Below are 55,955 nucleotides of genomic sequence, written 5' to 3'. Positions count from 1 at the left end.
CGATCGCGACGTCGACGTCGCGGACGACCACGGGGAGGTTGCCGGCGGCGCGGCCGACCAGCCGCCGGTCCTCCCGCTGGCCGCCGATCAGGTCGGCGGCGAGCACGTGCGACGGCGCGGCGAGCCAGTGCTCCCCCGTCGCAGCGAGCGTGGTCCAGCCGTCGTCGGCGCGCGCCTCGACCTGCACGCGCAGCGCCGTGTCCGTCCCGTACTGGTCCGCGGCCCGCGGTGCGCCGACCTGGCCGCGGTACCAGCCGTCGGCGAGCAGCACCTCGAGGTCGTTCGGGCCGGGGCGCAGGTGACCTGTGACGTCGTACGACTGGCGCTGGACCCGGCGCGCGTACTGCGTGTACCCGGGGGCGAGCTCGATGTCGCCCACGCGTTCGCCGTTGAGGAACACCTCGTAGAGCCCGAGGGCGGTGACGTGCAGACGTGATTCGTGCACCGACGCCATGTCGACCACGGTGCGCAACCAGTAGGCCGGCCGCTCACCCTTCGGCGCGCGCTCGGGCTCGTGCACCCCGATCCAGGCCGCCGACCAGTCCCCGTCGGCCAGCAGGCCGCTCTCCAGCAGGACCGGGTCGCTCCAGCCGCTCTCGCCCAGGTCCGTGCGGACGGCCACGCGCGCCCGGCACGTGCGCCGGGAGCGGTCGAAGACCGGCACCTCGACGAACGACTGGCGGTCGGAGGTCGTCCACCCCGAGTCGTAGCCGTCGTCGGTGCTCACCCGGTAGGCGAGCTGGTGGGTCGCCCCGTCGGGAAGCCACCACGACACCGCAGGCTGTTCGCCGTGCCCGAGCGCGTCGCCACCGACGAGGTCGATGCGGACGGCCCGCGGTGCCTCGAGCACGTCAGACGAACATCGAGGCTCGCGCCCCGGTGATCCACCCGACGAGCTGGTCGTTGTCGGTCTCGGCCGTGGGGAGGTCCGCGACCTTCTGCCCGCGGTTGAGCACCGCGATCCGGTCGCACACCGCGGTGGCCAGCGGGAGGTTGTGCGTCACCAGCACGATCGCGATCCCCTGGTTCGCCATCCGCCGGATGAGCGCCTCGACCACCTGCGTCTGCTCGTAGCCGAGGGCGGCCGTCGGCTCGTCGAGCAGCAGGATGCCGTTCTGGTCACCAGTGACCCGGGTGGCGCTCCGGGCGAGCGCGACGACCTGCCGCTGGCCGCCCGAGAGCATCTCGACCGGCCGGGTCATGGCCGCCGTGCGCACCCCGAGCCGCTCGAGCTCGCCCTCCGACCGCCGGCGCTGCGCCCTGTGGTCGACGAAGCCGATCTTTCCCAGGAGTCCCTTGCGCAGGATCTCGCGGCCGATGTTCAGGTTGGTCGCGATGTCCAGCGGCTCCACCAGGGCGAGGTCCTGGTAGACCATCTGGATCCCGGCCTTCGTCGCGTCGCTCGGTGCGTGGAACTCGACCTCGGCGCCGTGCACCCGCACGACGCCTGCCGACGGACGGTGCGCGCCGGACATGATCTTGAGGAGCGTCGACTTTCCGGCGCCGTTGTCGCCGAGCAGCCCGACGACCTCGCCCTGCTCGACCCGGAAGTCGATCGAGTTGAGCGCGCGCACGTAGCCGTAGTGCATGTCGACGCCCGTGAGCTCGAGTGCGGGAGCCATGGTCATCACCTCGTTCCCGTGTGGACCGACGCCTGCGCGGTCGCCATGAGCCGCCGCGAGACGGACAGCGAGATCCACCGCTCCAGCGCGAGCGAGCCGAGCAGCAGGAGGCCGGTGGTGCCCGTCGCCCAGTACGGCTGGACGCCCTTGATGGTCAGGCCGTTGGAGATCGTCGCCAGCACCAGCGCGCCGACCAGGACGCGCGGCAGGCTGCCGCGGCCGCCGACGAGCGAGACACCGGCCAGCGCCACGGCGGTCAGGGCGGTGAAGATGATGCCCGGGCTCGCGGAGGGGTTGGCCTCGGTGACCGTGGCCGCGGTGACGAGCCCCCCGAGCGCGGCGCAGCCGCTGCTGATCATGAAGGCGAGCACGCGGTACCGGTTGCTGTGGATGCCGGACCGCCGCACGGCCTCGGCGCTGCCGCCGACGGCCATGAGCCGGATGCCGTCCCGGGTTCGCGTCAGGAAGACCGTGCCGACGAGGAACAGCACCGCGACGATCCAGACCGGCGCAGGAACGCCCAGGTAGCGCTGGGTGCCCATGAAGTCGAGCGCGTTGAGGCCCGGGATCGTGTAGCCGCCGGCGATGATCGCGGCCGCGGCCGACGTCAACGACAGCATCGCGATCGTGACGATGATCGGGTTGAACCCGCGCAGCGAGATGAGCCCGTTGAGCAGGCCGATCAGGGGTCCGACGGCCAGGCCGGCCACGAGGGCGAGCCAGACCGGCGTCCCGTTGATCATCAGCCAGCCCGTGAGGCAGCTGGCCAGCGCGGCGACGCCGGGGATCGACAGGTCCAGCGCGCCGCAGATGATCCCGACCGCGACGCCCGCCGCGAAGATCGCGCTGATCGCCGCCGCGTTCGCGATGAGGATCGCGTTGTTGAGGCTCGCGAAGTAAGGGCTGCACCAGAGGCTGAACGCGATGAGGAGCAGCCCCCAGAGCACGAAGATGCCCCGGTCGCGCAGGAAGATCAGGCCGCGGACGCCGGCGCTGTCGCGCGCCGGCGCCGGACCGGCCAACGGTGGGGTGGGTTCGACGGGCCCGGTGGCCCCCGAGGTCTCGGGGGCCACCTGACCGTGTGCCTCTGCAGGCAGGCTCATCGTCACGCTTCTCTCCTCGACGGTCCGGTCAGCTGTCGGCCGTGATGACCTTCTGCGGGACCGTGAGCAGGGGGCCCACGGCCGTCGGGTCGGCCTGCATCTCGACCAGCGTGTCGAACGACTGGGTCATGTCGTCACCGAACTGCAGTGCGACGGACGCGAAGATGGTGCCGTCCTTGACCAGGGCGAGGACCTCTTCGTTGCCGCCGAACTCGGCGATGCACGGCAGGTCCTTGCCGGCTGCCTTGAACGCGCCGATCGCACCCAGCGCACCCTCGTCGTTGGCCGCGGCGACGGCGTTGACGTCCGGGTTGCCCTGGAGGATGTTGCCGACGTCGGTCTGCGAGGCCGCGCGGTCGGAGATCGTCCAGTTCTGCACGATCTTCGCGTTGGGCGCGGTCTTCTTCAGGGCCGCGACGAACGAGTCGTCGGACTCCTGCTTGCCCGCGGTGCCCGCGGCCGACTCGCCGTAGATGACGTTCGCGGTGCCGTCCATCTTCTCGTTGATGCACGTGCCGAGCTGCTCGCCCAGCGCGGTACCGCCTGCGGCGTAGTCGATGGTGTCGAACGAGATGCCGGCCTGCGGGCCGTCGAACCCGTAGTCGGCCGGGACGCCGTTGATGAGCACCGGGATGCCCTTCTCCTGGGCCTTGCGCAGGACGTCGCTCATCGACGGGGGCGCGATCGCGATGATCCATGCCGCGCCGGCACGTCCGGAGTCGAGCACCTCGGTGACCTGCTGGACCTGCTTGGTCGGGTCGAGGCTCGGGTCCTGGACGATGACCTCCCAGCCCTGCGACCCGCCGTAGCCCTGGACGCCCTCGGACAGCCCCTTCATCGCGGGGACCTGCAGCCCGATCGGCGAGAAGACGAGCGTCTGCGGCAGTGTCGACGCGGCCGACGAGCTGTCGCCGGCCGGCTCGGATGCCTCCGGCGTGTCCGACGTGCCGCTGCACGCCGCGAGGAGGAGCGCCGTCACACCCACGGCGAGTCCGGACAGGGTGCGCTTGTGGTGCCCACGGAACGTGCTCACGGGATCTCCTTTGATCTCTCGGGGCCGCCGCTTCACTTTCACATCGTGAAAGCGACTTTCCAATGGCTCTACGGTATGCCTGCGGCACGCCGTTGTCTACGTTTCAACGCGGTGTTACGAACCTGTGATCGGACGTCAGCCGTGCGGGCGAACGATCGGCCCGAACGAGGCGTAGCCGCGCGCACGCTCGTCGATCGCGTCGCGCACCGCCGCGTGCCTCTCGGCGGTCTCGACGATCTCCACGTAGTGCGCGCGCTTCTCGTCCATGGAGATGACCGACGTGGTGAGGTCGGTCCACTCCACGCCTGCGTCGCCGGTGAGGTGCCCCCTCGCACCGCACGTGGCGCACTCGACGTCGCGTCCCGACAGGACGACCACGTCGAGCTGGCACATCGGGCACGCGCCCGGTGTCCCCAGGTACTGCGCGTCCTGCCACGCCTGGCCGAGCTGGCTCGCCACGTGCTCGCCGAGCGTCGCCGCACGCGCCACCGCCTCGTCGTCGAGCACGACGGACCGCGGCGTCCCGGCGCCCTCGACGACCATCTGGTCGACGACCTTGATGTGCATCGAGAACGCGAGCGTGTGCATGACCGGCAGGGCAAGGGACTTCCACTGCGACGTCAGCGAACCACCGCACGCGATCAGTCCCCCGACACGCGGCCTGAGGACGCGTTCGTCGACGCGGAACGGCACCGCGGGCTCGGCACCGGCGCGACGCGCCTCGAGCAGACCCTCGATGATGGCCGCGTCGGCGTTCGGACCGAGCAGCAGGTCGGCGAGGACCTTCAGGCGGCCCGGCACCGTGCGGCTGATGATCGGCGCGCTGACGATCCAGGCGTCGCACTCGACCAGCCGCTCCCAGAACCAGTCGGCGTCCTGCGGCAGCTGCAGCTCCTCGAGCCGCACGAGCTCGACGGACGCGCCCGCCGCCGACGCCGCACGCAGCGCCTCGATCAGCAGGATCTCGGCGCTCCCACCCGGGACGCCGCACCCCAGACCCAGCACCCGCCCGGTCCTGACGTCGGTCCTGACGTCGGTCCTGACGTCCCTCATGACCACGAGCTCTCGAGGCCGTGGACCAGCGCGACCATCGCGTCGTGCAGGGGTGTCGGGACTCCCACGCGGGCACCCTCGAGCGCGATGCCGCCGTTGAGCACGTCGACCTCGGTGGCCCGACGCGCGAGCACGTCCTGGAGCATCGACGGCTTGTGCCAGAAGGCCTCCTCGATCGCCTCCTGGACCGACTCTCCCGGCTCGCGCAGCAGCACGATCCCGGCCGCCGCGCAGACGTCGAGCGCCTCGGCGATCAGCGCGTCGACCTGCGCGCGCAGCCCCGCGTCGGTGCACACCTGTCCGACCGTGAGCCCGGTGAGGGCCGCGAGCGGGCTGGTCGCGGCGTTGAACACGACCTTGGTCCACTGCGGGCCCCGTGCGTCCGCCATCGCGTGGGTGCGCAGCCCGCCCTGCGTCAGCAGCGCCGCGAGCTGTGCGATCTCGTCGGCCCGCGCCGGGCTGGGCTCGAACGGGCCGAACCAGGAGTCGCCCGGGGCGTCGTAGCGGACGGTCCCCGGCGACGTGACGGCGCCGGCCGTGATGATGCTGCCGCGCACGACCCTCGGCAGCACCTCCGCGAGGACCTCCTCGTTCCCGATGCCGTTCTGCACGCTGACCACGGCCGCGTCCGCGAGCGCGGGTCGGGCGGCCTCGACGGCAGCGCGGGTGTGCAGCGACTTCGTCGCGACGACGCCGAACTCGCAGGTCGGGAGCAGGGCGGCGTCCGTGACGGCCCGCACCGGGGCGACGAAGTCGGCGTTCCCGGTAACGCGCAGCCCGTCGCGCTCGATTGCGGCGACGTGCTCGACCCACGGGTCGACGGCCCACACCTCGACGTCCGGCACGCGCGCCAGGTGGGCGGCGTACAGGCTGCCGATGGCACCGCAGCCGAGGACCGCGACGCGCACCGTCATGAGGCCGCCACCTCGCCCGCGATCACGGCGCAGACCTGCGGGTCCGCGCCGCCGACGCCGAGCCCCCCGACCACGCGGCCGGACACGACGAGAGGCACTCCCCCGGGCGCGGCCAGGAACGGCGACGGCGACAGGGCACCGAGACCGGCGGCTCCCGCACCGAAGGCCCCCGAGAGCTCCGCGCTGGCCATGCCGAAGCGGGCGGCGGCCGACGCGGTGGCCAGCGCGACGTCGACGCCGCCGGCCACGCCGTCGTCCATCCGGTCCTGCTGCACGGGGTCCCCACCGCGGTCCACGACGGCGACGGAGACCCGGACGCCCAGGGCACGCGCACGGTCCATGACCGCGTCGCACAACGCGACGGCCCAGGTGAGCTCGTCCTGCGTGCTCGCGCGCGGCGCGGGCTTCATCCCGAGGCTCGCCTCAGGATCGACGACGAGGTCGCCGAACCGCGCCTCCCACCGTGCGCGGTCGTCGCCATGCTGGCCGACGTAGCCGCCGCCGAGCGCGTACGCGATGAGCAGGTCCTCGGGGTTGGCGGGCTCGCCCTCGGCGCTGACCACCTCGGGCGCGACACCCGACGGGAGGAACGGGCTCACGGTCGCACCCGACGCCGCGACGCCCCCGACGACGACGCCGTCACGGAGCACCGGCATGCCGCCGGCGCCGGGGAACACCGCCTCGGGCGACGCGGCGACGAACCCGGTCGAGATCGGCACGGGCAGGACGGTCATCCGGTGCAGGTGCTCGGCGCTCGGGATCTGCTGCGTCGCCGAGATCCACGCCTTCGACCGTGCCCGCGCCATGCCGCCCGGCCCACCGTGGTCGAGCCGTGACGCCGTGACCAGCCCACCGCTCGCACCCACGACGGCGATGCCGCCGCGCAGACCGAGCTGCTCGGCCTTGTCGACCGCACGCTGCACGAGCGCGCGGGCCTCGGCCAGCGGCAGGTCGCGCGGGTGCCGCGGGGGCTCGGTCGTGCTCACGCGCCGACCATGTTGTAGCCGCCGTCCGCGACCATGTAGGTCCCCGTGATGTGGGCGGCGTCGTCGGTCGCGAGGAACAGCGCGGTCCCGGCAAGCTCCGCGGGGCCGGGGATGTGGCCCATGGGAGTCATCGACCGCAGCTGGTCGCCGCGGCCCGACTGCCAGTCCTTGCGGCCCAGCGTGGCCTCGGTCTCCATGAAGCCGGGCGCGAAGATGTTCACGCGGACGGTGGGGGCGAACGCGTGCGCGTAGGACTTGGTGGCGCCGAGCAGCCCGTACTTGGCGGCCGCGTACTGCGGCGCCCGCGCGCTTCCGCGCACGATCACCGTCGACCCGATGTTGACGATGCTGCCGTGCCCCTGGTCGAGCATCCGCTGCCCGAACTCGTGGATGCACGCCATGGTGCCCTTGATGTCGACCATGAGGACGTGGTCGATCGACTCCTCGGTGATGTCCCGCCACGACATCTGCTCGCGCGCGACGTCGCCCACGTTGTTGATCAGCACGTCGACCTGGCCGAGGGCCTCGAACGCAGCGTCGGCCATGGCCGCGACCTGTGCCCACTCGACGATGTCGGCCTGCAGCAGCACGGCCTCGGCGCCCTCGGCGCGCACGCGCTCCGCGGTCGCCTCCGCTCCGGCCGCCGAGCTGCGGTAGTGGATGCCGACTGCGCGCGCGCCCTCCTGCGCGGCGCGGACCGCGATCTCGGCACCGAAGCCGGTGCCGGCACCCGTGACGACGACGGTGCGGCCCTCGAAGCGCCGCGGGATGGGGAGTGGAGCGAGAGGCACGGCGATGTGTCCTTTGCGTTCGGGTGTATCGGTCGCTGGTTGGCGGTCAGACGAGGGTGCGTCCGCCGTCGATGTAGAGGCACTGCCCGGTGATGAATCCCGCCCGCTCGGAGAGCAGGTAGGTCACAGCGTCCGCGACCTCGTCGGGGCGGCCCAGGCGACCCGCCGGGACGAGCGACTCGAGCTCCTCGCGGTGCCCGTCGCTGTCGAGGTACCTGCGGGTGAGGTCGGTCTCGACGTACCCGGGGCCGACCGCGTTCACGGCGATGCCGTGCGGCGCCCACTCACGAGCCATGACACGCATCATCTGGTTGATGCCGCCCTTGGTCGCCGCGTACGGCGCGTGGTTGGCGTGGGCGAGCAGGGCCGAGACCGACGAGACGAACACGATGCGCCCGCCCCCGTCCACGACCATGCGGCGCCCGATCTCCTGGCCGAGCCACCACGCGGTGGAGAGGTTGAGCGTCAGGATCGACTGCCAGTCGTCGTCGTCGAGCTCCAGCACGGGCCGGCGGTCGTTGCGCCCGACCGCGTGCAGGAACATGCGCGGAGTCCCGACGAGCGACGCGGCTTCCGCGACGAGCGCCCTGCAGGCCTCGGGCGTCGAGACGTCCGCGCGCACCGTGACGACCTCGACGCCCTCGTCCTTCGCGGCGTGCGCGACAGACTCGAGCGCGGCCTCGTCCTTGTCCGCGACGACGACGTGCGCACCCTGGACGGCGAGGCTGAGCGCACTGGCGCCGCCGAGCCCTCCCGCTCCGACGACGAGTGCGGGCCTGCCCGCTAGACCGAGCCAATCCCCCATGGACCCCGATGTCCCTTCGATCTCGCCCTGCTCCAGCCTCAAACTTTCACATCGTGAAAGTCGCTTTCCAGTAGACTATGGTAGAGACCGCGAGCCTGTCCAGGCGTCGCAGACCGTTCCCCCTAGGCTGACGCCGAGATCCGGGACGACGCACGAGAAGACGCACCAGAAGACGCACCAGAAGACGAGCAGCCGACGAGCACGGAGGACTTCGATGCCCCCCAAGACCAAGGTCGCCACCGACGCCGACCTGTCCGAAGGCGGACCGGCCGAGAAGCGCGAGTACCGCGTCGAGGCGCTCGCCAAGGGCCTGCGGATCCTGAGCCTGTTCGACGAGCAGCGCCCCTCCTGGCGCGTGACCGACCTCGCCGCAGCGGCCGGACTGCCGATGCCGACGGTCTACCGCGTCGTGCAGACGCTCGCGTCCGAGGGCTACCTCGACCACCTCCCCAACGGCGACTACCGCCCGGGCGTGCGCACGCTCACGCTCGGGTCCGCCGCGCTGCGCAGCCTGGACCTCGTCGGCGTCGCGACGCCGAAGCTGCAGGGGCTGAGCGAGAGCACGGGCGAGACCGTGAACCTCGCCGTGCTCACGGGTGATCGCGTGCTGTACCTCGTGCGGCTGCGCAACAGCGACCTGGTCACGGCGAACATCCAGGTCGGCTCGACGCTGCCGGCCGTCACGACGTCGATCGGCAAGCTCCTGCTCGCCCACCTGGACGAGGACGACCTGCTCTCCCGCATCACCCCGGAGTCGTTCGCGGCACAGCACGGACCGAACGCCAAGGTCTCGCTCGACGAGCTGCGCACCGAGCTCGAGCAGATCCGGCAGCAGGGCTGGGCGATGCAGGATGAGGAGCTCGCGTACGGGCTTCGTTCGGTCGCCGGGCCGGTCACGGGCGGCGGCGGGCGCGTCGTGGCGGGCGTGAACCTCGCCGTCCAGGCGCGCGACTGGTCGACGCAACGGATCGTGCGCGAGCTGCGGCCGACGCTCCTGGACACCTGTGGGGAGATCTCGGCGCTGCTGTCCGGCGGCCACGCGTGACCCGGGCGCCCAAGCTCGATCCCGCCTCTCTCGACGAGGCCCAGAGGGCCGTCTACGACGCCGTCACCGGCGGCCCCCGAGCGCAGGGACCGGCGCTCTTCCGCCTCGTCGACGAGGACGGTGCGCTCGAAGGTCCGTTCAACGCCTTCCTCCTGCAGCCCGGCGTCGGGATGGCGCTGCAGGCCCTCGGCGCGGCCGTGCGCTACCGGACGACGTTCTCCGACCGTGCGCGGGAGGTCGCCATCCTCGTGGTGGCCGTCCACCGCGACTCCGCGTTCGAGTGGTACGCCCACGAGGCCGTGGGACGCCACGTGGGGCTCACCGACGCCGAGCTGGACGCCCTGCGCTCGCACGACTACGACCTGCTCGGGTCCGAGGTCGAACGCGTCGTGGCCCGCACCACGCACCGGCTCCTGGACGCCGGAGACCTCGACGACGACGAGTTCGCCGCGGCCGTCGAGGCGCTCGGGCTCTCCCAGGTGTTCGAGCTGCTCACGCTCGTCGGCTACTACGACACGCTCGCGCTGCAGCTCCGGGTGCTGCGCGTGAGCGCCCCGTCGCCCTGACGACCGGACACGCCTCGTGCTCGCTTGACACCCGGACCATCGCGTCATCAGAATTGTGAAACTAACTTTCGTAGAGTGAAAGAGGGTCGAGCGATGAAGCTCGTGACGTTCAACGAGGGCCAGGTCGGCTACGTCGACGGATCCGAGGTCGTGGAGCTGGGTGTCGGCTCGACGCGCGAGTACTTCGAGCGCGGGGGCACCGCAGGCGCTGTCGAGGAGACCGGGCGCAGGTTCGCCCTGGACGCGGTGACGCTGCGGGCCCCGATCGTGCCCAAGAAGTTCTTCCACACGGCCGGCAACTTCGCCGCCCACCACGAGGAGCTCACCGCGGTCAACTGGTCGCACCCCGTGCACAAGGGGATCGTCTTCTTCCAGAACGTCGACGCGATCATTGGCCCGGACGAGGCGATCGTGTACCCCGAGGGCCTGACGCGCGAGATGGACTACGAGCTCGAGCTGGGCGTCGTCATCGGCAAGAGCGGGAAGTTCTTCGGGCCCGAAGAGGCCGAGGACTATATCGCCGGCTACCTCGTGTTCAACGACATCACCGCGCGCGACATCCAGCGCCGCGAGATGAAGTCGGGGGTCTTCTCGTTCTCCAAGGGGATCGACACGTTCTGCCCGATCGGCCCGTGGATCGTCACCAAGGACGAGATCCCCGACCCGCAGAGCCTGCGCATGGAACTGCGGGTCAACGGCGACGTCCGCCAGCAGGGCAACACGTCCGACATGATCATCTCGCTGCCCCACCTGGTCGCCTACCACTCGGCGCAGGGCTACAGCGCGGGCGACATCATCACGACGGGGACCATCTCCGGCGTCGCCGCGATCCAGCCGAACCCGTTCGACTTCTACCTGCAGCCGGGTGACCGGATCGAGGCGGAGATCGAGGGCGTCGGCGTGCTGCGCAACCACGTCGTCCCGTGGAGCGCGGCGCACGACACCGAGCCGTACACGATCGACCTCTACTCCTCGCCCCTCGGCTGACGCGATGAGGTTCGGCACTCTCGACGGTCGGTTCGTCCTCGTCCGCGACGACCGGGCGCTGGACGTGGCGACCGGGTCCGCCGGCACGCTCCCGTCGGACCCGGTCGCCGCGCTCGAGCGCTGGTCCGAGGTCGTCGACTGGGCAGCGAGCGCCGACTGGTCGGGCTCGGTCGGCATCACTCCCGACGGCCTCGGGGCGCCCGTCCCGGCGCCCCGGCAGGTGTTCGCGATCGCCCTGAACTACCGGCCGCACGCCGCCGAGGCCGGGTTCGTGGCCCCGGACGAGCCGCTCGTGTTCACCAAGTTCCCGAGCAGCATCGCCGGCCCCGTCACCACGGTCGAGCTGCCCGAGGGGCACGTCGACTGGGAGATCGAGGTCGTCGCCGTCGTCGGCCGCGGTGGTTACCGCATCCCGCGGGCCGAGGCGTGGGACGCGATCGCCGGGCTTACGGTCGGGCAGGACCTCTCGGAGCGCGTGCTGCAGCTGACGGGCACTCCCCCGCAGTTCTCGCTGGCCAAGTCGCACCCCGGGTTCGGTCCGACCGGACCCGTCGTCGTCACGCCCGACGAGCTGCCGGACCGGGACGACGTCGGCTTCGCGTCCCGGATCGGCGACGAGGTGATCCAGCACGGGCGCACGAGCGAGCTGATCTTCCCCGTCGACGACCTCGTCGCCCGGCTCTCGGCCGTGTGCCGGCTGCTGCCGGGCGACCTCATCTTCACCGGCACTCCCGCCGGCGTCGGCAACCGACGGACGCCGCCACGCTTCCTGCAGCCGGGCGAGACGCTCGTCAGCAGCGTCGACGGCATCGGCGAGATCCGCCAGACCTTCGTCGCCGGGCGGTGACCCCGACCATGCAGGAGTCCACGAGCGTCGCGATCATCGGCGCGGGCCCGGCAGGCCTGACGCTCGGGCACATCCTCGCGCAGGCGGGCGTCACGTTCCGGATCATCGAGCGCACGTCGCGTGAGCACCTGCTCGGCCGGGTCCGCGCGGGCGTGCTCGAGCAGGGGACGGTCGACCTGCTCGCGTCGCTGGGCCTCGATGAGGACCTGCGTCGACGCGGGCTGACCCACCACGGCATCTACCTGCAGTACGAGGGCGAGCGGCACCACCTCGACTTCGTCGATCTCGTCGGGCGCACGGTGACCGTGTACGGGCAGCAGGCTCTCGTCGCGCACCTGCTCGCGGAGCACGGCCGGATCGGGTCCGACGTCCGGTTCGAGGCGACCGGCGTGCACGTGGACGGCCTGACGACGTCGAGCCCGACCGTGCGCTACGTCGACGGTCGCGGCGAGGTAGAGCTCTCGTGCGACGTCGTGGTCGGCGCGGACGGCTACCACGGCATCTGCCGGCAGTCGCTGCCCGCCGCGGCGCAGGTTGCGTGGGAGCGCGCGTACCCGTACGCGTGGCTCGGCATCCTCGCGGAGGTCGAGCCGTCGACGGACGACCTCATCTACGCGCTCCACCGCGACGGGTTCGCGATGCACTCGATGCGGTCGCGCGCGGTGTCTCGCCTCTACCTGCAGGTCGCGCCCGACGAGGTCATCGACGACTGGAGCGACGAGCGGATCTGGGAGGCGCTGCAGACGCGCCTCGGGATCGACGGGTGGACGTTGGCGCAGGGGGCGGTCACCGAGAAGTCGATCACCCCGATGCGCAGCTTCGTGGCCTCGACCCTGTCGCACGGCCGGCTGTTCCTCGCCGGCGACGCGGGCCACATCGTGCCGCCGACCGGCGCCAAGGGCCTGAACTCCGCGGTCGCGGACGTCGCGCTGCTGGGGCAGGCTCTGCTGGACCAGCGTGCCGGCGACGACAGCGGTCTGGCGAGGTACAGCGAACGGGCACTGGCGCGGCAGTGGAAGGTGCAACATTTCTCTCAGTGGATGACGCAGATGCTGCACGTGCACGATGGGGAGCCCGACGCATCGTCGCGCGGGTTCCGCTACCGCAGCCAGGTCGGTCAGCTCGAGTACGTCACGCACTCGCGCGCGGCGCAGCAGAGCCTCGCCGAGCAGTACGCCGGACTGCCGTTCAGGGAGGGCGCATGACCGAGGAGGGCCAGGCGACGATCTCCGCGGAGATCGCCGACCGGCACGCTCGCGAGGATGCGCGCGCCGTCATCCACCCGCGGCTCGACTTCGCGCCGTACCGGTCCACGGTCCTGCGGCACCCTACGCACGAGCTCGTCCGGGCGGACCCCGAGGAGATCGAGCTCGTCTCGCCCGCCTTCGGCCACACCGACGTCGCCGAGCACGAGTCGGACCTGACCATCCAGCACCCGGGCGAGCCGCTCGGCGAGCGGATCATCGTGACCGGGCGCGTGCTGGACGGCGAGGGCCGGCCCGTCGCGAACCAGCTCCTCGAGGTCTGGCAGGCCAACTCCTCGGGACGGTACGTGCACAAGCGCGACCAGCACCCCGCGCCCCTGGACCCGAACTTCACCGGCGTGGGCCGTGTCGTCACCGGCGACGACGGCTCGTACCGGCTCGTCACCATCAAGCCCGGGCCCTACCCGTGGCGCAACCACCGCAACGCGTGGCGGCCCGCCCACATCCACTTCTCGTTCTTCGGCACGGCGTTCACCCAGCGGCTGATCACGCAGATGTACTTTCCGGGCGACCCGCTGTTCGGGCTCGACCCGATCTACCAGTCGATCACCGACCCGGCCGCACGGGACCGGCTCGTCGCGACGTACGACCACGACGTGAGCGTGCCGGAGTGGGCGCTCGGGTTCCGCTGGGACGTCGTGCTCACGGGCCCGCGCGCGACCTGGACCGAGCCGGAGGACGCGGACCATGCCTGAGCAGACGCCAGCCCAGACCGTCGGCCCCTTCTTCGGCTACGCGCTGCCGTACGCGGGTGGCCCGGACGTCCGGGCGCCCTGGCAGCCCGACGCGATCCGTCTGCACGGCGTCGTGCTCGACGGCCACGGGACGCCGGTTCCCGACGCCCTCGTCGAGCTGTGGGGCGCCGACGTGGACGGCCGACCGTCCACGGAGCGAGGGTCCCTCGACCGTGATCCTCACGGGTTCACCGGGTTCGGCCGCACCGGGACGTCGCGCGACGGCCGGTGGTCGTTCAGCACGGTCAAGCCGGGCAGCAGCCGACCGGGGTCCGCGCCGTACGTCGTCCTCGCCGTGTTCGCCCGCGGCCTGCTGAACCACCTGCTCACCCGCGCCTACTTCGGCGACGAGACCGACGCGAACGCCGCCGACCCGCTCCTGCAGCGCGTCGTCGCCGATCGCCGCGCCACGCTCGTCGCCGTGCCCGACGGCGCCCGGTCCTACCGGTTCGACATCCGGCTGCAGGGTACGGGCGAGACCGTCTTCCTCGACTACGGGACGCCGCGGTGACCACCAGCGACTGGGGTCTGCTCCAGCCCGCGACCGCGGGCACGCGCGACGTCGCCGGCGACGACCAGGTGCTCGCCGCGATGGTGCAGGTCGAGGCAGCGCTGCTGCGCGCATGGGGACGCGTCGACGGAACCGACGACGACTCCGCTGCTCGTGCGCTCGAAGCGCTCGACCCCGCAGCACTCGACCGTGCCGCGCTCGCCGGCGGGGTCGCGCAGGACGGCGTCGCGGTCGTGGCCCTGGTGCGCGAGCTGCGCGGGCTGTTGGAACGCGCCGCCGTGCCCACCGAGCGCCTGCATGCGGGCGCGACCAGCCAGGACATCCTCGACACCGCCCTCGTGCGCGTCGCGAAGACGGCGTTCGAGCTGGCCCGGGAGCGTCTCGTGACGGCCGGCGCCGCGCTGGCCACCCTCGCCGACGCCGAGCGGAGCTCCGTCCGTGTCGGACACACGCTCGGGCGGAACGCAGCGCCGACCACGCTCGGCGCGCAGGTCGCCGGCTGGCTCGACGGCATCACCTCGGCGATCGCGGCCGTGGACCGCACCTCGTACCCGGTACAGCTCGGCGGCGCCGTCGGCACGGGCGAGCAGGCCGACCGCGCCGCGGGGCACCCGGGGGCGATCACGACCCTGCGGTCCGCGTTCGCCGCCGAGCTGGGGCTCGACGACCCCGGGCGCTCCTGGCACTCCGAGCGGACCCCGGTCCTGGAGCTCGCGACCACGGCCGCGACCGTGACCGCCGTCCTCGGCCGGATCGGCCGTGACCTCGTGCGCGGCTCCCGCGAGGGCGTCGCCGAGCTCGCCCTGTCCGGCGGTGGCGGATCGTCGGCCATGCCGCACAAGCGCAACCCGGTCGGTCCGGTCGTCCTGACGATGGCGGCACTGCAGACCCCCGGGCTGCTGTCGACGATCGCCCGCTCGGCGGTCTCGGTGGACGAGCGACCCGCGGGCGAGTGGCACGCCGAGTGGTCGCCGCTGCGGGACCTGCTGCGCCTCGCGGCCGGGTCCGCCGACGCGGCTGCGCGCACGGTCGCGGGTCTCTCGGTACGCCGGGAGGCGGCGGCACGGAACCTGGCCGCCGCCGAGGTCGGTGTCGCGGACGACATGACGCTCGCCGCGTGCGGCAGAGTCGTGGACGCGGCCGTCGGCCGGTTCCGCAGCACCGTCGACGAGGGGCAGCGTCCATGAGCGTCCCTCGCCTGCGTGGCTCGTTCGTCCCTGGCACGGCACCGGGTGCCCGCTCCGACCTGCTCGTCCTGCTCCCGTCGCTCGGGACCACTGCGGCGCTCTGGGACGGCGTCGTCGCGCACCTGCGAGCCGACCCCGCGAGCGCCGGGCTGCGCATCCTGCGCGTCGACCTGCCCGGGCACGGCGCGAGCCCGGCGGCCGACGACGCTTTCACGGTCGCGGACCTCGCGAGTGCCGTGCTCGACGTCGTCGACGAGGCGGGCGGCGGGTCCTTCCACGTCGCCGGTGTCTCGCTGGGGGGCGCGGTCGCGCTCGAGCTCGCCGCGACGCACCCCGAGCGGGTGCTCAGCCTGACGATGTCCTGCAGCGGCGCGCGGATCGGCACCGCCCAGGGTTGGGCCGACCGCGCCGACCAGGTCCGCTCGGGCGGGACCGCGTCGCTCGTGGCCGGCAGCGCCACCCGCTGGTTCGCGCCGGGCTTCCTCGCGGGCGGCGACCGCGCCGGTGCGCGCGCCCTCGACGCGCTGCTCGACGTGGACGACGAGTCCTACGCGCGCTGCGCGGAGGCGCTCGCCACGTTCGACCGGACGAACAGCGTCGCCGACGTCGTCGCGCCGACCCTCCTGGTCAGCGGAGCGCACGACCAGGTGACCACGTCCGCCTCCATGCAGCAGCTCGCGGAGGCGTTCCCCTCGGCGCGGCACGCCACGATCGCGTCGGCGGGCCACCTCGCCGTGCTCGAAGAACCGGCAACCGTGGCGGGCCTGCTGCGCGACCACCTCGCCGGGCCCACCGACGCCCGGACGCGCGGGATGCAGGTTCGTCGGGAGGTCCTGGGCGACGCGCACGTGGACGCCGCCATCGCCGCGACGACCCCGCAGACCGCAGCGTTCCAGGACTTCCTCACGCGCTACGCCTGGGGCGAGGTGTGGGCGCGGCCCGGGCTGTCGCGACGCGAGCGCTCGATCGCCACCCTCGCGAGCCTGGTCACGGGCGGTCACCACGCCGAGCTGCGGATGCACGTGCGCGCGGCGCTGCGCAACGGGCTGACGCCCGACGAGATCGCCGAGGTCATGCTGCACACCGCGCTGTACGCGGGGCTCCCAGCCGCCAACGCAGCACTGGCGGTCGCCCGAGACGTCTTCACCGAGAGCCAAGGAGAAGGACATGGACAAGACGGTCGCGACGGCTGACGAGGCCGTCGCCGACATCGGGTCGGGCTCGTCGCTCGCCGTGGGGGGCTTCGGCCTGTCCGGGGTGCCGATCGCCCTGATCCGGGCCCTGCTCGCCACCGGTGTCGACGAGCTCGAGGTGGTGTCCAACAACTGCGGCGTCGACGGCTGGGGGCTGGGCGAGCTGCTCTCCGCCGGTCGGATCCGGCGGGTCGTTGCGAGCTACATCGGCGAGAACAAGGAGTTCGCCCGCCAGTACCTGGGCGGCGAGGTCGAGGTCGAGCTGACGCCGCAAGGCACGCTGGCCGAACGGCTGCGCGCCGGAGGCGTCGGCATCCCCGCCTTCTACACGGCCGCGGGCGCGGGCACGGCGGTGTCCGACGGTGGGATGCCGCTGCGCTACTCCCCCGACGGCTCGGTGGCCCTGGCCAGCGCTCCGAAGGAGCTGCGCCCGTTCGTCGCCTTCGGCCGGAGCCGCGAGTACGTGCTCGAGGAGGCGATCACGACGGACTACGGGCTGGTGCGCGCCGCGGTCGGCGACCGGCACGGCAACCTGCGGTTCGAGAAGTCGACGCGCAACTTCAACCCGCTCGCCGGCATGGCCGGCCGGGTGACGATCGCCGAGGTCGACGAGCTGGTCGAGCCCGGCGAGCTCGGACCCGACGACATCCACCTGCCCGGGATCTACGTCGACCGGGTCGTCCTGCTCACCCCCGAGCAGTCCGCCGACCTGCCGATCGAGAAGACGACCGTCCGCGTGCGCCCGGTCGAGGAGTCCTGATGCCGCTCACCCGCGACCAGATGGCCGCCCGCGCCGCCCTCGAGCTCGAGGACGGCTCCTACGTGAATCTGGGCATCGGCCTACCGACGCTGATTCCGAACCACCTGCCACCGGGCGTCGAGGTCGTCCTGCACTCCGAGAACGGCATCCTCGGCGTCGGCCCCTACCCGTGGGAGGGCGAGGCGGACCCCAAGCTCATCAACGCCGGCAAGGAGACCGTCACCGTGCTGCCGGGGGCCGCGTACTTCGACTCGGCCGCGAGCTTCGGCATGATCCGAGGCGGCCGCGTCACGCACGCGATCCTCGGCGCGATGCAGGTCTCGGCGGGCGGTGACATCGCGAACTGGGCCGTGCCCGGGAAGATGGTCAAGGGCATGGGCGGGGCGATGGACCTGGTCAACGGCGCGGCCCACGTGCTGGTGGTCATGGAGCACGTCGCCAAGGACGGGACCGCCAAGATCGTCGAGCAGTGCACGCTGCCCCTGACCGGACGCGCCTGCGTCGACCGGATCATCACCGACCTGGCCGTGCTCGACGTGACGCGCGACGGGCTGCGGCTCGTCGAGCTGGCCCCCGGGGTCACCGTGGACCAGGTGCGCGAGGCGACCGGCGCCCCCTTCGAGGTCGCGCTGGCGGACCAGGCATGACCGAGCTGCGTGAGGTCGTGATCTGCTCGCCACTGAGGACGCCGGTCGGCCGGATGGGCGGAGCTCTCGCGCCGCTGGACGCCCGGACGCTCGCGACGACCGTGCTGCGCGGCCTCGTCGAACGGACCGGTCTGGATACCGCCGCCGTCGACTCGGTGATCGGGGCCCAGGGCTATCCGACGACCGAGTCACCCGCGTTCGGCCGGGTCGCGGCCCTGGACGCCGGCTTCCCCGTGACGACCACCGGGTACCAGCTGGACCGACGCTGCGGCTCGGGCCTGCAGGCGGTGCTCAACGCCGCGATGGAGGTGCAGACCGGCGTGGCCGACGTGATCATCGCGCTCGGTGCGGAGTCCATGTCGAACGCGCCCCTCTACACCGAGCAGGGGCGACGCGGGTTCCCGCCGGGCGGTCTGATGCTGCACGACGCGCTCGCCCGCGGTCGCGTGATGGTCGGCGGAGTCGACTACCCCACCCCCGACGGGAATGTCGGCACGGCCGAGGCGTTGCGCGCCGAGTACGGCATCAGCCGAGAGGCGCAGGACGCCCTCGCGCTGCGCTCCCACCAGCGAGCCGTCGCCGCCCAGACCTCGGGAGCGTTCGACGCCGAGCTCGTCCCCGTCACCGTCCCGGGCCGTCGCGGGAACGTCGTCGTCGACCGCGACGAGCACCCGCGCGCCGACTCCTCGCTCGACGCCCTCGCGGCGCTCCGCCCGGTCCTCGCGGGCTCCGACCCGGACGCGACCGTCACCGCCGGGAACTCGAGCGGCCAGAACGACGCCGCCGCCGCGTGCGTCGTCACGACACCCGAGCGCGCCCGAGAGCTGGGCCTGACGCCGATGCTCCGGCTGCGCTCGTGGGCCGTCGCCGGCAACGACCCCCGCCGGTTCGGCGTCGCCCCTGTCCTCGCGACGAACCTCGCCCTGAACCGGGCCGGCCTGACGCTCGTCGACCTCGACGTGCTCGAGCTCAACGAGGCGTTCGCGGTCCAGGTGCTCGCCTGCCTGGCCGACTGGGACATCGACCCGCAGGACCCGCGCGTGAACCCCCGGGGCAGCGGCATCTCGCTCGGGCACCCGATCGGCGCGACGGGCGTGCGCATGCTCGCGACCCTCGCGCACGAGATGCCCGCTCTCGACGCCGACCTGGCCGTCGCGACCATGTGCATCGGCGGCGGGCAGGCTCTCGCCGCGGTGCTCGAACGGGCCTGACGGACAGGCCCTTCGGCCCTGCCCACCACGTCGCCGCCGCACGACGATGGATGTCATGAACGCACCTTGGTGGCGGTTTGAAGCAGCACTGAAGTCGACGGCGGACGCCGGCACGGCGACCGAGGTCCTGGACGAGGACCTGCTCCCGCCCTTCGTCGACTAGCACCCCGCGGGGGTCGCTAGGCTCGCGGCCATCGGCGACGACCGTCGTCGGCAGTCCCGGGGTGAGGTGCCGCGATGGAGCAGGCCACCCGGGCGATCTCGCCCTCCCGTCTGCGGGTCGGTGTCGTCCTCGTCGCCCTCTGGTGGCTGCCCGTCTGGTTGCTCGCTCCGGTGATCGCCGAGCTCTGGGACCTGGACAGCACGGACGTCTGGGTCGCCGTGATCGTCGTCCAGACCATCGTGGGTCTGGTCGGCGTCCTGGTCGCCGGACGACAGGTCGCCCGCATCATGCAGGGTGTCTCGCGCAAGCAGCTCCTCCCCACGGTCTGGCGCGTCCTGCGCCACGGCACGCTCGGCACGGCCGAGCAGCCCTGAAGCCGACGGCGGGCCGCCCGAGTCCGTACGCGCTCGAAGCGCGAGCAGCGCCGCTCCGTGCCAAGGTGACCCGATGGAACGCTCCGACGTCAGCCAGACCGCACAGCGCGTTAACGACCACCCGGCGACGACAGTCCTCGCGCGGCTCGGGTACGTCGCGAGCGGCGTGCTGCACCTGCTGCTGGGGTTCATCGCCGTCCAGGTCGCCTGGTTCGGGTCGTCGAAGAGCGCGGACCAGTCGGGCGCGCTCGCGACGCTCGCGTCCCACCCCCTCGGACAGGCGATGTTGTGGGTCGTCGCGCTCGGGTTCGCCGGGCTCGCGGTGTGGAACGTGACCGAGGCATTCCGCTCGGGCGCGAAGGCCGGGGACCGCGTGAAGTCGGCGTCGAAGGCCGTGCTGTACGTCGTGCTCGCCTGGACGTCACTGAAGTTCGCGCAGGGATCGTCGAGCTCGAGCAGCGACCAGAGCCAGGACTTCACCGCGGACCTCATGGCGAAGCCGGGCGGCCGGGTCCTCGTGGCCGTCGTCGGGCTGGTCGTCATCGGGGTGGCCGTCTACCACGTGCACAAGGGGTGGAAGCGGAAGTTCCTCCAGGACCTGCAGGAGAGCCCGGGACGTTTCGTCGTCGCCGCGGGGCGCTTCGGCTACGTCGCGAAGGGCGTCGCGCTCGCGGTCGTCGGTGCGCTGTTCGTCACGGCTGCCTGGCACGCCCGCCCGGACGAGGCGGGCGGCCTGGACGCGGCGTTCCGCACGCTGGCCGACCAGCCCTTCGGCGCCGTCCTGCTCACGGTGGTCGCCGCAGGCTTCGCGGCCTACGGCGTGTACTCGTTCGGCCGGGCTCGCTACACGCGCACCTGAGGGCTCCGTGCTACTCCGCGCTCACGCGTACGAGGAGCGCACCCGGCCGGACCCGGCACTCGAGCGTGCGGTGGTCGCCGAGCGAATCGCCGTCGAGCTGGGTCGCGGTCGGATGACCCGTGGAGATCCGCACGGCCGTCATCTGGAGCCGCTCGAGGTGTGAGTGCCCCCGACCGGACGTCATGACGGTCAGCACGGTGCGGACCCAGCCCACGAGCCCGCGAGGGGCGACGATGGCGACGTCGAGCAGACCGTCGTCGAGGCTCGCCTCCGGCATGAGCTCGAGACCACCCTGCAGGCGGCCGCTGTTCCCGACGACGACCGTGCGAACCGCTCGCCGGACCGTCGTGCCCTCGCGGGGCTGCACGCGCGCGGTGAAGCCGCCGCCGACGGCCGCCCGAACGCCTGACACCAGGTAGGCCGGCCAGCCGACGGCGCCCTTCAGACGCTCGTTGGCGCTGTCCATGGCCTCGGCATCCAGCCCCATCCCCGCCATGACCAGGAACACGTGCTCCTCGTCCGAGCCGTCGACCCTCAACCCGCCGACGTCGATCCGCCGCGTCCGACCGGTCAGTGCGACCTCGAGCGCGTCCTCGAGACTGTCGATCGACAGCTCCAGGGCGCGGGCGAGCAGGTTGCCCGTGCCGCCCGGCAGCAGACCCAGCGGGACGTCACCACCGGCCAGCACCTCGCCCACGGCGCGGACCGTTCCATCGCCACCCAGCGCACACACCAGGTCGGCACCCTGCGCGAGCGCGTCGCGCGCCTGTCCCCCGCCCGGGTCCTCCTCGGTCGTCTCGAGCCAGATCGGACGCTCCAGCCCGTGGCCCGCGCAGACCTCGTCCACGAGGTGCCGCACCTTCTCCGCGTCGTCGAGCTTGGCCGGGTTGGCGACGACTGCGACGCGGGTCACCGGGCGCTCTCGACGGCGTCGACGGTGGTGGCCTGTTCTGCCGAGCGAGGCGACCGGCGCAGGTAGTTCCACGCCAGCACCACGCACACGAGGCCGTTCAGCACACCCATGGTGACGTCGCTCAGGTGGTGCATCCCGCGGTACAGGCGGGAGTACACGACGAGCATCGGGAGGATCAGCAGGATCACCGTCACGCTGACACGCACCCAGGTGCGCTCCACACGCTGCACCATCAGCGCGAGCGTCAGGTACAGGGCCGTCGAGGCACCGGAGTGACCGCTCGGGTAGCTCGACGTCGGCGGCGCCTCGTCCAGCATCTCGACGTCCGGCCGTTCACGTCCGACGACGAGCGCAGCCAGCATGAACACGGCAGCCTGCACGGCGATCGCGATCGCAGGGATGATCGCGTACCACCACTGCCGCGTGCGCCACCAGACCAGGCCGACGACGACGACGCAGATCCCGATGACGGTCTCGGTGGTCCCGATCTGGCTCCACACGAGCGTGAGCCTGTCCAGCAGGTCGGTGCGCTGCTCCACGAACCACTCGTTGACCGCGACCTCGCGCTCGCCGAGCTCCGCCAGCGGGCCGGTGAGCAGCAGCCCGACACCGACGACCACCAGGAAGAGCACGATCGCGGGGAGCCCCACGCGGACCCCCAGGTCACGACGCACCTCGCGCCCGGTAGGCCGGGACGGGTCGTTCACGTAGCGATCCAGGTCGAGCATCATCGGGCGACCTCCGTCGACGTCGACTGCGACTCCGGGCCGGCCCCGTCATGCGACGACCACCCCCGGTACCCGAGGTACGAGGCGAGCACGATCCCGACGCCGAGGATGATGCCCGCGACGACGTCCGACGGGTAGTGCGCGCCGAGCAGGACCCGGTCGAGCGCCGTGAGGACCATGAGCAGCGCGGCCCCGACGACTGCGGTGACCCGTAGCGCACGGCTGCGCAGGACCGGCCAGACGAGCAGGACGAGGGCCGTCGTCATGGCTGCGGTGTTCGCAGCGTGACCGGACGGGAAGGAGTAGCCCGGGGCGTGCGCGATCGGGTCGTCCAGCACGGGCCGAGCCCGGCGAGCGACCTCCTTCGCCAGGTTCGCGAAACCCCACGCGGTGAGGATCGTCACGAGCGCCCACAGCACCCGGGTCGTCATCCGGGTCCGCCACCAGACGACGAGGCAGAGCGCCGCGACCGGCACGAACAGGTGCACGCCCTCGAACGCCCACTGCCACGCGAACAAGGCGTCCACCAAGGCGGGCCGGGTCGCCGCGAACGACGTCGCTGCGGCAACCGCCCGCTCGTCGAACCCCACGAGCGGGTCCCACTTGTCTCGGGTCAGCACTCCCAGGACGAGCAGGGCGGCCGCCGTGGCCGCACCCGCGAGCACGGCGCGCGAGAGCCTGCGGGCGCGGCCGGCGGCGATCGTCGTGGCACGCGAAGCCCGTGGATCCGGGTGCGCGGGGCGAAGGATGGTGCGGCTCATCCGAAGAACGCTGCCACAGCCGACCGGTTGCGGCCCGTCGAGCGGACGGGTTCACCCAGCGGGTTCGGTCAGAGGCCGACCATGGCCATGCCGGCCTCGTTGTACCGGTTGCCCGCGACACCGACGGTCGCGGCGAGGTGGTCCAGGGTCGAGCGGTCGTCGGCCGAGAGCGCGACGGCGGTCGCTGCCGCGTTCTCCTCCACACGCTCCAGGCGACGCGTGCCGGGGATCGGCACGATCCACGGCTGCTGGGCCAGTAGCCATGCGAGGGCGACCTGTCCCGGGGTCGCACCGCGGGCCTCCGCGAGGGCGCGGACGTGGTCGACGAGCGTCGCGTTCGCGTCGCGGTTCTCGGCGCTGAACCGCGGGACGCGCTGGCGGATGTCGCCGTCCGCGAAGGTCGTCGACGAGTCGACGGTCCCGGTGAGGAACCCCTTGCCGAGCGGGCTGAACGGCACGAAGCCGATGCCGAGCTCGGCGCACGTCGGCAGCACCTCGGGCTCGGGGTCGCGCGTCCACAGGGAGTACTCGGACTGGACGGCCGTCACCGGGTGGACGGCGTGCGCACGCCGGATGGTCGCCGCTCCCGCCTCGGACAGGCCGAAGTGGCGGACCTTGCCGGCCGCCACGAGCTCGGCGACCGTCCCGGCGACGTCCTCGATCGGGACGGCCGGGTCGACCCGGTGCTGGTAGAAGAGGTCGATCGCCTCGACGCCGAGACGCTGGAGCGACGCGTCGGCCACCGCCCGGATCTGCTCGGGGCGGCTGTTGGTGCCCTGCATGGCACCGTCGACGATGTTCCACCCGAACTTGGTCGCGACGACGACCTGGTCGCGCACGGGTGCCAGGGCTTCGCCGACGAGCTCCTCGTTGACGTACGGGCCGTAGACCTCGGCGGTGTCGAAGAACGTGATCCCCCGGTCGACGGCGCCGCGCAGCACGCCGATCATGTCCTCACGGCTGCCGGGGTTGGGGCCGTAGCTCATGGACATGCCCATGGCACCGAGCCCGATCGCTGAGACCTCGAGCCCCTGTCCGAGAGTGCGTACGTGCATGGTGATACCTCCGGGGTCTGCGCCGTCAGGCGGTCGTCGTCGTGGGGTCCAACAGGTCGGTGAGCTCGGTCGCGGCCCAGCTGGCGAGCATCTGCAGCGCGTCGGCGCTCGGCGTGCCGGGCGCAGCGGTGTAGACGAGCATCGTGAGCCCCGGCGCCTGGGCGATCGGCAGGGTGTCGTACATGAGCTCGAGGCGTCCGACGACCGGGTGCTCGATCTTCTTGGCGCCGCCCCGGTGCTCGTGCACGTCGTGCCGTGCCCACCGGCTGCGGAAGTCGTCGCTGCGCGTGGACAGCTCACCGACGAGGTCGTGGATCGCCTTGTCGTGCGGGTACTTGCCCGCCTGCACCCGCAGGATGCCGACCGTGTCGTTGGCGGCCTTGTTCCAGTCGACCCAGTAGTCGTGCGCGGACGGGTCGAGGAAGGCGAACCGCGCGTGGTTGGCCGGTCGCCCCTCGGTGTACGACGGACCCGAGAACAAGGGCGCGTACAGCGCTCGTCCGAGCGGGTTGGTCGCCAGGATGTCGAGCCGGTCGTTGCGGACGACGGCCGGCGCGCCGGTCATGGCGTCGAGCATCACCTGGACACTGGCTGGTACCGCGGGCGTCGACCTGCGTCGGACGCGGGTGGGCCGAGGCCCGGCGGCGCGAGCGAGGTCGAGCAGGTGTCGACGCTCCGTCTCGTCGAGCTGCAAGGCGCTCGCGATGGCATCGAGGACCGAGTCGGAGACGCCGGCGAGGTGACCTCGTTCGAGCCGGACGTAGTAGTCGGAGGACACCCCGGCGAGCATCGCGACCTCCTCACGACGCAGCCCGGGCACGCGCCGGTTGGCACCGTAGGCGACCAGCCCGGCCTGCTGCGGGGTCAGCCTCGCCCGGCGCGACGACAGGAAGTCGCGGATCTCGTCGCGGTTGTCCATGGTCCGACGCTATGCCCGGGCGCACGTGCCAGGGAGGTCCTGCCAGTACCTGTGACGGCAGGGACTCCCTGGCTAGGTCCACTGCGGGTCGCATGGACGCAGTCCCCAGACGGCGCCGGCGACGTGCGGGTCGAGTCCGTGCCCGACCCCACGATCCAGCAGCCGACCGACGCCGTCGTCCGGGTCGTCCGCGCCGTGAAGTGGCGGGAGCGCGAGGGCCGCGCACCGGTGTGGCGCCCTGTCCCGGGCGTGGTCGGGACAGGGCGCCACCGGGCGTCCGGTCAGGCGGTTGCTCGTGTTGTGGTGGCGAGGAGGTCGTGGGCGGTGGTGGTGATGCCGTGGGGGCTGATGCCGAAGTGGTCGAGGAGCCAGGTGGCTGATCCGGTGGGGGCGAAGGTGTCGGGGACGCCGACGAAGCGCATGGGCACGGGGTGGTGTTGCACGACGAGCTCGGCGACGGCGCCGCCCAGGCCGCTGGTGAGGGCTTCCTCGACGGTGATGATCCCGCCGGTCTCGCGCGCGGCGGCCAGGATGGCGTCCTGGTCGAGGGGTTTGATGGTGGGCATGGACAGCACCCGGGCGTGGATGCCGTGCTCGGCGAGCAGGTCGGCGGCCTGCAGGGTGCGTGAGACGACGGTGCCGGTGGCGATCAGGGTGAGGTCGTTCCCCTCGCGCAGGGTGACCGCGCGTCCGGGGACGAACTGGTAGCCGTCGGGGTTGACGTCGGGGACGCCCATGCGGCTGATGCGTAGGAACACGGGTCCGTCGTGCTGGGCGGCCCAGCGCACGGCTTGGGCGGTCTCGGTGGGGTCGCTGGGCACGATGACGGTCAGGCCGGGGATGGTGCGCAGCCAGGCGAGGTCTTCGATGGAGTGGTGGGTGGGGCCGAGCTCGCCGTAGGCCATGCCGGGGCTCATCCCGCACAAGACCATGTGGGTGTTGGAGTAGGCGGCGTCGACCTTGATCTGTTCCATCGCGCGCGCGGTCAGGAAGCATGCGGCGGCGGACACGAAGGGGATCTTGCCGCCGTTGGCCAGGCCGGCGGCGACGCCGACCATGTCTTGTTCGGCGATGCCGACGTTGACCAGGCGGTCGCCGAACTGGTCCCCGAACGGGCCGAGCTTGGAGGACCCGACGGAGTCGTTCACGACCGCGACGATGCGCGGGTCGCCCTGCGCGAGCTCGATCAGGGTGGTGACGTAGGCGTCGCGGCAGTCGTGCAGGACCGGGGCGGTGGTGGTGGTCATGGGGTCTCCAGCTCGGCCAGGGCCTGGGTGACCTGGTCCGTGGTGGGGACCTTGTGGTGCCAGGCGACGTTGTCGGACATGAACGAGATCGGGTGGCCCTTGAAGGTGTGGGCGATGATCGCGGTCGGCTTGCCGGAGGTCGCGGGGACGGTCGCGAACGCGTCGGCCAGGGCGCCGTGGTCGTGCCCGTCGACCTGCAGGACGTGCATCCCGAACGCGGCCAGCTTGTCCGGCAGCGGCTCGAGGTCGTTGGTGTCGGCCACCCGGGCGCCTTGTTGCAGGCGGTTGCGGTCGACGATGACGCACAGGTGGTCCAGGTGGTGGTTGCCCGCGGTCATCAGGGCCTCCCAGTTGGACCCTTCCTGCAGCTCACCGTCGCCGACCACCACAAAGGTGCGCCGCTCGGAGTGGTCCAGGCGGCCGGCGAATGCGGTGCCGACGGCGATGGGCAGTCCGTGCCCGAGCGGCCCGGTGGAGGCCTCGACCGCGGCGATCTTGGTCCGGGCGGGGTGCCCGTTGAGCTGGGACAGGGGTTGCATGAAGGTGGCCAGCTGCTCGGGCGGGAGGTAGCCGGCGATCGCGAGGGTCGTGTAGAGGGCGGCGGCGGCGTGCCCCTTGGACAAGATGAACCGGTCCCGGTCCGGGTCGCCGAGCGTCTCGGGGGTGACGTTCATCGTGTGCAGGTAGAGGGTGACCAGGATGTCGATCACGGAGAACTCGCCACCGATGTGCCCCAGCCCCGCGGCGCGGACCATGGCCAGGTCCTGGCGGCGCACCAGCCGGGCCGCCTCGGCCAGGTGGGCGACGACCGCGTCGCGGTCGGCGCCGTCCGGGACCCGTCCCAGGACGGGCAGCAGGTCGGCGGGGGCGGGTGCCTCCAGGTGCGGGATGAGGTCTTCTTCGACGCTCATGCGTCGGCCCGCAGGCAGGAGAACAGCACGTCCTGGATCAGCTTCTGGGCGCCCATGGCGTCCTGGCTGGCCTGGGCGGCGCGCAGGGCGTCGATGTCCAGCTCGTCCAGGGCGCGGTGGATGCCCTTGAGGAACCGGATCGACAGGTTCGCCGCCTGCACGGTGTCCTCGCGGAACGGGAACTGGTCGAGCTGCCAGACCCCTTCCCAGTTGTTGATCTTCAGGGTGTAGAAGAACTCGAAGACCTCGACGGGGTGCACGGTGCCGACGACCATGTCGTCGTCCCAGCTGCGCAGGTTGTCGTTGACGTCCATCGCCCACAACAACCCGTGGTCGATCAGCAGCTGCGCCGCCGCCGCCGGGGACTCCCCACCGAACAGCGCGTGCCCGAAGTCCAGCAGCACCCCCACGTTGTCCACCTCCATCGCCTGGATCCCCAGGACCGTCTTGGCCGCGGAGTCCCAGAACATCTTGTTGCGCGGCTCACGCGGCTTGTACTCGATCACGATCTTGATGTCCGGGTTGGCCAGCGCGAGCTCGCGCATGCCGGACACCGCCAGCTCCCACTGCGTGTGGTGATCCACCTGGAACGGGTAGTCCCAGCCGTCCTGACCCGGCCACACCTTCAAATACTTCGCACCGAGCTCACGCACGACGTCGGCCGCCTCGTTGAGCACGGTGATGGCCTCGGCGCGGATCGCCGCGTCGGGGTTGGTGAACGCCCCCTTGCTGAATCGGCGCATGTAGATCTCCGGCGTCACCCCGATCGCCTCCAGACCGTTCTCCGCCAGCGCCGCCTTCACCTGCTCCACGGTCACGCCCTCCGTGAACGGGTACGGCACGTCCACCACCGACAGGTCCTCGACCGAACCCGCCCGCGCGATCTGCTCCAACGTGGACACCGGCGGCGCATACCCATCCGTGGCATACCGGTCCACGTAGCTGGCGAAGTGCCACAGACCAGCACCGAACTTGGGAAACTTCGAAGGCATTTCTATTCAACTCCGATCAATGATTCACCAATGATGCCACGACGTGCCCAGAGGAGCCAACACGCGGCCCGGTCGCGGGCCGGCCGAGCTGGGATCAGCTCGGCCGGCCCAGGACGGTCAGCCGCCGAGCGCGAAGGACGTGTACTTGTCGACGTTGGAGGAGTCGATCAGGACGCAGTCGATCGACTGCTTCTCGTCCTTGCCGGTGCTGCCCGTGCGGATGAACTCGTCGGCCTGCTCGACGGCCATCGCGGCGATGTCGACGGCCGGCTGCAGACCGGTCGAGATCATCGTCCCGGCCTTGATCGCGGCGGCGGCGTCGGGGCTGCCGTCGAACCCGGCGATGATGACCTTGCCGGTCAGACCTGCAGCGTCCACGGCAGCGACGGCACCGAGCGCCATCGTGTCGTTGCCCGCGATGATGCCCTGGATGTTCGGGTCCTTCTGGAGCAGGGTCTCGACCTTGGTGAAGGCCTCCTGCTGGTCCCAGTTGGCCGTCTCCTGGGTGGTCATCTTCATGTTCGGGTACTGGTCGATGACCGCGTGGTACGCGTCGGAGCGGACGCCGGCGTTGGTGTCCGTCGCCTTGCCGGTCAGCTCGATGTAGTTGCCCGTGCCGTTCATCGCCTTGACGAACGACTCGCCGACGAGGCCGGCGCCCTGAGCGTTGTTCGAGACGATCTGCGCCTTGGCGATACCCGTCTGGTTGATCTCACGGTCGATCAGGAACACCGGGATGCCGGCGTCGGCGGCCTTCTGCACGGCACCGATCGTCACGTCGGCACCGGCGTTGTCGAGGATGATCGCCTTGGCGCCGTTCGAGATCGCCGTGTCGATCAGCTGGCTCTGCTTGTTCGGGTCGTCGTCGTGGGAGTCGGACTGGGTCGTGTAGCCCAGCTCCTCAGCCTTGGCGACGGCCCCGTCGGCCTCGGCCTTGAAGAAGACGTTGTCGTGGGACGGCGTGATCACGGCGATGAGGCCACCCGCCTCACCGCCACCGGCGGCCTCGGTGGCGGAGGCACTGGACCCGGTGTCGTCAGACGAGCCGGAGCAGGCGGCCAGCGCCATTGTCGAGACCGCGGCAATCAGCACCGCGCCATAGCGGAGTTTGCGTCGCATGGAAGTTCCTCCTGAGAGTCGGACCAGCACCTGTCAGTGGGTGCTGGGACTTGCCGCCGCCAGCTCGCGCTTCACACTCTGGGCGGCGACGGCTGCCGCTCGAGCGTCCTTCAACCTCTGCTGACCCTGGTCGAGCATCACGGCGAGGACGATGACCAAGCCCTTGATCACCGTCTGCCAGAAGGTGGAAACGCCCACCATGACCAGTCCGTCAGAGAGGAAGCCGATAACGAAGGCGCCGATGAGAGCGCCCTTCACGGTGCCGCGGCCACCTGCCAGCGAGGCACCACCGATGACCACCGCAGCGATGGCGTTGAGCTCGAACGTGTTGCCCGTCTGCGGCGCTGCCGACGTGAGCTCGGACGCGATGATCAGGCCGGCAGTCGCGGCGCACACGCCGGAGATGATGTAGACGCGCATCTTGACCGACTTCACGGGCACGCCCGCCAGCTGCGCGGCGCGCTCGTTGCCGCCCGTGGCGTACAGGTGACGTCCGAACGCGGTGCGGGTGATCAGGATCCAGATGACGATCGCGAAGGCCACCATGATCCAGATCGCCGTCGGGATGCCGAGCGGCCGGGACACGCCGAGGAACGAGAACCCGGTGTTGCCGGTGGCGGGGTCACCCTGGAGCCGCGGGAACGTCGAGCCGTCAGAGATCAGCAGCGCTGCTCCTCTGGCTATGTACAACGTGCCTAGTGTCGCGATGAACGGAGCGACGTTGAACTTGGTCACGAGCACGCCGTTCAGCGTCCCGACCAGGGCACCGACCGCGAGCGAGATGAGGATGACGACCCACACCGCCGGGTAGGCGGTCGTGTCGAAGATCGACAGCTGCCACCCCTGCAGCATCACGCCGGCGACGACGCCCGACAGACCGACGATGGACCCGATCGAGAGGTCGATCCCGCCCGTGATGATCACGAGCAGCATCCCCAGCGCGAGGATCGCGTTGAAGGCGACGTGCTTGGTCATGGTGATGAGGTTCGTCGGCGTGAGGAACGCGTCCGAGAGGAACGAGAAGATGATGACCAGGACGATCAGGGCGACGAAGGCGCGTTGATCGAGCAGGAACTCACCGACCCCGCGCTTCGTGGTCTGCACGTCTGCGGGCGTCGCCGCCTGCTCCTTGGTGGTCGCGGTCGCCATCTCAGTTGTCCTCGGGGATCGTCGGGGAGTCGGTGTCGATGCGGGCGGTCGCGCCCGCCGCGTCGTCGGGCACGCTGGCGTCGGAGTACGCCATGAGCTGCTCGCGATCGGTCGTACGGGGGTCGAGCTCGGCACTGATGCGACCGCGCGCCATGACCAAGATCCGGTCGCACGCGTGCAGCACCTCGCTGACCTCGCTCGTCGCGAACAGCACGCCGATGCCGTTGCGAGCCTCCTGCGCCATGAGCGCGAAGATGTCGGCCTTCGCGCCGACGTCGATGCCTCGGGTGGGCTCGTCCAGGACGAGCAGCCGAGGTCGGGTGAGCAGCGCCCGCCCGATGACCACCTTCTGCTGGTTGCCACCCGACAGCGAACCGATCGGCGCGTCCTGGCTGGCGGCCTTCACGCGCACCTGCTTCGAGACGTCGTCGATGGCCGCCCGCTCTTCGGTGCGTCGGATGAACGAGCCCGAGACGAAGCGGTTCACGGCGGCCAGGGCCACGTTGCGGCCGACCGTCAGCGCCTGGACCAGACCGTCGCGCTGGCGGTCCTCGGGCACGAGGACCAGGCCCGCGTTGATCCGGTCGGCGACCGACGCGTGGGTCAGGTCGATCTCACCGAGCCTGACGCTCCCCCCGAGGGCGGCGTTGCGGCCCGCCAACGACTCGAGCAGCTCCGTCCGCCCGGCGCCCATCAGCCCGTAGACGCCGACGACCTCCCCGGCGTGCACCGTGAACGTCACGCCTCGCACGGCCAGCCGCTCGGGCGAGTCGGGATCGGCCACGATCAGGTTGTCGACCTCCAGGAGCGGCTCTCCCGGGTCGTGGCTCATCGGCGCGAAGAGCGCGCTCTCGTCGCGGCCCACCATCTGGGCGACGATCCACTTGAGGTCCACGTCCGCCATCGGCGCCTGGGCGACGATGTTGCCGTCGCGCAGCACGACCGCCGTGTCGGCGAGCTCGAGGCACTCGTCGAGGTGGTGCGAGATGTAGATGATCGAGACGCCGCGCGCGGTCAGCTCGCGGATCACCCGGAACAGCACGTGGACCTCGGTCGCGGACAGGGCCGAGGTCGGCTCGTCCATGATCAGGACCCGCGTCTCCTCCGAGAGCGCGCGCGCGATCTCGACCAGCTGCTGCTGCCCGAGGCGCAGCTCGCCGACGAGCGTCGTCGGGTCGAGCGGCTCCTCGAGGTGCTCCAGCAGGGCCCGCGTCGCATCACGCTGCGCGGCGAAGTCGACGAACATGCCCTTCTTGAGCTCACGGCCGACGAAGATGTTGTCCGCGATCGACAGGTTCCCGCAGAGGTTGAGCTCCTGGTGGATGATCGCCACACCGTGCGACACCGCATCCGCAGGCGAGTCGAACGAGACGACCTCCCCGTCGAGCTCGATCGTGCCCATGGTCGGCTGCTCGACCCCCGCGAGGATCTTCATGAGGGTCGACTTGCCCGCGCCGTTCTCCCCGATCAGCGCGGTGACGTGTCCGCGCCGCACCTCGAAGTCCACCCCGCGCAACGCGTGGGTGCCGCCGTAGACCTTGGCGACTCCCCGCGCCCGCAGCACGACGTCCTTGTCGACGACCGTGGGGGCGCTCACGGCTGAACCTCGGCCTCGACCGGGTAGATGGTGATGTGGGTGATGTCGCCACCGGTCGTGGACGTCCAGGCGAAGGCGCCGGTGACGTCGATCGTCTTGCCCAGGAGCGTCGCCGGGTCGAGGTCGCCATAGACGCTCTCGACGGCGTGGTTGTTCAGCTCGATGGCGACCTTCTGGAACTCGGTCTGGTTCGTGAAGTCACCGAAGGCGAGATCCGTGCCGGCATCGCGCAGCGCGGTGTTCGATCCCAGGGGCGGGATGGCGACCCCGACGGTGAGGCCCTCCGGCATGCCCTCGACCTGAAGCCCCATCTCGCCGAACTCACCCTCGACGACCTCGCCCGTCACGGTGGTCGCGAAGCCCCACGGCTTGCCCTCTGCCTCGCGCTTGCCGTACTTCTCGCCGGCAGCGTCCGCATCGGCCACGAGGGCGACGGCGAGTGTGTCGAGCGGCTGCGCGTTGTCGACGATCGTGGGGACGACGACGCTCTCGTAGTTGAGGTCCGCGTACTCGGCTGCCGTGTCCGCCGGCTTCGCGATCGAGCTGGTGGGGACGAACGTCGTGCTCGCCACCGCTGCGACGGCGACGGCGACGCCGACCACGCTCCAGATCACGGACCGCCGACGCCACAACGGCGCCTTGCTCGCGGTTGTCTTCTTGGGCATACCTCTCCTTTGAGTCTGCTGCTTGCTGCGTCGGGTGGGTTCAGTCGGGAGTCGCGAGCCCCCGGGATCTGACGACCGCTCGCTGCCACGCCTGTCGCGCTGGACCGGGATCGGTCGGCTGCGGGTCGAAGCGGGTGGCGGGCTGTGCCGAGTCGGCGTGGTGGCCGAGCGTGCGCCGGGCGAGCGTCGCGGCACCGAGCGCGGAGGCCTCGGGCGCGTCGCCCACCAGCACCGGGCGGGCGAGTAGGTCGGCCTGCGTCTGCATGAGCAGAGGTGACCGGGTGGCGCCGCCGTCGGCGCGCAGGACGTCGATGTGCGCCAGCCCGTCCGACTCGATCGCCTCGACCACGTCGGCGACCTGGTGGGCGACCGACTCCAGCGCGGCTCGGGCCAGGTGCGCCCGCGTCGTCCCGGCGGTCACGCCGAGGAGCAGGCCCTGTGCGGAGCGGTCCCAGTGCGGCGCGCCCAGGCCGGAGAACGCCGGCACGAACGAGACGCCGCCCGAGTCGTCCACGCCGCGGGCGAGCTCCGTCAGGTAGGCGCCGCCCGACGCACCCTCGGGCATGCCCAGCGTCGTCGCCATCCAGTCCAGCGCGGAGCCCGAGGCGATGATGTTGCCCTCACGGGCGTAGGTCGGTGAGCCGCCGACGTGCCACGCGAGCGTCGTGGCGATGCCGGCCGTCGTTCCCTTGCTGGTCGCCATCGGAGCCATGACCGACGAGCCCGTGCCGAACGTCGCCTTGCCGGTCCCTGGCTCGGTGCATCCCTGCTGGTACATCGCCGCATGGGAGTCGGCCATCACCGCCAGCACCGGCAGACCCGCGGGGAGCGGTCCACCCGGCCGTGTGCGACCGAAGCCTGCGTCCGAGCCGCGCACCTGGGCGAGCGCGGTCGCCGGGATCCCGAACAGGTCGAGCAGCTCAGGCCCCCAGGAACACGACTCGAGGTCGAGGAGCAGCGTGCGGGCCGCGTTGCCCAGCTCCGTGAGGTGCTCCCCCGTCAGCGACCAGATCAGCCACGAGTCGATGGTCCCCAGTGCGATGTCCCGGACGTCGACCCCGTCGGACACGGCGCGATCCAGTGCGGCGCGCATCTTCGGCGCGGAGTACATCGCGTCGAGCGACAGCCCGGTCCGCGTGCGCACCGTCGCGGCGACGCTTGGGTTCGAGTCCTCGAGGTCCGCGCACCACGCGGCGGTGCGGGCGTCCTGCCAGCCGAGCACCGGGCCGAGCGGATCGCCCGTGCGCTTGCTCCAGCACACGACGGACTCGCGCTGGTTGGAGATCGAGATGCCTTCGAGCACCACCCCGTCTGCGGCGCGCAGGCAGTCGCGCGCCGCAGCGAGGGTCGCGTCCCGTAGCTGCTCAGCGTCCTGCTCGACCCACCCGGGCCGGGGATGCGAGATCTGCACGGAACGCGACGACGACGCGAGGACCGTGCCTGTCGTCGCGTCGACGAGGAGGACCTTGGTGTTCGTCGTGCCCTGGTCGAGAGCGAGCACAGCGCCGCCTGCGTGGGACGCCTGCAGTGCAGTGGTGTTCACGATCTCCCGATCTTGCATATTCATTCCGCGTTGAATGAAGTACCCTCACCGTAGGAACGGGGCATGATCGTGTCAACTCGCGTTACCGAATCGTGTTGAAGGGAGACCATGAGCGGCGCCATCGTCGTCGTCGGCTCGATCAACGCCGACCTGGTCCTGCAGGTCGCTCGACACCCTCGCCCGGGGGAAACCGTCCTCGGGCGCGAGTCCGTCCTCATGTCCGGTGGCAAGGGCGCCAACCAGGCCGTCGCTGCAGCCAGGCTCGGCGCTCGCGTCGCGATGGTGGGGGCCGTCGGCACCGATCCGAACGCGACCGTGGCCCTCGCCGGGCTGCGTGAGGCGCACGTCGATCTCGAGAACGTGTCGACCGTCCCGGGGAGCACAGGTCTGGCGGTCGTCACCCTCTCGGGCGACGCGGAGAACTCGATCATCGTGATCCCCGGCGCGAACCTCGCGGTGACCGTCGAGGCCGTCGAGGCCGCGCACGACGTGGTCGCCGCGGCCCAGGTCTGTGTGCTCCAGGCCGAGATCCCGCTACCCGCCGTCATCCGGGCCGCCGAGCTCGCTCACGACGCCGGCACGCGCGTGGTGCTCAACGTCGCCCCCGCGACCGAGCTGCCGCCCGAGACGCTGAGACGGGCCGATCCGCTCGTCGTCAACGAGCACGAGGCGGCCGTGATCCTGGGACACCCGATCGACGAACCGGCCGATGCCGCCGCTGAGCTGGCCGCGCTGGGGATCGCCTCGGTCGTGATCACGTGGGGAAGCCGCGGCGCGGTCGTCCTCGATCGTGGGCACCTGAGGTCCGTACCCGCGCGCGTGATCACCCCCCGCGACACCACGGGCGCCGGTGACGCGTTCGTGGGGGCACTCGCCGCCGGCCTCGTCGCGGGTTCGACACTCCTCGAGGCCGCGGAGTGGGCGGCGCGCGTCGCGGCCGCATCCGTCACCCGGCTCGGAGCCCAAGCGTCCTACCCCTGGAAAGGAGACCCGCTTCCATGAAGCGTCGCGGCGTCATCAACGCACCCCTGTCCGCTCATCTGGCGCGGCTCGGCCACACCGACCTCGTCGTGGTCGCGGACGCCGGCCTCCCGATACCCGCGCACGTCCCCGTGGTCGACCTCGCGATCGTCTACGGCGAGCCTCGGTTCACGACCGTTCTCGACGCCCTGCTCGACGAGATCGTCGTCGAGCAGGCGTGGATCAGCGAGGAGGCGGCAGGGCGCCCGGCCGAGGGCTGGATCCGCGATCGGTTGACCGCCCCTGTCGACAGCGTCGCCCACAGCGACCTCAAGGCGATGGTGTCCCGAGCAGGGTTCGTCGTGCGGACCGGCGAGAACTCGGCCTTCGCGAACGTCGTCCTGCGCTGCGGTGTCGGATTCGACATCGACTAGGTGCGGTCGCCCGACGGGTCGCGGATGGGGCCCGGGGTCCGACGCTATGCTGCGGGGCGCATGACACATCGGTGCTGAATGGAACCGAGCGATCCATCAGGGAGGACGACGGTGGCTTTCAGCCGCGGGGGAACCGCGACGAGGCGGGGCGGCCAGAGCGACGAGCAGGTTCGACTCATGGCGAAGATCGCGCGGATGTACCACGAGAAGGGCATGCGCCAGGCGGACATCGCCGCAGAGCTGCACATCTCGCAGCCACGCGTGTCCCGGTTGCTCAAGCAGGCCGTCGAGACCGGTGTCGTGCGCACGACCGTGAGCATGCCGACCGGCGTCCACACGGATCTGGAGGACCAGCTCGAGTCCGCCTACGGGCTCGCGGAGGCGGTCGTCGTCGAGGCCGGAGACTCCGACGGTGACGTCCAGCGTGCCCTGGGCAGCGCTGCGGCGGTGTACCTGGAGACGACGTTCATCGGTGGCGACGAGGTCGGGATCTCGTCCTGGAGCGCGTCCCTGCTGGCCGCCGTCGAGGCCATGCGACCGTCGAGCGGCCAGGTCGTGACCAACGTCGTGCAGCTGGTCGGCGGCGTCGGCGAGCCCCGCGTCCAGGTCGACGCGACCCGGCTGCTCACCCGGCTCGCGTCCGCCACGGGCGCAGCACCGATCTTTCTTCCCGCGCCCGGGCTGCTCGGCACCGCCGAGGCCAGACGCAGCCTGATGGCCGACCCGTCGGTCGAGCAGGTGACCTCGCTCTGGCCCGACCTGACCACGGCCCTCGTGGGCATCGGCGCGCTCGAGCCCTCGCCGCTGCTGCGCCAGAGCGGCAACGGGATCGCCGCGGTGGACCAGAAGAGCCTGAGCGCCGCCGGTGCGGTGGGCGACGTCTGCCTGCGCTACTTCGACGCGGCCGGCGACCTGGTCAGCTCGGAGTTCGACGGGCGCGTCATGGGCATCAGCCCGGAAGCGCTCCGATCGATCCCCCGACGCATCGCCGTCGCGGGCGGGAGCAGCAAGGTCGCCGCGATCCGCGGTGCGCTGCGCGGCGGCTGGGTCAACGTCCTGATCACCGACGTGGACACCGCTCGCGCACTCGTCGAGCAACCGTGACGGGCTCGCGCGTCCAGGACGCGGTCGACGCGATCGCAGCGGGCCGTCCCGTCGTCGTGACCGACCATCCCGGCCGGGAGGACGAGGGCGACCTCGTCGTCGCCGCTCAGCACGCCACCTCGGCGATCGTCGCGTTCATGATGAGCCAGTGCCGCGGGCTCATCTGCGTCCCCCTCACCTCGGAGCGCGCCCGCCTGCTGGAGCTGCCGCCGATGGTGCCGGACAACCAGGAGAGCCTGCGCACGGCGTTCACGGTCTCGGTCGACGCGACGGCCGGCATCACCACGGGGATCTCCGCGGCCGACCGGGCCACCACGATCGACGTGCTGTGGCGACCGGGATCGACCGCCCGGCACCTGGTCCGGCCCGGCCACGTGTTCCCCCTGATCGCACACCCGGACGGTGTCGTCGCGCGCCCCGGTCACACCGAGGCCGCGATCGACCTCGCCGTCCTCGCCGGGCTCGAGCCGGCTGGGGTGATCTGCGAGATCGCGGACCGCGACGGCGTCATGCTGCGAGGCGAACGGCTGCGCCGGTTCTCGCGACGACACTCGCTCGTGCAGGTCTCGATCGACGAGCTCGCCGACCACCTGCGAGCGCTGCACACCTCCGACTGATCCCGGCGCTGCGCGGCGGCGCCGACCTCAGGACCGTTCCTGGTGCTCCACGTGGACGTCCGGCCCGGGGAACACGAGCGCCTCGTGCCCGTCGTCGTACCGGACGAGGAACGGCGGTCCGCCGTCGCTCCCCCGCACCTCCACCACGGTGCCCGTCCGCGGCGCGGCTCCGACGACGCGCCCGTGGACGACCACCTTGTCCCCGACCTCTGCGTGCACGATCCATCACCTCACCTCCAGGCTAGGACGCCGCGCACGTCGTGGCGAGAGCCGGCATGGCGCAGCTCGTGCGCGATCTCTCGTGGTGCTCGGCTCAGCTTCCCGTGGTGAGGATGCCGTCGAGCAGGTTGTCGAGCAGCGCGTCGATGAACGTGGTGGTGATGGGCTCGTCGGGGACCAGCAGGCGGTGGTAGACGGCGCCCCACAGCTGGTCGACGACGACCTGCGGGTCGACTCGGGCGCGGAGCTGTCCGGCCTCCTGGGCGCGCTCCATGCGGACGACCGCGAGGTGTCGTCGTTCCGAGGAGTACAGGGCGCGGTAGGCGATGGCGAGCTCGGCATCGGTCTGGGCAGCTCCGATCAGCTCGGCGAGCAGCCGGCCGGCCGGGGTCTCGCCGACGAGCCGCCCGAAGGCATGGAGCTGCGAGGTGAGGTCGGCCCGGATGTCACCGGTGTCAGGGAAGGCGAGAGTCGGCTCGACGGCGTGGAAGTAGCCGTCGAGCGCGAGCGCACCGCGAGACGGCCACCACTTGTAGATCGTGGTCTTGCTGACCCCGGACAGGCGCGCGACGCGCTCGATGGTGAAGTCCGTGAGCCCCTCCGCCAGCAGCAGCTCGCCGACGGTACGCAGCACGTCGGCGCGCACCTCGTCTGCGGGGCGACGACCACGCCCTCGGCGCGGCGGCGCCTCGGGTGCGGTCTCGATCGCGGTCGCGGACTTCGGTGTGCTGGGCACGGCGGGACTCCTGTCGGCATTCTGGGGCAGTTTAGGTGGGTCGCTCGTCCTAGCCGATGAGCAGGCGGGCGATCAGTCCGTCGCGCAGCTCGAAGCGCATGGGGCCGGTGCCGTTGTAGCCGCCGCCGCTCACCTTGAGCGTGACCACGTAGGTGTCGGGCTTCTCGCTGGTCGTCGCGTCGACGAGCTCGAAGTGGGAATGGGTGCCGATGTTGTCGGTGCGGTCCCAGGAGCGGATGCCGTCGTAGCCGTCGAAGCCACGACCCCAGTCGTCCAGGTGCGCGTCGAGGGTGAACACTGCGACGAAGGCGTCGGAGTCGCCCCGGTTGGTCGCGTCGATGAAGGTGCGGATGGCGGCGGGCAGCTCGATGGTCATGACGATTGGTCCCTCTTCGTGAAGCCTGTTCATGTGGATGCGTCGGGCGGGTTGGCTGGCTGTGAGGCGTCCGCCCGAGTGCTGCTCTGGAGGACTACCCGGCGATCGTCAGGAGGTCGGCGAGGTCGACGCGGGTGAGGAACTCGGCGCGGGCGCGGTCGGCCACCGCCGAGACCTCCTCGGAACCGTCGTCGGCCGGGTCGACGTGCACCCGGTAGGGACGCTCTCCGGCGGGCAGGGCGACGATGCGGGCGATCTCGTCGGAGACCAGCGAGGCATCCGTGCCCTCGGGAGCCAGTGCCGCGAGCCGGCCAGCGACCTGGTCCATCAGCCCGGCGTACCTCGTCTCGTACTCCGCCTCGACCGCGACGTCCTGCGGACGGCCCGCGTGGGCGAAGTGGTTGGTCCCCGAGGTGAAGGAGCCCGGGACCACGATCGTGGTCTCCACACCCCAGCGTGCCAGCTCGGCCGCATAGGACACCGCGAGCGAGTCCATGCCTGCCTTGGCCGCGAAGTACGGCGAGAGGTACGGCGGGGTGCCTCCCTTGACCGAAGAGCTGGAGACCCAGAGCACCAGGCCGGCACGGCGGCGGCGCATGCCCGGCACTGCTGCGCGGTTGACGCGCTGGGTGGAGAGCACGTTCACGTCGTACAGCTCCGCGAGCTGCTCAGGGGTGAACGCCTCGGCGGGGCCGACGACCATGTGGCCGGCGTTGTGGATGAGCACGTCGAGGCGCCCGTGCTCGTCCTCGATCTGCTTGATCGCGGCGTCGACGGAGTCCTGGCTGTTGACGTCCATCTCGATCGCGCGCAGGTCGACTCCGTTCTCGTGCGAGAAGTCGGCGGCGGCCCGGACCTGGGGCGCGTTGCGGCCGGCCGTCTCGCGCATGCCGGCGTAGACGGTGTTGCCGGCCGTCGCGAGGGCTCGGGCGGTGAGGGCACCGAAGCCGCTGGAGGCCCCGGTGATGACGATGATCTGGTTGCTGCTCATGACGACGCTCCTGGAGCTCGAGGCGAGTTCTGGTGAAGGCAGGTCGCGAGGCTCAGGCGAGCCCGCCGTTGGCGTAGATGACCTGGCCGTTGACCCATCGGGCCGGGCCTGCGAGGAAGGCGACCGTCTCGGCGATGTCGTCGGGCTGGCCGAGGCGCTCCAGCGGAGCCGCCTTCGCGAGGTTGGCGATGGTGGACTCGTCCTTGCCGTCGAGGAAGAGCGGCGTGGCGGTGGGGCCGGGGGCCACGGCATTGACGGTGATGTCCTTGCCGCGAAGCTCGCGGGCGAGGATCAGCGTGATGCCCTCGACGGCGGCCTTGGAGGCGACGTAGGCGCCGTAGGTCGGGAAGGACGTCTTGGTGACGGTGGTGGAGAAGTTGATGATCGCGCCGCCGGCTCGAAGCCTGTTCGCGGCGAGCTGGGAGACGACGAACGTTCCGCGGATGTTGGTCCGGTGCATCCGGTCGAGATCGGCCAGGTCGAGCGTGGCGATCGGGCCCAGGAGCATGATGCCCGCGGTGTTGACGACGACGTCGATGCCGCCGAAAGCGGCCGAGGTGGCCTCGAAGGCCGCCGCCATCGCGACCTCGTCGGCCACGTCGCCGCCCACCGCGATGGCCCGGCCGCCCTTGCCGGCGACCTCGGCGACGATCGCCTCGGCCTTGGCGGCGTTGCCGGCGTAGTGGACCGCGACGGCGAAGCCGTCCGCCAGGAGGCGATCGACCACGGCACGGCCGATGCCGCCCGAGCCGCCGGTCACCAGTGCGACACGGCCGGTGCTGGAAGTGCTGTTCATGGTGGATGTCCTCCTCATCGACGCCGTCCTAATGGACGACGAGTGCATATCCCCACTATATGAACGTCTGGTCCATTTCTGCAAGCCCCGCACGCTCGCGAGATCGGCATCGAAGGTCGCGGGAGACCGGGACTTCCTGCCCTAGACAGCGGGTGCTGCCGCGCGAGGATGCTGGTTCTCAGGGGATCCCCCCGCAGACCAGGGGCACAAACAGGTGCTCGCTGGCCGCTTGGCGTGGACGCCCAGCGAATCAGAGAAGCTTCATCCACACGGTCGACCGAGAGGTTCGTCTCATGTCCGCCAACACCCAGGATCCGGCCGGACCTGCTGTGGTCCCGCAGCCGGATGCCATCGCGTCGGCGCGGGGTCTGGTGAAGGTCTACGGCCAGGGTCAGACAGCGGTACGGGCGCTCGACGGCGTCGACGTCGACCTCGTCCGAGGAGAGCTGACCGCGATCATGGGTCCGTCCGGCTCGGGCAAGTCCACGCTGATGCACTGCCTCGCCGGGCTCGACCGTCCGACGCAGGGCACGGTCCTCGTCGATGGTGCCGACGTCGGCCGGCTCTCCGAACGCGGACTGACCAAGCTGCGCCGCACCAGGATCGGGTTCGTCTTCCAGGCCTACAACCTGGTGCCGACGCTGACCGCGCTGGAGAACATCACCCTGCCGCTCGACATCGCACGGCGGCCCGTCGACCGCGAGCACCTCGACCTGGTCGTCGACACCCTCGGCCTGAAGGACCGGCTCGGCCACAAGCCGAGCGAGATGTCCGGTGGCCAGCAGCAGAGGGTCGCGTGCGCCCGGGCGCTCGTCGCGCGACCGGCCGTCGTGTTCGCCGACGAGCCGACCGGCAACCTCGACTCGTCCTCCGCCGCCGAGGTGCTCGGGTTCTTGCGGCGCAGCGTCGACGAGCTCGGCCAGTCGGTCGTCATGGTCACGCACGACCCCACGTCGGCCGGCTACGCGCACCGGGTGCTGTTCCTGGCCGACGGGCGGATCGTCGACGAGCTGCGCGACCCGACCCGCGAGGCCGTTCTCGACGTGCTCCGCGGCCTGTCCAGCCCGCGCGACCAGAGCGCCGCCCTTGCCACGTCGACCGCGGGGGCGCCGTCCTGATGGTCCGCGTCGCGCTGCGCAACATCCGCGCCCACCTCGTGCGGTTCCTCCTCTCCGTGCTCGCCGTGGCGCTCGGCGTCGCGTTCGTGGCCGGGACGTTCTCGCTGCGCACGATGCTCGACTCGACGTTCTCGGACATCGTGTCCACCACGACCGTCGGCGACGCGTACGTGCGTGGGGCGCACGAGTCCGGAATCGTGACGTCCACCGCGTCCTCGCTCAGCGGCGCGGTCCGCGTCCCGGTGCCGCTCACGCTGGTCGACGACCTCGACAGGGTGGACGGCGTCGACTTCGCACTGCCCGACCTCACCGGGTCGGTCGTCCTGGTGGGCGCCGACGGCACAGCCGTGCAGAGCACCCAGGCGCCGAGCTTCGGGCTCGCGTACGACGCCCGCGACCCGTCCGGCCACCTCGTGGACGGCGTCGGCCCCACGGCACCCGACGAGATCGCGCTCGAGTCGGCCACGCTGACCTCCTCGGGCCTGCTCCTGGGCGAGACGACGAGCATCCTCGTGGGCGGAGAGCTCCGCACGGTGCGCGTCGTCGGGGAGATCGGCTCCGACACCGCGTTCGCCGGCGCGACGATCTCGTTCCTCGACCCGGCGACCGCCCTCGCGGACTTCGCGCCCGACGGCGTGGTCCCGACGATCGCGGTCTACGCGCGGGACGGCGTCAGCGAGGACGAGCTCGTGCGGAACCTCGCGCCCGTCGTCGACACGGTGGACGCCGAGGCCATCCCCGGCGACCAGATGCGCGCCGAGACGACCGACGAGGTCGCGTCGCAGATCGGGTTCGTCACGACGTTCCTGCTGATGTTCGCGGCGATCTCGCTGTTCGTCGGCGCATTCATCATCGCCAACACCTTCTCGATGTCGGTCCGTCAGCGGATGCGCGAGTTCGCCCTCCTGCGTGCGGTCGGCGCCTCGCCCGCGCAGGTGTTCACCTCGATCGTGGTACAGGCAGCCGTCGTCGGCGCGGCAGGCGCCACGATCGGCGTCGCCGGCGGCCTCGGCCTCGTGTTTCTCCTGCGTGGCCTCCTCGGCCGGGCGGGCATGGACCTGACGGGCGAGATCCCGTTGGATGCGTCCACGGTCGTCCTGTCGGTCCTCGTCGGTGTGCTGGTCAGCGTCGTCGCGGCCGCGCTCCCCGCCCGCCGTGCAGCGCTCGTGCCCCCGGTCGAGGCCTTGCGGGACGACGTCACCGTGCCGGAGCGGTCCCTGCGGCGGCGCGCCGTGCTCGGCACCAGCCTGCTCGTCCTCGCGGCGGCGGGGGTGTCGTGGGCAGTCCTGCGGCCCGACTCAGGGTCGGCCCAGCGACTCCTCGGCCTCGGCGCCGTGGCGGCGGTCGTCGGCATGCTCGCTGTGGCGCCGGTGCTCGCTCGCTCGGTGCTGCGTGTGCTCGGTGGGGTGTTCCTGCCGCTGCGCCCGGTGGGTCGGCTCGCGCGTGGCAACGTCATGCGCAACCCCCGCCGTACGGCGAGCACGGCGGGCGCGCTCATGATCGGCATGGCGCTCGTCGGCGGTGCCGCGGTGGTCGCGGCGACCGCCCAGGCCTCGACCCGCACGATCATCGACCAGGAGTCGGACGGTGACTTCATCCTGCAGTCGGCGGTCCTGTCGTCCATCCCGAGGGAGGCGGTCGACGCTGTTCGGGCCCTTCCCGGCGTGCTGGCCGCCGATGCGGGCGCGGTGGGGGACGTCGCCGCACAGCACGCCGGCGACGGCACGGTCCCGGTGTCCGTCGCCGGGATCGACCCGGCGGCGATCGGGCGCAGCCTGACCATCGAGGCGCTCGAGGGGTCGTTCTCGGACGCGCTGGCGACGGGCGAGGTCGCCGTGCAGCGCACCGCTGCCGAGAGCAACGGGTGGGCGCTCGGCGACGAGCTGACGCTCACCGGCCAGACCCGGCAGCGTTCGGTCCGGATCGGCGCGATCATCGACTCGCATGCGATCGGCGTGCCGCTGACCGCGAACCAGGACCTGCTCGACGACCTCGTGACGCCCGTCCAGCAGCGGGTGGCGACGGTCTTCATCACGGCGACGCCGGACGCCGACCTCGAGGCGCTGCGCGCCGACGTGACGGCGGTGGTCAGGCCGTACGTCGTGATCACCGTGATGGACGCGCAGGGCTTCGTCGACAAGCTGGCCGACCAGGTGAACCAGATCCTGGTGGTCCTGTACGCGCTGCTCGGGCTGTCACTGGTCATCGCGGTGCTCGGGATCGTCAACACCTTGGCCCTGTCCGTGATCGAGCGCACCCGTGAGATCGGACTGCTGCGCGCCGTCGGGCTCGGACGCCTCCAGCTCGGCGCTACCGTCACCGTCGAGTCGATCCTCACCGCCGTGTTCGGCACGGTCGTCGGTCTGGCCGTCGGCATCGGCCTCGCGTCCGCACTGCCGACCGTCTTCGCCGACGAGGGCCTGAGCGAGCTGTCCATCCCGTGGGGAAGCCTGGTCGCGATGGTCGCTCTCGCGATCGTCGTGGGGGTGCTGGCGGCGGTCTGGCCGGCGGCGCGGGCGGCACGGCTGGGAGTGCTCGACGCGATCAGCTCGGAGTAGCGAGACGGCGCGGCCACGGAGCTGCTCGGCCGCTCGCGATGTCGAACTGGTTGGCGGACCTCCATCACGGGGTCCCGGTGCGCGCCCTTCCACACGAATCGGGCAAACTTCCGTGCCTCACGTCTTGACTTATGCGCCGATTGCGCAGAACCTTCGAAGGTCCGCATCGAGGAGCCAACGGTGGCTCCGATCGAAGGAGTGATGGCGTTGCGATGGATAAAGAGGTCCACTGCCGGACGACTGGCAATTGTCGCGGTGACGACGGTGGCGATGACGCTGGGCGTCGCAGGAGCCGCGACGGCCGGGTCGCGCGGCGACTCACAGAACGTGCACCGCGTCGCGAACCAGTCGATCAGCGTCCAGCTGTTCAACTTCTTCGCGTACATCGGCTTCGACGCGTCTCCCGGGGCCCAGGCACGTCAGGAAGAGGTGTTGAGCAGGCTGTCCGCGGCGGGCTACCGCAACGTTGAGCCGGTCGACTACACGAGCTTCCAGGGCCTGGGCGCGAGCCAGTACCGGACGCTGCTGGACAAGTACGGCCTGAAGGCGTCGGCCCTGCACACGTCGATCAGCATGGCCACGACCGACGAGGAGTGGCAGGCGAAGCTCGCGATCGCGAAGACGATCGGATCGCCGTACGTCGGCGCAGGCGCGGACCCACGGACGTTCACCACGGCCGCCGAGTGGATCGCGTTCGCAGAGAAGATCGACCACTTCGGGGAGCTCGCACGCAAGCAGGGCCTGCGATACATGGTCCACTCCCACGACTGGGAGTTCGCGCCGGTCGAGGGCACGACGGGCTACGACATCCTCCAGGAGTACACGAACCCGAACAACGTGGTCTTTGAGCTCGACCTGTACTGGGTCACGAAGGCCGGAGTCGACCCGGTGAGCGTCATCGAGCGGTACGGCGACCGGATCAAGCTGTTCCACGTCAAGGACATGGCGACCGACGGTTCCATCACCACGGTCGGCGAGGGCACGATCGACTTCCCGCGGATCTTCGCGGCGGCAGGGAACGCCGTGCGTTACTACGTCATCGAACGCGACCCGCCGTTCACCGACCCGACGTACGACCCGTTCGGTCCGAGCCTCGCTGGCCTGCAGTACCTGCAGACCGTGCGGTTCTGACCTCCCAGCTCCCCCGTCAGCCAGAGGTGGGTCCGTCCTCGTCCGGACGGACCCACCTCTGTTCGGTGGCGACCAGGGATCTGGCGCAGATGAACATCGTTCGACGCCTCACGCGCCGAACCGGCCCAACCGCGGACCGTCGTCGGCCATGATGTCCCGGTGGTAGCCATGCACACGTCGACGCCATCCTTGTCGCGGTCCGTGCTCGACCCTCGCGTGACCTCCCTGTCCGCAGTGCTGGACCTCGTGCGCAACGGCACGGCGTCGACCCGGTCCGAGGTCGAGGGGCTCACCGGGCTCGGGCGAAAGGTCGTGGCGCAACGAGTCTCCGAGCTCATCGATCTCGGACTTCTCTCCGAGGGAGCCCTGGGGCCGTCCACCGGCGGTCGGGCCCCACGCCGGCTGCGGTTCGAGTCGCGGGCCGGACTCGTCCTGGTCGCGGCGTTCGGGGCGACGGGCGTGAGCGCCGGGCTGGCCGACCTCTCCGGGCAGGTGCTGATGCAGACCTACAGGACACACAGCATCGCGGGCGGACCGGAGCCGGCACTCCAGCTCGTACTCGAGCTGTGGCGCGAGCTGCTCGACAGCCTGTCCGACGACGTGCCCGATGCAGACGGACGGGTCTGGGGGGTCGGCATCGGCGTGCCCGGTCCGGTGGAGTTCTCGACCGCGCGTCCCGTGTCGCCGCCGATCATGCCGGGTTGGGACGACTACCCGATACGCCAGCACGTCCAGCGGACCTGGAAGGTGCCGGTCTGGGTGGACAACGACGTCAACGCCATGGCGCTCGGCGAGCTGCGTACCGGTCTCGCCCGCGGCCGCAGCGACATGGTCTTCGTCAAGGTCGGCACGGGGATCGGCGCCGGTGTCGTCTCACGCGGAGGCCTCCACCGTGGGGCGCAAGGCGTGGCCGGCGATGTCGGCCACATCCCTGTGCGCGAGCAGCTCGGGGTGCGGTGTCGATGCGGCCGGACCGACTGCCTCGAGGCCGTCGCCGGCGGCGCCGCCCTCGTCGCCCACGCCCGCGCGGCCGCCGAGGACGGCACGAGCCCCGTCCTGGCCGGCCTGCTCCAGCGCGACGGCACGCTCACGGTCCGCCATCTCACCGAGGCGGCCGAGCACGGCGACCCGACCACCACGGAGCTGCTGCGGACGGCAGGTCGCCGGGTCGGCGAGATGCTCGCATCGCTGATCAGCACCCTCAACCCGGCACTGATCATCCTCGGCGGGCATGTGGCCGAGTCGGGCGACCTCCTGCTCGCCGCTGCACGGCAGGCGATCTACGAGCGGTCGCTCCCCCTGGCGACTCGCGACCTGGTCGTCGCTGGTTCGCGTGACAGCGACGTGGTCGGGATCACGGGCGTGGCGTTCACGGTGATCGACGAGGTGTTTGCGCCGAGCGCACTCGAGCGCTGGGTCGGGGCAGGGCGTCCCGGAGCCGACCTCAACTGACTCCTGGCCGGGTTCCGTTCCTGACTCTCGCCCTGACGTCGCGGCTCAGATCGGGGGTGGGGCGACCGCGACCCCGTGCCGGGCCGTCACTGCCTCGATCGCTTGCATCGACTCCTCGAACGGGGCCTCGGGCCGCACCGAGCGGGCGAAGTCGGCGAAGAACCGGCTCGCCCCGTCACCGGAGGTGATGACAAGGAACCGGGCGGACTCCTCCTGGACCGCGAAGGTGCACGGGACGCCGGCCGGCATCGTCACGAGCCCGCCTCGTTCGACCTCCTGGGACTCGCCGTCGACCCAGGCGGTGAGCGCGCCGTCGAGCACGTAGAGGACGCCTGTCCACGGTGCGACGTGTGACGGCGCCGGAAGGCCGGTCGTGGCGCAGACCTCGAAGACCTCGAACGCGCCGCGCACTGCTGCCTTCGCGACGTGGTCTCCGTCGATCATCGGGTAGTGGGTGCCGTCACCGGGGCGGACGTAGGTACGGGTCATCGCTGCACTCCTCAGATCGGCGGTGGCTGCCAGCCTGCTGTCACCTGCGGCGCGTCGGTCGAGTAGCCCACTACTCGACGACGTCCGACCGGGCCAGGACGACGCCGGCGAGGTGCGCACGGTCGGAGATGCCGAGCTTCTGGCCGACCCGGTACAGGTGCCCCTCGACCGTCCGGACCGAGATCGTGAGGTGTTCGGCGATCGCGCGGTTGGTCAGGCCGCGGGCGGCCAGGACGGCGATCTCTCGCTCCCGGGCGCTCAGCGGGAGGGGCCGCACCGCGGAGGCAAGGGCCGGCGTCCAGGAGCCGGACCGACCGGCGAGCTGCTGGGCAAGTGCCGCTGCGGACAAGGCCGAGCCTGGACGGTCGTCCGCTCGGTGGGCCTCGGCGGCCTGCGCGGCGGCATCGGCAGCGGCGACGAGGTCGCCGAGCTCCTCCCAGTCGTGAGCGGCGGCGGTCAGGCCGACGGCGTCGTGGTGGGCCAAGGCGCGCGCGTGAGCGAGCGCGGCCCTTGCCCTCGGGCCCGCGAGCTCGTCGGCGAGATGCTCGAGGCGGACCGCCGCGTCGGGGTGACCCCCGAGCTGTGTCACGGTCTGCCAGGCCAGCACCTCGTACGCCGGGGAGCTCTGCCGACGCGCGAGCATCGCGGCGTCCTGTGCACAGCGGACCGCCGCGGTGACGGCGCCTTGCGCGGCCGCGGCCCATGCGTGAGCGAGCAGGTCGTCCGGGGCGAAGAGCACGTAGGCAGGGTGCTGCTCGCCCTGGAAGGCGTCGAGCAGTGCCTGCGTCGCGTCGGCCTGCCCCGTCATGCCGTACGACAAGGCCAGCAGCGTGCGGCAGCGGAAGCGGAACTCGTGGCCGGAGCCCTCGAGTCCCGCCCACGCCTCGCGCAACGGGGTGACGGCATGCTGCGGCCGTCCGGCCGCCAGGGCGGCATGTCCGGCGAGCACGAGCCCCATCAGCCGCGCCGGACCGGGCAGGTCGGCAGATGAAGCACACAGGTCGGTCGTCGCGTCCTCGGCGGACGCCGGCAGGCCCGCGAGCCGGTAGCCGAGCACCAGCCAGTCCGTCAGGCCGAAGACGGGAATCGCGTGGGGAAGCGCGGTGGTGCCCGCGACGCGGGCGGCGGTGCGGAGCAGGTCGAGACGGCCGCCCACCGCAGCGCCGGCCGCCACGGCGGACGCGGTCACGAGGAGGGTGAGGTCGTCGGCGACATCCGGCTCGAGCAGCGGGAGCGCGCGTGCCAGGGCCGCCGAGGCGTCGCCGACGGACGCGTCCAGAGCCGCGGTCATCGCCTCGAGCATCGGCCGCGCGGCGCCCGCATCGGGACCGGCGAGCGCGTCGGAGAGCACACGACGGGCGGCGTCCGGCGCACCGATCGTCCAGAGGAAGTTGCCGGCGCGGTGGGCCTGCACCAGGGCGCGCTGGGCACCGTCCGGGGCTGAGCGGACCAGGTCCTGCAGGATCGCCTCCGACTCCTCACCGCGGCTCAGCCAGGACAGCGTGGACGCGTGCACCAGGCGCGCCGCCCACCCTGCGTCCGCGGCAGCCGCGCGTGCGAGCCTCTCCGCGAGCGGGAGGTCGTGGAACCCGATCGCAGCGGAGGCGGCCCGGAGGAACAGCTGCGGGTCGGGGTCGAGGTCGGAGTCGACCATGAGCACCGCCCTCCGGATCTCGTCGGGGTCGTCCTCGAGCCGCGCGGCGAGCAGGCCGCGGAGACGACGGGCTCGGACGCCGCCCATCACCGAACGTCGGACCTCCCCGTACAACGGGTGCGCGAGCCGGGCCACGGCGCCGCGGGCCGTCAGCTCGGACTGGACCAGGTCGCGCGCCTCCGCCTCCTCGACCGCGTCACCCGAGGTGAGCCCGAGCAGCGCGTCGACCGCGAGGGGCTCCCCGAGGGCGACGAGGTCCACGACGTCCTGCACATCGGGGCCGAGACTGCCCATCTCTCGCTCGAGGAGCGCGGCGAGCTGCTGGGAGATGGTCGCGTCGCCGGTCCAGCACCAGATCCCGGACGCCGGGCTCAGCCGTCCGGACCTCACCTCCTCCTCGAGCAGGTGCCGGAGGAACAGCGGACTGCCCTCGGTCAGGGTCCACAGCCGGTGGGCGGAGGCGGACTCGACGGGCCCCGCCAGCACCCTGGCCACGAGCGTCGTCGTCGTGGCCCGGTCGAGCGGCCTCAGGTCGAGGCGCGGCAGGAGATCGTCCTTCCACAGCGCCGTGACCGTGTCAGGGGCAGGTTCGCCTTCCCGCACCGTGACCACGACAGGTGCGAGCCTGAGGGCCACCAACCGATGCAGCACGAGCGCGGAGAGCTCGTCGAGCAGGTGCGCGTCGTCCACGGCGAGCACGTACGGACGCCGCTCCTTCAGAAGTGCGACCAGCTCGCCGACGCCGACGCCGACGTGGGCATCGGGTGCCGGAAGGTCGACGTAGCCGGCGAACGCGCCCAGAGGGAACGGCCGAGCAGCCCGGCTGCCGTGCGCCTGGAGGACAGCCGTGCCGTGGCCGGCGGCGCGCTCCAGCGCCTCGCGAGCGAGGCGGGTCTTGCCCACCCCCGCGGGGCCCGCCACGAGGATCCCGGCCGCACCCGGTCGGATCGCCGCGGTGATCACGCGCAGCTCGGCATCCCGGCCGGTGAGCGGCCACAGCCGGCGCACATCCCGATGCTAGTGACGGCGATCCGAGCCCAGCAACGTCGAGTACCGCGCTACTCGGTCCGCTCAGCGTGCCGCGCGGGAAGGTCAGGACATCGGCATCAACACCGCACAGAGAGGCGACCGATGAGCAGCTCGCGAACAGTCCTCGTCACCGGCGCAGGACGTGGGATCGGCCGGTCCATCGCCGTCCACCTGTCCCGGAACGGCTGGCGGGTGTACGGCGGGGTCCGCACCGACGCCGCAGCCAGCTCGCTCGCCGCGGAAGCGGGCGGGATCACGCCGGTCCAGCTCGACGTGACACTCCAGGACGACGTCGAGGCGCTTGACGCGATGCTGCCTGCCCGGGTCGACGCCCTGGTGAACAACGTGGGTATCGCCGTCGCGGGTCCCATCGAGACCTTGACACCAGAGGACATGCGTCGCCAGTTCGAGACGAACCTCGTCGGGCCGCTGGCCGTGACGCGGGCCGTCCTTCCCCGGCTGCGAGACGCGCGCGGTCGGATCGTGTTCATCTCCTCGATCAACGGTCGCGTGTCCTTCCCCTTCACCGGCGCGTACAACGCGTCGAAGTACGCGATCGAGGCGGTCGCCGACTGCCTGAGGGTCGAGCTGCGCCCGTTCGGCGTCCAGGTCGCGCTCATCGAGCCGGGCGTGATCGACACGGACCCCTGGCACGAGATGGACGAGCTGATCGACGCGCTCGAGCGTCGGCTGGACCCGGAGCTCCGGGAGCTCTACGCCGCGCACTTCGCCGGCGAGCGAGAGCTCGTCGCCAAGATCCGCCGGGGTGCCGCACCCCCGGCTGTCGTGGCTCGTGCCGTCGAGCGGGAGCTCGGTCGCCACCGGATGCGGGCTCGGACCAGCGTCGGCCGCGACGCCCGGATGATCCTCGCGATGCGCGCGGCGCTCCCGGCGCGCGCGATGGATGGCGTGTGGACCCGAGGCCTACGTCTCGGCGACGCCGCGCCGACGCACGCCAGCTCGCCCGCCGCTCGGCAGTGACCAGGGAGAACCCGGTCCGTCGGCGCCGGTCACGCCAACGTCCGGTCGAGCCCCGGCAAGGGTTCAGGCACCGGTGAGTCGGATCTGTCCCCATACCTAGAGCTGCTAGGGTTTAATACCTAGCACATCAAGGTAGAGGGGACGTCGTGCGCATCGACAAGGACCTGGTCGCCGCCTCGGCGACGCCGCTCGTGCTCGGGATCCTCGCGGACGGTGACCTCTACGGGTACGCGATCCTCAAGCGCGTCGGCGAGCTCTCCGGGGGACGCATGCAGTGGACCGACGGCATGCTCTACCCGCTCCTGCACCGGCTCGAACGGCTCGGTCACGTCTCGTCGTCCTGGGGCACCTCCGAGTCGGGTCGACGCCGCAAGCACTATGCGATCACCCCGACCGGCCGGGCGGCGTTCGCCGAACGGCAGGCGCAGTGGCACGTCGTCGCGGACGCGCTCCGGCAAGTCTGGGAGTCGGCGCCGCGGCCCACCACCGTCGTGGAGGGATGGGCGTGATGGCGCACGACGAGGAGCTCGAGGCCCAGATCGACCTGTGGCGCGGTTACGTGCACCGCCGTCAGGTCATCTCGTCGGCCGACGTCGACGAGCTCGAGGACCACCTGCGGGGCCAGGTGACGGACTTGCGCGCGACCGGGCTCGACGACGACGAGGCGTTCCTTGTCGCGATCAAGCGCCTCGGCAACCTGGACGCCATCTCCCGCGAGTACGCCCGTGAGCACTCGGACCGGCTGTGGAAGCAGCTCGCGCTCGTGCCCGACGACTCCCCCGGCGGGCCGGCACCGCGGTGGCGCGAGCTCGCGGTCGTGCTCGCTCTCGCGGTCGGCGCGGGTGTCGCGGTGCGGACCGGGATCGCTCTGCTCGACGACGAGGGCGCGTTCGCGCGCAACGTCGGCCTGCTCGTCGTGCCGTTCCTGGCCGCGTACCTCGGGTGGAAGCGCCAGGCCGGCCCGCGGACCGTGGCGGCGATCGCCGTGCCGTTCGTCGTGCTCGCCGTCGCGCTCAACGTGTACCCGTTCACCCCCGGGGGTTCGACAGAGGTGCTGGCGGTGCTGCACGCACCCGTCGTCCTCTGGCTGCTGGTCGGGCTCGCCTACGTCGCCGGCTCCTGGCGCTCCGACGGGCGACGCATGGACTTCGTGCGGTTCACGGGCGAGCTCGCGATCTACTTCACGCTGCTCGCTCTGGGTGGTGGCGTCCTCCTCGGCCTCACCGCCGGCGTCCTGCAGATCGTCGGCATCGACCCCGAGCCGGTGATAGCCGGCTGGGTCCTGCCGTTCGCCGTCCCGGGCGCCCTGATCGTCGCCGCCTGGCTCGTCGAGGCCAAGCAGGACGTCGTCGAGAACATCGCGCCCGTGCTCACCCGGATCTTCACGCCGCTGACCATCGCCATGCTCGTAGCCGTGCTCGTTGCGCTGACCACGTCCGGGGGGCTCGTCGAGGTCGACCGCGACCTGCTCATCCTGATGGACGCGATCCTCGTGCTGGTCCTGGCGCTGCTCCTCTACTCGATCTCGGCCCGGGACCCGCTCGCGCCGCCGGCCCTCGCCGACTGGCTCCAGCTCGTCCTGGTGGGGACAGCCCTCGCCGTCGACGCCGTGATGCTGACCGCGATGCTCACGCGGATCGCCCAGTTCGGCACGAGTCCCAACAAGATCGCCGCGCTCGGTCTCAACCTGCTGCTGCTCGTGCACCTCGGGGTCTCGGCGTGGCGCAGCGCCCGGCTCCTGCGCGGTCGCGGCACCTTCGCGGAGCTCGAGCGCTGGCAGACGCGCTACCTGCCGGTCTACGCCGCCTGGGCCGCGGTCGTCGTGATCGTGTTCCCGCCGCTGTTCGACTACGCCTGACACGCTGCCTCGCGTGGCCCTGGGGGGTGCTCATTCGCCCCTCGCCTCTCGTGGAGCTCCGACTGAGGCGATCCCCCGCAGCCCCGCAGCGAGGTCGTCGGCCAGCGAGCGGGCCCGGTCGGCGGACTCGGGTGAGCAGATGACCGTCGCGTCGAGGCGGCCCCCGAGCGACGTCGCGGCCACGATCGCGGTCACGTTCCCGACGACCGGTACGAGCGGGACGGCCGCGACGACGCGCGTCCCCAGCACCCGCAGCGACGCGCGCGGCCCCGGGGCGTACGTCAGGACCGTCGAGATCAGTCGCTGGCGGCGCAGAGTCGTCGGCAGCAGCCCGAGTCGACGCGTGAGGACGGCCCCCGCCGCAGCGGCGCCCCAGGTCCACGGTCGGATGCGCCGCTTGACGTGCCGCGTCCGGGCGGCGAACGCGGCGAGCTGCTCCGCGGGCGCGCCGTCGTCCTCCGGCGCCGCGACTCGCAGAGACCCGACCTCGTTGCCGAACCTCGACCCTGGCACCGTCACCGTCACGGAGATCACGACGCGTTCGCCGCGACCGCCGAGCGCCGCGTCCGCGCGACGGAAGGCACGCCCCCACGCCCACAGGAGCGCGTCGTTGACCGTCGCGCCGTAGGCGTGCGCGCCCGCCCGCAGGTCGTCGACGTCGATGCTCACCGGCACGACGGTCAGGCCCGCGGAGATCGTCCGGACGAGCGGGCTGCGACCTGCGCGGCCCACACGACCTCCACCGCTGTGCCGGATCGCGGGGTTGGTGCGGCGTCCCGGTGTGCGCCACTGCCCCGCCGCGGTCGGGTCGATCAGGCTGTCGAGGAGCAGGCCGAGGACGCTCGGGCCGTTGGCGAGGACGTGCCCGTTGCTCCAGACCAGAGCCGACCGGTTGTCGTCGGCGAGGTCGACGACCGTGAGCCGCCAGGGTGGGTGGCCCGCCGGCATCGGCCGCTGCAGGTCCTCGACGGCGACCGCGAGCGGGTCAGCGCCCGGGGCGACTCGCACGCCGACGTGATGGGAGAGGTCCACCGGGCACCCCTCCCACACCGGCGCGGCCAGTCGGCGTCGGCGCACCTGCGCGCCGAGACGCGGCTCCTTCGCGACGGCCCGCATCACGCGCTCACGCACCAGCGTGACGTCGGGCGCGGGCCCGGCGAGGACGAGCAGAACAGTGACGTTCCGGGGACTGGGGCCGACATCGGTCGCCAGCTCCGCACGGTCGAACACGCTCAGACGCACCGGCACACCACCAGCCTGCGCAGCCGTGTGAGCCGGGGACAGGTCCGAACGTCCCGTCGTCGGGGGCAGGTTCCGCGAACCAGGCGTCACGGACGACGACGACGAGACTGATTGCGCCTGCGCAGGAGGGGCTCGGGACCCGTCGCCTCCCCCACGCGCGCGCTCACGAGCTCCCACCGCCTGGCCGCCCGCGTTCTCGGTCCCGACTACAGCCAGGTCTCTCTCGGCGGCGTCAGGGACTCGAGCTCGTTCCAGAGCTCGTCGGGAATGGCGACGTCGGCCAGCGCGACCGTCTGGGCGATGCGCTCCGGCGTCGACACGCCGACGACGGTCGACGTCACCCGTGGGTCGCGGATCGAGAACTGCAGCGCGGCGGCGGCCAGGGGCACACCATGCCGCTCGCATGCGCTCTCCATCGCTCGGATCTGCTCGAAGACGAGCCCCTCGGCCGGGCGATACCCGTACGTGGTGCGCGTTGCCGTGCCCTTGGACAAGATGCCTCCGCCGTACGGCGCGGCATTGACATAGGCGACGCCTCGTTCCGTCGCGTCGTCCATGAGCGGCTCGGCGCTCCGGTCGACCAAGGTGAAGCGGTTGTGGTTCAGAGCGACCTCGAACACGCCGGTCGAGATCAGCTCTCTCATCAGCGGGACGTCACCAGCAGCGACACCGAGGTGGTCGACGACTCCGGAGTCGCGCAGCTCGACGAGCGCCTCCACGGCTCCGCCCGGCGCCATGGCCTCGGCGAACGTCATGTAGTTCTCGGGATCATGCAGGTACATGACCTGGATCCGGTCCAGGCCGAGGCGGGTCAGGCTCTCCTCGGTGGAACGTCGGACGCGCTCACCGGAGAAGTCTCGGGTGGTGCCGTCCGCGTCCACCTTGGTGGCCAGGACGACGCCGTCGGGAATGCCTCCCTGTCGTTCGAGGACCCGCCCGATCCGCGTCTCGGCGCTGCCGTTCCCGTAGTTGTTCGAGGTGTCGATGAAGTTGATCGGGCCCGCGAGCGCGGCCTCGATGGTCGACTCGGCCCGCTCGTCGTCCACCTCGTACCCGTACAGGGCCGGCATGCTCGCGAGCGGACTCGTCCCGACGCAGATCTCGGTGACCCACAAGCCGGTACGCCCCAGCTCTCGTCTGCCCATCGTCGTCATGTCGAGCTCCTTGCGTTGAGTGACCGAGAACCGTCAGGGGATGCCGCGAGAGACGTGGCACCCTGCCAGTCTCTCGTTCACGCCGCCGTGACGCGCCCCAGACGGCTGATGAGGCATCGCACCTGGCCCGGCGCAGAATCATGTCGCCTGGCTCTCGGTCGTATCGATACGATTGCCCGGCGAGCGGCCCAGCGCACGGGCCTCTGCGGACGCCACCCTCCCTCCCGTCCCAAGGTGCCGCTGTGCCCAAGATCCTCACGACCGGTCGCCCCTGGCGAGTCATCCTCGTGTTCGCCGTCCCCCTGCTCATCGGCAACGTCGTCCAGCAGCTCTATCAAGCGGCCGACGCCGTCGTCGTCGGCCGGGTGCTGGGCGTCGACTCGCTCGCCGCCGTCGGCGCGACGGGCGGCCTGCTGTTCCTCCTGCTCGGGTTCGCGTGGGGAATGACGAACGGGTTCGCAATCCCGACGGCGCACGCGTTCGGGGCCGGTGACCACGCCGCGGTGCGGGACTCGGTCACCGCAGGGACGATGCTGACAGCCGGGACCAGCGTCGTGCTCACCATCGCCGGGCCGCTGCTGGCCGGCCCAGCCTTGCGGCTGCTGCAGACGCCCGAGGAGCTGCTCCCGGAAGCGACCACGTTCGCGGTCATCAGCTTCCTCGGTGCGAGCACGATGATGTTCTTCAACTACCTCTCGGCGATCATCCGGGCGATCGGAGACTCGCGCACGCCACTGGTCTTTCTCACCATCAGCTGCCTCCTCAACGTCGTCCTCGTGGTCGTTACGGTCGCCGGCATCG

57 protein-coding genes (2 of these 57 running past the window's edge) are annotated in these 55,955 nt (G+C 71.5%); 26 read left to right on the top strand and 31 right to left on the bottom strand.

The window, feature by feature from the left end; all coding sequences use genetic code 11:
• The 9 genes from AC1DPN_RS05935 to AC1DPN_RS05895 form a co-directional block, all read right to left on the bottom strand.
• Nucleotides 1-850, bottom strand: the 5' portion of a protein-coding gene (locus tag AC1DPN_RS05935; protein ID WP_477083766.1) for a family 78 glycoside hydrolase catalytic domain. The gene continues 1,751 nt to the left of window position 1, outside the view; only the first 850 of its 2,601 coding nucleotides appear in the window; the start codon lies at nt 848-850; its stop codon lies off the left edge, out of view.
• 1 nt (nt 851) lies between these two features.
• Nucleotides 852-1,622: an ATP-binding cassette domain-containing protein gene (locus AC1DPN_RS05930; RefSeq protein WP_477083765.1), complete on the bottom strand. Its 771-nt coding sequence runs from the start codon at nt 1,620-1,622 to the stop codon at nt 852-854.
• A gap of 5 nt (nt 1,623-1,627) precedes the next feature.
• Nucleotides 1,628-2,725 carry an ABC transporter permease gene (locus AC1DPN_RS05925; RefSeq protein ID WP_477083764.1) on the bottom strand — a complete coding sequence of 366 codons (1,098 nt, stop codon included), beginning with the start codon at nt 2,723-2,725 and terminating at the stop codon, nt 1,628-1,630.
• A 28-nt stretch (nt 2,726-2,753) separates the two neighbouring features.
• Nucleotides 2,754-3,758, bottom strand: a complete 1,005-nt coding sequence (locus AC1DPN_RS05920) for a sugar ABC transporter substrate-binding protein (RefSeq protein ID WP_477083763.1) — start codon at nt 3,756-3,758, stop codon at nt 2,754-2,756.
• A 135-nt stretch (nt 3,759-3,893) separates the two neighbouring features.
• Nucleotides 3,894-4,811 (bottom strand): NAD(P)H-dependent oxidoreductase, encoded by a 918-nt coding sequence (locus tag AC1DPN_RS05915; RefSeq protein WP_477083762.1) that lies wholly within the window; start codon nt 4,809-4,811, stop codon nt 3,894-3,896.
• Nucleotides 4,808-5,725 (bottom strand): ketopantoate reductase family protein, encoded by a 918-nt coding sequence (locus AC1DPN_RS05910; protein WP_477083761.1) that lies wholly within the window; start codon nt 5,723-5,725, stop codon nt 4,808-4,810. The genes AC1DPN_RS05915 and AC1DPN_RS05910 overlap by 4 nt, the downstream gene beginning before the upstream one ends.
• Nucleotides 5,722-6,711 (bottom strand): GlcG/HbpS family heme-binding protein, encoded by a 990-nt coding sequence (locus tag AC1DPN_RS05905; protein WP_477083760.1) that lies wholly within the window; start codon nt 6,709-6,711, stop codon nt 5,722-5,724. The genes AC1DPN_RS05910 and AC1DPN_RS05905 overlap by 4 nt, the downstream gene beginning before the upstream one ends.
• Nucleotides 6,708-7,502: an SDR family NAD(P)-dependent oxidoreductase gene (locus AC1DPN_RS05900; protein ID WP_477083759.1), complete on the bottom strand. Its 795-nt coding sequence runs from the start codon at nt 7,500-7,502 to the stop codon at nt 6,708-6,710. Before AC1DPN_RS05900 ends, AC1DPN_RS05905 begins: the two co-directional genes overlap by 4 nt.
• Before the next feature lie 46 nt (nt 7,503-7,548).
• On the bottom strand, nt 7,549-8,307 hold the full coding sequence (locus AC1DPN_RS05895) for an SDR family NAD(P)-dependent oxidoreductase (protein WP_477083758.1): 759 nt from the start codon (nt 8,305-8,307) through the stop codon (nt 7,549-7,551).
• A gap of 214 nt (nt 8,308-8,521) precedes the next feature.
• On the opposite strand from AC1DPN_RS05895, the gene AC1DPN_RS05890 reads away from it, so the two are divergent.
• The 14 genes from AC1DPN_RS05890 (at nt 8,522) to AC1DPN_RS05825 (ending at nt 20,656) form a co-directional block, all read left to right on the top strand.
• The gene (locus tag AC1DPN_RS05890) at nt 8,522-9,352 is read left to right on the top strand and encodes an IclR family transcriptional regulator (protein WP_477083757.1); all 831 of its coding nucleotides are present in this window, start codon (nt 8,522-8,524) and stop codon (nt 9,350-9,352) included.
• Nucleotides 9,349-9,918 (top strand): carboxymuconolactone decarboxylase family protein, encoded by a 570-nt coding sequence (locus AC1DPN_RS05885; RefSeq protein WP_477083756.1) that lies wholly within the window; start codon nt 9,349-9,351, stop codon nt 9,916-9,918. The genes AC1DPN_RS05890 and AC1DPN_RS05885 overlap by 4 nt, the downstream gene beginning before the upstream one ends.
• Before the next feature lie 93 nt (nt 9,919-10,011).
• The gene (locus AC1DPN_RS05880) at nt 10,012-10,905 is read left to right on the top strand and encodes a fumarylacetoacetate hydrolase family protein (RefSeq protein ID WP_477083755.1); all 894 of its coding nucleotides are present in this window, start codon (nt 10,012-10,014) and stop codon (nt 10,903-10,905) included.
• 4 nt (nt 10,906-10,909) lie between these two features.
• Nucleotides 10,910-11,752 carry a fumarylacetoacetate hydrolase family protein gene (locus AC1DPN_RS05875; protein ID WP_477083754.1) on the top strand — a complete coding sequence of 281 codons (843 nt, stop codon included), beginning with the start codon at nt 10,910-10,912 and terminating at the stop codon, nt 11,750-11,752.
• Between the two features lie 8 nt (nt 11,753-11,760).
• Nucleotides 11,761-12,957 carry a 4-hydroxybenzoate 3-monooxygenase gene (locus tag AC1DPN_RS05870; protein WP_477083753.1) on the top strand — a complete coding sequence of 399 codons (1,197 nt, stop codon included), beginning with the start codon at nt 11,761-11,763 and terminating at the stop codon, nt 12,955-12,957.
• Nucleotides 12,954-13,712, top strand: a complete 759-nt coding sequence (gene pcaH / locus AC1DPN_RS05865; RefSeq protein ID WP_477083752.1) for a protocatechuate 3,4-dioxygenase subunit beta — start codon at nt 12,954-12,956, stop codon at nt 13,710-13,712. Before AC1DPN_RS05870 ends, pcaH begins: the two co-directional genes overlap by 4 nt.
• Nucleotides 13,705-14,262: a protocatechuate 3,4-dioxygenase subunit alpha gene (gene pcaG, locus AC1DPN_RS05860; RefSeq protein ID WP_477083751.1), complete on the top strand. Its 558-nt coding sequence runs from the start codon at nt 13,705-13,707 to the stop codon at nt 14,260-14,262. Before pcaH ends, pcaG begins: the two co-directional genes overlap by 8 nt.
• Nucleotides 14,259-15,449, top strand: coding sequence for a lyase family protein (locus AC1DPN_RS05855; RefSeq protein ID WP_477083750.1), 1,191 nt, complete (start codon nt 14,259-14,261; stop codon nt 15,447-15,449). Before pcaG ends, AC1DPN_RS05855 begins: the two co-directional genes overlap by 4 nt.
• Nucleotides 15,446-16,642, top strand: coding sequence for a bifunctional 3-oxoadipate enol-lactonase/4-carboxymuconolactone decarboxylase PcaDC (gene pcaDC, locus AC1DPN_RS05850; RefSeq protein WP_477083749.1), 1,197 nt, complete (start codon nt 15,446-15,448; stop codon nt 16,640-16,642). The genes AC1DPN_RS05855 and pcaDC overlap by 4 nt, the downstream gene beginning before the upstream one ends.
• Nucleotides 16,617-17,402, top strand: a complete 786-nt coding sequence (locus tag AC1DPN_RS05845) for a CoA transferase subunit A (RefSeq protein WP_477083748.1) — start codon at nt 16,617-16,619, stop codon at nt 17,400-17,402. Before pcaDC ends, AC1DPN_RS05845 begins: the two co-directional genes overlap by 26 nt.
• The gene (locus AC1DPN_RS05840; protein WP_477083747.1) at nt 17,402-18,049 is read left to right on the top strand and encodes a CoA transferase subunit B; all 648 of its coding nucleotides are present in this window, start codon (nt 17,402-17,404) and stop codon (nt 18,047-18,049) included. The genes AC1DPN_RS05845 and AC1DPN_RS05840 overlap by 1 nt, the downstream gene beginning before the upstream one ends.
• Entirely contained in the window at nt 18,046-19,260 is a 1,215-nt protein-coding gene (locus tag AC1DPN_RS05835) for an acetyl-CoA C-acetyltransferase (protein WP_477083746.1), read from the top strand. Before AC1DPN_RS05840 ends, AC1DPN_RS05835 begins: the two co-directional genes overlap by 4 nt.
• Nucleotides 19,261-19,497: 237 nt before the next feature.
• Nucleotides 19,498-19,797 carry a hypothetical protein gene (locus AC1DPN_RS05830; protein ID WP_477083745.1) on the top strand — a complete coding sequence of 100 codons (300 nt, stop codon included), beginning with the start codon at nt 19,498-19,500 and terminating at the stop codon, nt 19,795-19,797.
• Nucleotides 19,798-19,870: 73 nt separating this feature from the next.
• On the top strand, nt 19,871-20,656 hold the full coding sequence (locus AC1DPN_RS05825; protein WP_477083744.1) for a DUF1206 domain-containing protein: 786 nt from the start codon (nt 19,871-19,873) through the stop codon (nt 20,654-20,656).
• 10 nt (nt 20,657-20,666) lie between these two features.
• Here the strand turns inward: AC1DPN_RS05825 and AC1DPN_RS05820 are convergent, their stop codons facing one another.
• From AC1DPN_RS05820 to AC1DPN_RS05760, 13 genes are all read right to left on the bottom strand, one after another.
• Nucleotides 20,667-21,569, bottom strand: coding sequence for a diacylglycerol/lipid kinase family protein (locus tag AC1DPN_RS05820; RefSeq protein WP_477083743.1), 903 nt, complete (start codon nt 21,567-21,569; stop codon nt 20,667-20,669).
• Nucleotides 21,566-22,300 carry a phosphatase PAP2 family protein gene (locus tag AC1DPN_RS05815; protein WP_477083742.1) on the bottom strand — a complete coding sequence of 245 codons (735 nt, stop codon included), beginning with the start codon at nt 22,298-22,300 and terminating at the stop codon, nt 21,566-21,568. Before AC1DPN_RS05815 ends, AC1DPN_RS05820 begins: the two co-directional genes overlap by 4 nt.
• On the bottom strand, nt 22,297-23,058 hold the full coding sequence (locus tag AC1DPN_RS05810; protein WP_477083741.1) for a phosphatase PAP2 family protein: 762 nt from the start codon (nt 23,056-23,058) through the stop codon (nt 22,297-22,299). The genes AC1DPN_RS05815 and AC1DPN_RS05810 overlap by 4 nt, the downstream gene beginning before the upstream one ends.
• A gap of 68 nt (nt 23,059-23,126) precedes the next feature.
• Entirely contained in the window at nt 23,127-24,113 is a 987-nt protein-coding gene (locus AC1DPN_RS05805; RefSeq protein ID WP_477083740.1) for an aldo/keto reductase, read from the bottom strand.
• A gap of 25 nt (nt 24,114-24,138) precedes the next feature.
• Complete coding sequence (locus tag AC1DPN_RS05800; protein WP_477083739.1) at nt 24,139-25,032, bottom strand: helix-turn-helix transcriptional regulator; 894 nt, start codon at nt 25,030-25,032, stop codon at nt 24,139-24,141.
• A gap of 281 nt (nt 25,033-25,313) precedes the next feature.
• Nucleotides 25,314-26,279: a transketolase family protein gene (locus AC1DPN_RS05795; protein ID WP_477083738.1), complete on the bottom strand. Its 966-nt coding sequence runs from the start codon at nt 26,277-26,279 to the stop codon at nt 25,314-25,316.
• Nucleotides 26,276-27,190, bottom strand: coding sequence for a transketolase (locus tag AC1DPN_RS05790; RefSeq protein ID WP_477083737.1), 915 nt, complete (start codon nt 27,188-27,190; stop codon nt 26,276-26,278). Before AC1DPN_RS05790 ends, AC1DPN_RS05795 begins: the two co-directional genes overlap by 4 nt.
• Nucleotides 27,187-28,182 carry a sugar phosphate isomerase/epimerase family protein gene (locus tag AC1DPN_RS05785; protein ID WP_477083736.1) on the bottom strand — a complete coding sequence of 332 codons (996 nt, stop codon included), beginning with the start codon at nt 28,180-28,182 and terminating at the stop codon, nt 27,187-27,189. The genes AC1DPN_RS05790 and AC1DPN_RS05785 overlap by 4 nt, the downstream gene beginning before the upstream one ends.
• A gap of 117 nt (nt 28,183-28,299) precedes the next feature.
• Entirely contained in the window at nt 28,300-29,301 is a 1,002-nt protein-coding gene (locus tag AC1DPN_RS05780) for a substrate-binding domain-containing protein (protein ID WP_477083735.1), read from the bottom strand.
• 33 nt (nt 29,302-29,334) lie between these two features.
• Complete coding sequence (locus AC1DPN_RS05775; RefSeq protein WP_477083734.1) at nt 29,335-30,450, bottom strand: ABC transporter permease; 1,116 nt, start codon at nt 30,448-30,450, stop codon at nt 29,335-29,337.
• 1 nt (nt 30,451) lies between these two features.
• Nucleotides 30,452-32,047, bottom strand: coding sequence for a sugar ABC transporter ATP-binding protein (locus AC1DPN_RS05770; protein ID WP_477083733.1), 1,596 nt, complete (start codon nt 32,045-32,047; stop codon nt 30,452-30,454).
• Nucleotides 32,044-32,712, bottom strand: coding sequence for a DUF2291 family protein (locus AC1DPN_RS05765; RefSeq protein WP_477083732.1), 669 nt, complete (start codon nt 32,710-32,712; stop codon nt 32,044-32,046). Before AC1DPN_RS05765 ends, AC1DPN_RS05770 begins: the two co-directional genes overlap by 4 nt.
• A gap of 40 nt (nt 32,713-32,752) precedes the next feature.
• Nucleotides 32,753-34,255 (bottom strand): FGGY-family carbohydrate kinase, encoded by a 1,503-nt coding sequence (locus AC1DPN_RS05760; protein WP_477083731.1) that lies wholly within the window; start codon nt 34,253-34,255, stop codon nt 32,753-32,755.
• 108 nt (nt 34,256-34,363) lie between these two features.
• Here AC1DPN_RS05760 and AC1DPN_RS05755 point away from each other — a divergent pair, with 108 nt between their 5' ends.
• The 4 genes from AC1DPN_RS05755 (at nt 34,364) to ribB (ending at nt 37,370) form a co-directional block, all read left to right on the top strand.
• Nucleotides 34,364-35,257, top strand: a complete 894-nt coding sequence (locus AC1DPN_RS05755) for a ribokinase (RefSeq protein WP_477083730.1) — start codon at nt 34,364-34,366, stop codon at nt 35,255-35,257.
• Nucleotides 35,254-35,649 (top strand): D-ribose pyranase, encoded by a 396-nt coding sequence (gene rbsD, locus AC1DPN_RS05750; RefSeq protein ID WP_477083729.1) that lies wholly within the window; start codon nt 35,254-35,256, stop codon nt 35,647-35,649. The genes AC1DPN_RS05755 and rbsD overlap by 4 nt, the downstream gene beginning before the upstream one ends.
• 177 nt (nt 35,650-35,826) lie before the next feature.
• A complete protein-coding gene (locus tag AC1DPN_RS05745) occupies nt 35,827-36,753 on the top strand; it encodes a sugar-binding transcriptional regulator (RefSeq protein ID WP_477083728.1) in 927 nt (308 codons plus the stop codon).
• Nucleotides 36,750-37,370: a 3,4-dihydroxy-2-butanone-4-phosphate synthase gene (gene ribB, locus AC1DPN_RS05740; protein WP_477083727.1), complete on the top strand. Its 621-nt coding sequence runs from the start codon at nt 36,750-36,752 to the stop codon at nt 37,368-37,370. The genes AC1DPN_RS05745 and ribB overlap by 4 nt, the downstream gene beginning before the upstream one ends.
• Nucleotides 37,371-37,397: 27 nt before the next feature.
• Here the strand turns inward: ribB and AC1DPN_RS05735 are convergent, their stop codons facing one another.
• The 5 genes from AC1DPN_RS05735 to AC1DPN_RS05715 form a co-directional block, all read right to left on the bottom strand.
• Nucleotides 37,398-37,589, bottom strand: coding sequence for a DUF1918 domain-containing protein (locus AC1DPN_RS05735; protein WP_477083726.1), 192 nt, complete (start codon nt 37,587-37,589; stop codon nt 37,398-37,400).
• A 94-nt stretch (nt 37,590-37,683) separates the two neighbouring features.
• Nucleotides 37,684-38,325, bottom strand: coding sequence for a TetR-like C-terminal domain-containing protein (locus AC1DPN_RS05730; protein WP_477083725.1), 642 nt, complete (start codon nt 38,323-38,325; stop codon nt 37,684-37,686).
• 49 nt (nt 38,326-38,374) lie between these two features.
• Nucleotides 38,375-38,701, bottom strand: a complete 327-nt coding sequence (locus AC1DPN_RS05725) for a nuclear transport factor 2 family protein (RefSeq protein ID WP_477083724.1) — start codon at nt 38,699-38,701, stop codon at nt 38,375-38,377.
• A 94-nt stretch (nt 38,702-38,795) separates the two neighbouring features.
• The gene (locus AC1DPN_RS05720) at nt 38,796-39,692 is read right to left on the bottom strand and encodes an SDR family oxidoreductase (RefSeq protein ID WP_477083723.1); all 897 of its coding nucleotides are present in this window, start codon (nt 39,690-39,692) and stop codon (nt 38,796-38,798) included.
• 52 nt (nt 39,693-39,744) lie between these two features.
• Entirely contained in the window at nt 39,745-40,488 is a 744-nt protein-coding gene (locus AC1DPN_RS05715; RefSeq protein WP_477083722.1) for an SDR family oxidoreductase, read from the bottom strand.
• 293 nt (nt 40,489-40,781) lie between these two features.
• On the opposite strand from AC1DPN_RS05715, the gene AC1DPN_RS05710 reads away from it, so the two are divergent.
• From AC1DPN_RS05710 to AC1DPN_RS05695, 4 genes are all read left to right on the top strand, one after another.
• A complete protein-coding gene (locus AC1DPN_RS05710; protein WP_477083721.1) occupies nt 40,782-41,606 on the top strand; it encodes an ABC transporter ATP-binding protein in 825 nt (274 codons plus the stop codon).
• On the top strand, nt 41,606-44,164 hold the full coding sequence (locus AC1DPN_RS05705) for an ABC transporter permease (protein WP_477083720.1): 2,559 nt from the start codon (nt 41,606-41,608) through the stop codon (nt 44,162-44,164). The genes AC1DPN_RS05710 and AC1DPN_RS05705 overlap by 1 nt, the downstream gene beginning before the upstream one ends.
• A 270-nt stretch (nt 44,165-44,434) precedes the next feature.
• Entirely contained in the window at nt 44,435-45,295 is an 861-nt protein-coding gene (locus AC1DPN_RS05700; RefSeq protein WP_477083866.1) for a sugar phosphate isomerase/epimerase family protein, read from the top strand.
• Nucleotides 45,296-45,511: 216 nt separating this feature from the next.
• Complete coding sequence (locus AC1DPN_RS05695; RefSeq protein ID WP_477083719.1) at nt 45,512-46,747, top strand: ROK family protein; 1,236 nt, start codon at nt 45,512-45,514, stop codon at nt 46,745-46,747.
• Nucleotides 46,748-46,792: 45 nt separating this feature from the next.
• Here AC1DPN_RS05695 and AC1DPN_RS05690 read toward each other — a convergent pair whose 3' ends face one another.
• The gene (locus tag AC1DPN_RS05690) at nt 46,793-47,236 is read right to left on the bottom strand and encodes a cupin domain-containing protein (RefSeq protein WP_477083718.1); all 444 of its coding nucleotides are present in this window, start codon (nt 47,234-47,236) and stop codon (nt 46,793-46,795) included.
• 70 nt (nt 47,237-47,306) lie between these two features.
• Nucleotides 47,307-49,898 carry a helix-turn-helix transcriptional regulator gene (locus tag AC1DPN_RS05685; RefSeq protein WP_477083717.1) on the bottom strand — a complete coding sequence of 864 codons (2,592 nt, stop codon included), beginning with the start codon at nt 49,896-49,898 and terminating at the stop codon, nt 47,307-47,309.
• A gap of 123 nt (nt 49,899-50,021) precedes the next feature.
• On the opposite strand from AC1DPN_RS05685, the gene AC1DPN_RS05680 reads away from it, so the two are divergent.
• From AC1DPN_RS05680 to AC1DPN_RS05670, 3 genes are all read left to right on the top strand, one after another.
• Entirely contained in the window at nt 50,022-50,900 is an 879-nt protein-coding gene (locus AC1DPN_RS05680) for an SDR family NAD(P)-dependent oxidoreductase (RefSeq protein WP_477083716.1), read from the top strand.
• A 146-nt stretch (nt 50,901-51,046) separates the two neighbouring features.
• Entirely contained in the window at nt 51,047-51,409 is a 363-nt protein-coding gene (locus AC1DPN_RS05675) for a PadR family transcriptional regulator (protein WP_477083715.1), read from the top strand.
• Entirely contained in the window at nt 51,409-52,758 is a 1,350-nt protein-coding gene (locus tag AC1DPN_RS05670) for a permease prefix domain 1-containing protein (protein ID WP_477083714.1), read from the top strand. The genes AC1DPN_RS05675 and AC1DPN_RS05670 overlap by 1 nt, the downstream gene beginning before the upstream one ends.
• Nucleotides 52,759-52,788: 30 nt before the next feature.
• On the opposite strand, the gene AC1DPN_RS05665 is transcribed toward AC1DPN_RS05670, so the two are convergent.
• Together AC1DPN_RS05665 and AC1DPN_RS05660 are read right to left on the bottom strand one after the other, a co-directional pair.
• Nucleotides 52,789-54,006, bottom strand: coding sequence for a wax ester/triacylglycerol synthase domain-containing protein (locus AC1DPN_RS05665; RefSeq protein WP_477083713.1), 1,218 nt, complete (start codon nt 54,004-54,006; stop codon nt 52,789-52,791).
• A 200-nt stretch (nt 54,007-54,206) separates the two neighbouring features.
• Entirely contained in the window at nt 54,207-55,154 is a 948-nt protein-coding gene (locus AC1DPN_RS05660; RefSeq protein ID WP_477083712.1) for an aldo/keto reductase, read from the bottom strand.
• A 242-nt stretch (nt 55,155-55,396) separates the two neighbouring features.
• Between AC1DPN_RS05660 and AC1DPN_RS05655 the strand changes: the two genes are divergently transcribed.
• Nucleotides 55,397-55,955, top strand: partial view of an MATE family efflux transporter gene (locus AC1DPN_RS05655; protein ID WP_477083711.1) — the beginning only. It continues 908 nt past the right edge of the window; the window shows 559 of its 1,467 coding nt (coding positions 1-559); its start codon is at nt 55,397-55,399; its stop codon lies off the right edge, out of view.

The organism is Cellulomonas sp. P4_H4 (genome assembly GCF_056400865.1).
This window is presented reverse-complemented; position numbering and strand designations above follow the sequence as displayed.

Coding starts and splice junctions, on each gene's coding strand:
- AC1DPN_RS05880 (WP_477083755.1), top strand. CDS start 10,012: ATGAAGCTCGTGACGTTCAACGAGGGCCAGGTCGGCTACGTCGACGGA.
- rbsD (WP_477083729.1), top strand. CDS start 35,254: ATGAAGCGTCGCGGCGTCATCAACGCACCCCTGTCCGCTCATCTGGCG.
- AC1DPN_RS05840 (WP_477083747.1), top strand. CDS start 17,402: ATGCCGCTCACCCGCGACCAGATGGCCGCCCGCGCCGCCCTCGAGCTC.
- AC1DPN_RS05925 (WP_477083764.1), bottom strand. CDS start 2,725: ATGAGCCTGCCTGCAGAGGCACACGGTCAGGTGGCCCCCGAGACCTCG.
- AC1DPN_RS05725 (WP_477083724.1), bottom strand. CDS start 38,701: ATGACCATCGAGCTGCCCGCCGCCATCCGCACCTTCATCGACGCGACC.
- AC1DPN_RS05835 (WP_477083746.1), top strand. CDS start 18,046: ATGACCGAGCTGCGTGAGGTCGTGATCTGCTCGCCACTGAGGACGCCG.
- pcaG (WP_477083751.1), top strand. CDS start 13,705: ATGCCTGAGCAGACGCCAGCCCAGACCGTCGGCCCCTTCTTCGGCTAC.
- AC1DPN_RS05830 (WP_477083745.1), top strand. CDS start 19,498: ATGGAGCAGGCCACCCGGGCGATCTCGCCCTCCCGTCTGCGGGTCGGT.
- AC1DPN_RS05875 (WP_477083754.1), top strand. CDS start 10,910: ATGAGGTTCGGCACTCTCGACGGTCGGTTCGTCCTCGTCCGCGACGAC.
- AC1DPN_RS05700 (WP_477083866.1), top strand. CDS start 44,435: ATGACGCTGGGCGTCGCAGGAGCCGCGACGGCCGGGTCGCGCGGCGAC.
- AC1DPN_RS05890 (WP_477083757.1), top strand. CDS start 8,522: ATGCCCCCCAAGACCAAGGTCGCCACCGACGCCGACCTGTCCGAAGGC.
- AC1DPN_RS05915 (WP_477083762.1), bottom strand. CDS start 4,811: ATGAGGGACGTCAGGACCGACGTCAGGACCGACGTCAGGACCGGGCGG.
- AC1DPN_RS05745 (WP_477083728.1), top strand. CDS start 35,827: ATGGCGAAGATCGCGCGGATGTACCACGAGAAGGGCATGCGCCAGGCG.
- AC1DPN_RS05800 (WP_477083739.1), bottom strand. CDS start 25,032: ATGGACAACCGCGACGAGATCCGCGACTTCCTGTCGTCGCGCCGGGCG.
- AC1DPN_RS05810 (WP_477083741.1), bottom strand. CDS start 23,058: ATGAGCCGCACCATCCTTCGCCCCGCGCACCCGGATCCACGGGCTTCG.
- AC1DPN_RS05815 (WP_477083742.1), bottom strand. CDS start 22,300: ATGATGCTCGACCTGGATCGCTACGTGAACGACCCGTCCCGGCCTACC.
- AC1DPN_RS05680 (WP_477083716.1), top strand. CDS start 50,022: ATGAGCAGCTCGCGAACAGTCCTCGTCACCGGCGCAGGACGTGGGATC.
- AC1DPN_RS05805 (WP_477083740.1), bottom strand. CDS start 24,113: ATGCACGTACGCACTCTCGGACAGGGGCTCGAGGTCTCAGCGATCGGG.
- AC1DPN_RS05910 (WP_477083761.1), bottom strand. CDS start 5,725: ATGACGGTGCGCGTCGCGGTCCTCGGCTGCGGTGCCATCGGCAGCCTG.
- AC1DPN_RS05690 (WP_477083718.1), bottom strand. CDS start 47,236: ATGACCCGTACCTACGTCCGCCCCGGTGACGGCACCCACTACCCGATG.
- AC1DPN_RS05870 (WP_477083753.1), top strand. CDS start 11,761: ATGCAGGAGTCCACGAGCGTCGCGATCATCGGCGCGGGCCCGGCAGGC.
- AC1DPN_RS05715 (WP_477083722.1), bottom strand. CDS start 40,488: ATGAACAGCACTTCCAGCACCGGCCGTGTCGCACTGGTGACCGGCGGC.
- AC1DPN_RS05795 (WP_477083738.1), bottom strand. CDS start 26,279: ATGACCACCACCACCGCCCCGGTCCTGCACGACTGCCGCGACGCCTAC.
- AC1DPN_RS05670 (WP_477083714.1), top strand. CDS start 51,409: ATGGCGCACGACGAGGAGCTCGAGGCCCAGATCGACCTGTGGCGCGGT.
- AC1DPN_RS05755 (WP_477083730.1), top strand. CDS start 34,364: ATGAGCGGCGCCATCGTCGTCGTCGGCTCGATCAACGCCGACCTGGTC.
- AC1DPN_RS05790 (WP_477083737.1), bottom strand. CDS start 27,190: ATGAGCGTCGAAGAAGACCTCATCCCGCACCTGGAGGCACCCGCCCCC.
- AC1DPN_RS05845 (WP_477083748.1), top strand. CDS start 16,617: ATGGACAAGACGGTCGCGACGGCTGACGAGGCCGTCGCCGACATCGGG.
- AC1DPN_RS05720 (WP_477083723.1), bottom strand. CDS start 39,692: ATGAGCAGCAACCAGATCATCGTCATCACCGGGGCCTCCAGCGGCTTC.
- AC1DPN_RS05705 (WP_477083720.1), top strand. CDS start 41,606: ATGGTCCGCGTCGCGCTGCGCAACATCCGCGCCCACCTCGTGCGGTTC.
- AC1DPN_RS05765 (WP_477083732.1), bottom strand. CDS start 32,712: ATGCCCAAGAAGACAACCGCGAGCAAGGCGCCGTTGTGGCGTCGGCGG.
- AC1DPN_RS05785 (WP_477083736.1), bottom strand. CDS start 28,182: ATGCCTTCGAAGTTTCCCAAGTTCGGTGCTGGTCTGTGGCACTTCGCC.
- AC1DPN_RS05710 (WP_477083721.1), top strand. CDS start 40,782: ATGTCCGCCAACACCCAGGATCCGGCCGGACCTGCTGTGGTCCCGCAG.
- AC1DPN_RS05780 (WP_477083735.1), bottom strand. CDS start 29,301: ATGCGACGCAAACTCCGCTATGGCGCGGTGCTGATTGCCGCGGTCTCG.
- pcaH (WP_477083752.1), top strand. CDS start 12,954: ATGACCGAGGAGGGCCAGGCGACGATCTCCGCGGAGATCGCCGACCGG.
- pcaDC (WP_477083749.1), top strand. CDS start 15,446: ATGAGCGTCCCTCGCCTGCGTGGCTCGTTCGTCCCTGGCACGGCACCG.
- AC1DPN_RS05895 (WP_477083758.1), bottom strand. CDS start 8,307: ATGGGGGATTGGCTCGGTCTAGCGGGCAGGCCCGCACTCGTCGTCGGA.
- AC1DPN_RS05775 (WP_477083734.1), bottom strand. CDS start 30,450: ATGGCGACCGCGACCACCAAGGAGCAGGCGGCGACGCCCGCAGACGTG.
- AC1DPN_RS05660 (WP_477083712.1), bottom strand. CDS start 55,154: ATGACGACGATGGGCAGACGAGAGCTGGGGCGTACCGGCTTGTGGGTC.
- AC1DPN_RS05825 (WP_477083744.1), top strand. CDS start 19,871: ATGGAACGCTCCGACGTCAGCCAGACCGCACAGCGCGTTAACGACCAC.
- AC1DPN_RS05930 (WP_477083765.1), bottom strand. CDS start 1,622: ATGGCTCCCGCACTCGAGCTCACGGGCGTCGACATGCACTACGGCTAC.